Annotated in this window: 45 protein-coding genes and 1 pseudogene (1 of these 46 running past the window's edge); 30 read left to right on the plus strand and 16 right to left on the minus strand. The window is 65.1% G+C overall.

Going from position 1 to position 57,671, the window contains the following annotated elements; all coding sequences use genetic code 11:
• From ACQR0Z_RS06115 to ACQR0Z_RS06140, 6 genes and pseudogenes are all read left to right on the plus strand, one after another.
• Window positions 1-417: pseudogene (locus ACQR0Z_RS06115) on the plus strand (methyl-accepting chemotaxis protein); the annotation flags it as partial.
• A 56-nt stretch (window positions 418-473) separates the two neighbouring features.
• A complete protein-coding gene (locus ACQR0Z_RS06120) occupies window positions 474-2,669 on the plus strand; it encodes a HAMP domain-containing methyl-accepting chemotaxis protein (protein WP_434918038.1) in 2,196 nt (731 codons plus the stop codon).
• A gap of 63 nt (window positions 2,670-2,732) precedes the next feature.
• A complete protein-coding gene (locus ACQR0Z_RS06125) occupies window positions 2,733-3,230 on the plus strand; it encodes a chemotaxis protein CheW (RefSeq protein WP_012046566.1) in 498 nt (165 codons plus the stop codon).
• Between the two features lie 32 nt (window positions 3,231-3,262).
• The gene (locus tag ACQR0Z_RS06130) at window positions 3,263-4,084 is read left to right on the plus strand and encodes a CheR family methyltransferase (protein ID WP_434918039.1); all 822 of its coding nucleotides are present in this window, start codon (window positions 3,263-3,265) and stop codon (window positions 4,082-4,084) included.
• Window positions 4,085-4,101: 17 nt separating this feature from the next.
• The gene (locus ACQR0Z_RS06135; RefSeq protein WP_434860247.1) at window positions 4,102-5,196 is read left to right on the plus strand and encodes a protein-glutamate methylesterase/protein-glutamine glutaminase; all 1,095 of its coding nucleotides are present in this window, start codon (window positions 4,102-4,104) and stop codon (window positions 5,194-5,196) included.
• 7 nt (window positions 5,197-5,203) lie between these two features.
• Entirely contained in the window at window positions 5,204-6,934 is a 1,731-nt protein-coding gene (locus ACQR0Z_RS06140; RefSeq protein ID WP_434918705.1) for a chemotaxis protein, read from the plus strand.
• A gap of 331 nt (window positions 6,935-7,265) precedes the next feature.
• Here the strand turns inward: ACQR0Z_RS06140 and ACQR0Z_RS06145 are convergent, their stop codons facing one another.
• Both ACQR0Z_RS06145 and ACQR0Z_RS06150 read right to left on the minus strand, forming a co-directional pair.
• Window positions 7,266-9,314 carry an acetoacetate--CoA ligase gene (locus ACQR0Z_RS06145; RefSeq protein WP_434918706.1) on the minus strand — a complete coding sequence of 683 codons (2,049 nt, stop codon included), beginning with the start codon at window positions 9,312-9,314 and terminating at the stop codon, window positions 7,266-7,268.
• 46 nt (window positions 9,315-9,360) lie between these two features.
• A complete protein-coding gene (locus tag ACQR0Z_RS06150) occupies window positions 9,361-10,053 on the minus strand; it encodes a TetR/AcrR family transcriptional regulator (RefSeq protein ID WP_434918040.1) in 693 nt (230 codons plus the stop codon).
• Window positions 10,054-10,319: 266 nt separating this feature from the next.
• On the opposite strand from ACQR0Z_RS06150, the gene ACQR0Z_RS06155 reads away from it, so the two are divergent.
• The 18 genes from ACQR0Z_RS06155 to ACQR0Z_RS06240 all read left to right on the plus strand — a co-directional run bounded on the left by ACQR0Z_RS06155 (window position 10,320) and on the right by ACQR0Z_RS06240 (window position 34,037).
• Window positions 10,320-11,540 (plus strand): ABC transporter substrate-binding protein, encoded by a 1,221-nt coding sequence (locus tag ACQR0Z_RS06155; protein ID WP_434918041.1) that lies wholly within the window; start codon window positions 10,320-10,322, stop codon window positions 11,538-11,540.
• 102 nt (window positions 11,541-11,642) lie between these two features.
• Window positions 11,643-12,914, plus strand: a complete 1,272-nt coding sequence (locus ACQR0Z_RS06160; protein ID WP_434918042.1) for a serine hydrolase domain-containing protein — start codon at window positions 11,643-11,645, stop codon at window positions 12,912-12,914.
• Between the two features lie 231 nt (window positions 12,915-13,145).
• Entirely contained in the window at window positions 13,146-14,378 is a 1,233-nt protein-coding gene (locus ACQR0Z_RS06165) for a branched-chain amino acid ABC transporter substrate-binding protein (protein WP_434918043.1), read from the plus strand.
• 107 nt (window positions 14,379-14,485) lie between these two features.
• Window positions 14,486-15,433, plus strand: a complete 948-nt coding sequence (locus ACQR0Z_RS06170; RefSeq protein WP_434918044.1) for a branched-chain amino acid ABC transporter permease — start codon at window positions 14,486-14,488, stop codon at window positions 15,431-15,433.
• Complete coding sequence (locus ACQR0Z_RS06175; RefSeq protein ID WP_434918045.1) at window positions 15,430-16,722, plus strand: branched-chain amino acid ABC transporter permease; 1,293 nt, start codon at window positions 15,430-15,432, stop codon at window positions 16,720-16,722. The genes ACQR0Z_RS06170 and ACQR0Z_RS06175 overlap by 4 nt, the downstream gene beginning before the upstream one ends.
• Window positions 16,719-17,468: an ABC transporter ATP-binding protein gene (locus tag ACQR0Z_RS06180; protein WP_434918046.1), complete on the plus strand. Its 750-nt coding sequence runs from the start codon at window positions 16,719-16,721 to the stop codon at window positions 17,466-17,468. Before ACQR0Z_RS06175 ends, ACQR0Z_RS06180 begins: the two co-directional genes overlap by 4 nt.
• On the plus strand, window positions 17,468-18,163 hold the full coding sequence (locus ACQR0Z_RS06185) for an ABC transporter ATP-binding protein (protein WP_434860230.1): 696 nt from the start codon (window positions 17,468-17,470) through the stop codon (window positions 18,161-18,163). The genes ACQR0Z_RS06180 and ACQR0Z_RS06185 overlap by 1 nt, the downstream gene beginning before the upstream one ends.
• A gap of 467 nt (window positions 18,164-18,630) precedes the next feature.
• Window positions 18,631-20,334, plus strand: a complete 1,704-nt coding sequence (locus tag ACQR0Z_RS06190; protein WP_434918047.1) for an amidohydrolase — start codon at window positions 18,631-18,633, stop codon at window positions 20,332-20,334.
• Between the two features lie 787 nt (window positions 20,335-21,121).
• Window positions 21,122-21,895 (plus strand): hypothetical protein, encoded by a 774-nt coding sequence (locus ACQR0Z_RS06195; protein WP_434918048.1) that lies wholly within the window; start codon window positions 21,122-21,124, stop codon window positions 21,893-21,895.
• A gap of 111 nt (window positions 21,896-22,006) precedes the next feature.
• Window positions 22,007-23,422: an L-fucose/L-arabinose isomerase family protein gene (locus ACQR0Z_RS06200; protein ID WP_434918049.1), complete on the plus strand. Its 1,416-nt coding sequence runs from the start codon at window positions 22,007-22,009 to the stop codon at window positions 23,420-23,422.
• Window positions 23,423-23,532: 110 nt separating this feature from the next.
• Window positions 23,533-25,461, plus strand: coding sequence for an FAD/NAD(P)-binding protein (locus tag ACQR0Z_RS06205; RefSeq protein ID WP_434918050.1), 1,929 nt, complete (start codon window positions 23,533-23,535; stop codon window positions 25,459-25,461).
• 42 nt (window positions 25,462-25,503) lie between these two features.
• Window positions 25,504-26,550 carry an aldose epimerase family protein gene (locus ACQR0Z_RS06210; RefSeq protein ID WP_434918051.1) on the plus strand — a complete coding sequence of 349 codons (1,047 nt, stop codon included), beginning with the start codon at window positions 25,504-25,506 and terminating at the stop codon, window positions 26,548-26,550.
• Between the two features lie 22 nt (window positions 26,551-26,572).
• Window positions 26,573-27,403, plus strand: coding sequence for an inositol monophosphatase family protein (locus ACQR0Z_RS06215; protein ID WP_434918052.1), 831 nt, complete (start codon window positions 26,573-26,575; stop codon window positions 27,401-27,403).
• Complete coding sequence (locus ACQR0Z_RS06220; protein WP_434918053.1) at window positions 27,403-28,317, plus strand: FAD binding domain-containing protein; 915 nt, start codon at window positions 27,403-27,405, stop codon at window positions 28,315-28,317. The genes ACQR0Z_RS06215 and ACQR0Z_RS06220 overlap by 1 nt, the downstream gene beginning before the upstream one ends.
• Window positions 28,318-28,332: 15 nt before the next feature.
• Window positions 28,333-28,806 carry a (2Fe-2S)-binding protein gene (locus tag ACQR0Z_RS06225; protein ID WP_434918054.1) on the plus strand — a complete coding sequence of 158 codons (474 nt, stop codon included), beginning with the start codon at window positions 28,333-28,335 and terminating at the stop codon, window positions 28,804-28,806.
• Window positions 28,799-31,135 (plus strand): xanthine dehydrogenase family protein molybdopterin-binding subunit, encoded by a 2,337-nt coding sequence (locus ACQR0Z_RS06230; protein ID WP_434918055.1) that lies wholly within the window; start codon window positions 28,799-28,801, stop codon window positions 31,133-31,135. The genes ACQR0Z_RS06225 and ACQR0Z_RS06230 overlap by 8 nt, the downstream gene beginning before the upstream one ends.
• 63 nt (window positions 31,136-31,198) lie before the next feature.
• Window positions 31,199-32,452, plus strand: coding sequence for a glycosyltransferase (locus ACQR0Z_RS06235; RefSeq protein ID WP_434918056.1), 1,254 nt, complete (start codon window positions 31,199-31,201; stop codon window positions 32,450-32,452).
• Window positions 32,453-32,711: 259 nt separating this feature from the next.
• A complete protein-coding gene (locus ACQR0Z_RS06240) occupies window positions 32,712-34,037 on the plus strand; it encodes an NAD(P)/FAD-dependent oxidoreductase (RefSeq protein ID WP_434918057.1) in 1,326 nt (441 codons plus the stop codon).
• Here ACQR0Z_RS06240 and ACQR0Z_RS06245 read toward each other — a convergent pair.
• Window positions 33,983-37,270 (minus strand): DEAD/DEAH box helicase, encoded by a 3,288-nt coding sequence (locus ACQR0Z_RS06245; RefSeq protein ID WP_434918058.1) that lies wholly within the window; start codon window positions 37,268-37,270, stop codon window positions 33,983-33,985. The two genes, ACQR0Z_RS06240 and ACQR0Z_RS06245, sit on opposite strands and share 55 nt — an antisense overlap.
• A 195-nt stretch (window positions 37,271-37,465) precedes the next feature.
• Here ACQR0Z_RS06245 and ACQR0Z_RS06250 point away from each other — a divergent pair, with 195 nt between their 5' ends.
• Both ACQR0Z_RS06250 and ACQR0Z_RS06255 read left to right on the plus strand, forming a co-directional pair.
• Complete coding sequence (locus tag ACQR0Z_RS06250) at window positions 37,466-37,915, plus strand: (2Fe-2S)-binding protein (protein ID WP_434860218.1); 450 nt, start codon at window positions 37,466-37,468, stop codon at window positions 37,913-37,915.
• Between the two features lie 12 nt (window positions 37,916-37,927).
• The gene (locus tag ACQR0Z_RS06255; RefSeq protein WP_434918059.1) at window positions 37,928-40,165 is read left to right on the plus strand and encodes a molybdopterin cofactor-binding domain-containing protein; all 2,238 of its coding nucleotides are present in this window, start codon (window positions 37,928-37,930) and stop codon (window positions 40,163-40,165) included.
• A 61-nt stretch (window positions 40,166-40,226) separates the two neighbouring features.
• Here ACQR0Z_RS06255 and ACQR0Z_RS06260 read toward each other — a convergent pair whose 3' ends face one another.
• Together ACQR0Z_RS06260 and ACQR0Z_RS06265 are read right to left on the minus strand one after the other, a co-directional pair.
• Window positions 40,227-41,045, minus strand: a complete 819-nt coding sequence (locus tag ACQR0Z_RS06260) for an alpha/beta fold hydrolase (protein ID WP_434918060.1) — start codon at window positions 41,043-41,045, stop codon at window positions 40,227-40,229.
• A 76-nt stretch (window positions 41,046-41,121) separates the two neighbouring features.
• Window positions 41,122-42,096 carry a GlxA family transcriptional regulator gene (locus ACQR0Z_RS06265; protein ID WP_434918061.1) on the minus strand — a complete coding sequence of 325 codons (975 nt, stop codon included), beginning with the start codon at window positions 42,094-42,096 and terminating at the stop codon, window positions 41,122-41,124.
• A gap of 122 nt (window positions 42,097-42,218) precedes the next feature.
• Here ACQR0Z_RS06265 and ACQR0Z_RS06270 point away from each other — a divergent pair, with 122 nt between their 5' ends.
• Window positions 42,219-43,013, plus strand: a complete 795-nt coding sequence (locus ACQR0Z_RS06270; protein WP_434860214.1) for an SDR family NAD(P)-dependent oxidoreductase — start codon at window positions 42,219-42,221, stop codon at window positions 43,011-43,013.
• Window positions 43,014-43,114: 101 nt separating this feature from the next.
• On the opposite strand, the gene ACQR0Z_RS06275 is transcribed toward ACQR0Z_RS06270, so the two are convergent.
• The 7 genes from ACQR0Z_RS06275 to ACQR0Z_RS06305 all read right to left on the minus strand — a co-directional run bounded on the left by ACQR0Z_RS06275 (window position 43,115) and on the right by ACQR0Z_RS06305 (window position 50,842).
• Window positions 43,115-43,984 carry a sugar phosphate isomerase/epimerase family protein gene (locus tag ACQR0Z_RS06275; protein ID WP_434918062.1) on the minus strand — a complete coding sequence of 290 codons (870 nt, stop codon included), beginning with the start codon at window positions 43,982-43,984 and terminating at the stop codon, window positions 43,115-43,117.
• A 12-nt stretch (window positions 43,985-43,996) separates the two neighbouring features.
• Window positions 43,997-44,662: a nucleoside triphosphate hydrolase gene (locus ACQR0Z_RS06280; RefSeq protein ID WP_434879200.1), complete on the minus strand. Its 666-nt coding sequence runs from the start codon at window positions 44,660-44,662 to the stop codon at window positions 43,997-43,999.
• Window positions 44,663-44,672: 10 nt separating this feature from the next.
• Window positions 44,673-45,749, minus strand: a complete 1,077-nt coding sequence (locus ACQR0Z_RS06285; protein WP_434918063.1) for an ABC transporter permease — start codon at window positions 45,747-45,749, stop codon at window positions 44,673-44,675.
• Complete coding sequence (locus ACQR0Z_RS06290; RefSeq protein WP_434860210.1) at window positions 45,749-46,732, minus strand: ABC transporter permease; 984 nt, start codon at window positions 46,730-46,732, stop codon at window positions 45,749-45,751. Before ACQR0Z_RS06290 ends, ACQR0Z_RS06285 begins: the two co-directional genes overlap by 1 nt.
• The gene (locus ACQR0Z_RS06295) at window positions 46,725-48,242 is read right to left on the minus strand and encodes a sugar ABC transporter ATP-binding protein (RefSeq protein ID WP_434918064.1); all 1,518 of its coding nucleotides are present in this window, start codon (window positions 48,240-48,242) and stop codon (window positions 46,725-46,727) included. The genes ACQR0Z_RS06290 and ACQR0Z_RS06295 overlap by 8 nt, the downstream gene beginning before the upstream one ends.
• A 417-nt stretch (window positions 48,243-48,659) precedes the next feature.
• The gene (locus ACQR0Z_RS06300; RefSeq protein WP_434918065.1) at window positions 48,660-49,676 is read right to left on the minus strand and encodes a substrate-binding domain-containing protein; all 1,017 of its coding nucleotides are present in this window, start codon (window positions 49,674-49,676) and stop codon (window positions 48,660-48,662) included.
• Between the two features lie 104 nt (window positions 49,677-49,780).
• On the minus strand, window positions 49,781-50,842 hold the full coding sequence (locus ACQR0Z_RS06305; protein ID WP_434918066.1) for a LacI family DNA-binding transcriptional regulator: 1,062 nt from the start codon (window positions 50,840-50,842) through the stop codon (window positions 49,781-49,783).
• Window positions 50,843-51,368: 526 nt separating this feature from the next.
• Between ACQR0Z_RS06305 and ACQR0Z_RS06310 the strand changes: the two genes are divergently transcribed.
• The 3 genes from ACQR0Z_RS06310 to ACQR0Z_RS06320 all read left to right on the plus strand — a co-directional run bounded on the left by ACQR0Z_RS06310 (window position 51,369) and on the right by ACQR0Z_RS06320 (window position 54,265).
• Window positions 51,369-52,829, plus strand: coding sequence for an aldehyde dehydrogenase family protein (locus ACQR0Z_RS06310; RefSeq protein ID WP_434879195.1), 1,461 nt, complete (start codon window positions 51,369-51,371; stop codon window positions 52,827-52,829).
• Window positions 52,830-52,949: 120 nt separating this feature from the next.
• On the plus strand, window positions 52,950-53,354 hold the full coding sequence (locus ACQR0Z_RS06315) for a carboxymuconolactone decarboxylase family protein (protein WP_434879194.1): 405 nt from the start codon (window positions 52,950-52,952) through the stop codon (window positions 53,352-53,354).
• On the plus strand, window positions 53,351-54,265 hold the full coding sequence (locus ACQR0Z_RS06320; RefSeq protein WP_434918067.1) for an NAD(P)-dependent oxidoreductase: 915 nt from the start codon (window positions 53,351-53,353) through the stop codon (window positions 54,263-54,265). Before ACQR0Z_RS06315 ends, ACQR0Z_RS06320 begins: the two co-directional genes overlap by 4 nt.
• A 661-nt stretch (window positions 54,266-54,926) precedes the next feature.
• On the opposite strand, the gene ACQR0Z_RS06325 is transcribed toward ACQR0Z_RS06320, so the two are convergent.
• The 4 genes from ACQR0Z_RS06325 to ACQR0Z_RS06340 form a co-directional block, all read right to left on the minus strand.
• Complete coding sequence (locus ACQR0Z_RS06325; protein ID WP_434918068.1) at window positions 54,927-55,406, minus strand: peptidoglycan-binding domain-containing protein; 480 nt, start codon at window positions 55,404-55,406, stop codon at window positions 54,927-54,929.
• A gap of 481 nt (window positions 55,407-55,887) precedes the next feature.
• Window positions 55,888-56,988 (minus strand): sensor histidine kinase, encoded by a 1,101-nt coding sequence (locus ACQR0Z_RS06330; RefSeq protein WP_434860201.1) that lies wholly within the window; start codon window positions 56,986-56,988, stop codon window positions 55,888-55,890.
• A complete protein-coding gene (locus ACQR0Z_RS06335; RefSeq protein ID WP_434860200.1) occupies window positions 56,985-57,425 on the minus strand; it encodes a response regulator in 441 nt (146 codons plus the stop codon). Before ACQR0Z_RS06335 ends, ACQR0Z_RS06330 begins: the two co-directional genes overlap by 4 nt.
• A protein-coding gene (locus tag ACQR0Z_RS06340) for a PAS domain S-box protein (RefSeq protein ID WP_434879190.1) crosses the window boundary here: on the minus strand, window positions 57,422-57,671 show its 3' end. 2,492 nt of this gene lie beyond the right edge of the window; 250 of the gene's 2,742 nt are visible here — the last part of the coding sequence; its start codon lies off the right edge, out of view; it ends in the stop codon at window positions 57,422-57,424. Before ACQR0Z_RS06340 ends, ACQR0Z_RS06335 begins: the two co-directional genes overlap by 4 nt.

Below are 57,671 nucleotides of genomic sequence, written 5' to 3' on the forward strand. Positions count from 1 at the left end.
ATCACGGCCGCGTGCCGCGAACAGGACATCGGGTCGGCCCAGATCAACCAGGCCATTCAGCAGCTCGACAAGGTCGGTCAGCAGAATGCGAGTGCATCCGAGCAGGTATCCTCGACCTCGGAGGAACTCGCCTCGCAGGCCGAGCAGTTGCAGTCGACCATCGCCTTCTTCCGCATCGATCGGTCCTCCGACGCTGGCATTGCTGCGCCGGCGGTCCCCACGATTGATCGCGCTGTTGGCCAGCTGAGGGCCAAGGCCGCCAGCATGGCCGCCGCAAACCGGGACGCCCATAATGCGCCGCGGAAGCCGGTTGCAAGGCCCATGACTGGGCGCGGCGTCATGGCCTCGATCGGCGGCGGCTTCGCCTTCGACATGAGCGAGGCGAGCGATGCCCGCGACCGCGAATTTCAACGTTAGTGGCACGCGGGGTCGTCTTCGGACGGCCTCCTGCAATGGAAATTGGAAGTCTGGACATGAGATTCACGATCAAGGCCAAGCTGGCCGGCGCTTTCGGTGTCGTCGTTACGCTCTCGATGATCATGGGCGGCATCGCCTACATGAACCTCTCCTCGCTGAGTGAGGCGGAGCAGCGCACGGTCGCACAGGCCGGCCGCCTCAAGATGGCGGGCGATCTCATGAACGGCATCCAGGGCCAGCAGCGGTCCGAGACCCGTATGATCAACGCGATCACGGACAAGGATATCCAGGACTACTACAACACGATGACGGCGCGCCGCGACAAGGTGCTTAAGCTGCGCGACGAGCTCTATGGCCGCGCGAGCGAGTCCGGCCGGCGCATCCTCGACCAGGCCACCAGCTCCATCAAGCGCATGAACGAACTCGAGGATCAGGCCAGCAAATTCGCGCTCCTCAATTCGAACAACAAGGCCGCCGAGGTATGGCGCGGCGAGGGGCAGCCGGCGACGCGCGAGCTCGACGCGACACTCGATTCGATCGTTGGTGAGCTGAACAAGGATGCGTCCGACAGCCAGCGCATGGTCACGGCGCTGTTGACCGCAAGGCTCGATGCCGCGCGGCTGTCGCGCGCCATCATCTCCGCCTATACGAGTGCGAACGTCCAGGATATCGACGCTGACTTGAAAGAGGCCCAGCAAAGGCTCGCCGCCGTCAAGGCGGATCTGGTGAAGATCGCCGGCGAGCAGGCCGGGCCTTCCAGCGGCGCGATCAAGGGGGAGCTCGAGCGGTTGAGCAAGGCCGTCGAGAAGGCTGCCAACTTTGCTGCGGAAGCCGGCAACGTCAAAGCGATAGCGATCGCCAACGGGGATGGCCGCAAGGCGTTCAACGATAGCCTCGATATGATCGAGCAATACGTTCAGCAGAACGAACGACAGATGGCCGAGGTTGCCGAAGACGGAGCGCGCGGGGCAAGCTTCGCCAAGACGCTGATGGTCAGCATCATCATCGGCGCGCTGGTGATCGCTGTCGTCTCGGCGACCTGGATCGCACTCAGCATCAGCAGGGCGCTGGCTCGCGCCGTCGGCCTTGCCGACGCCGTGGCCATCGGCGACCTGAGCCAGACGATCGAGGTACGTAGCGACGACGAGATCGGCGATCTGGTCAAATCGCTCAATGCCATGACGCAGAACCTCAACGTGATGGCAGGCATCGCCGACGAGATCGCGCACGGAAATCTCACCGTCGAGACCAGGCGCGCCTCCGACAAGGACAAGCTCGGCATCGCGCTCGAGCACATGGTGGACAAGCTCCGGCAGATCGTCGCCGAGGCCCTGACGGCCGCGCACAACGTGTCGGCGGGCAGCCAGGAGCTGTCGGCGAGTGCCGAGCAGCTGTCGCAGGGTGCGACCGAACAGGCCTCGTCGGCAGAGGAGGCCTCCTCGTCGATGGAGGAGATGGCGGCGAACGTGAAGCAGAACGCCGAGAACGCCAGCCAGACCGAGAAGATCGCGGCGCAATCGGCCAAGGACGCGGAAATGAGCGGCGCAGCGGTGGGCCGCGCGGTGGAGGCGATGCAGACGATCGCCGAGAAGATCACGATCGTGCAGGAGATCGCCCGCCAGACCGACCTGCTGGCGCTGAACGCGGCGGTCGAGGCCGCGCGGGCCGGCGAGCACGGCAAGGGCTTTGCGGTGGTCGCCTCCGAGGTGCGCAAGCTCGCCGAGCGCAGCCAGGCGGCGGCAGCCGAGATCGGCACGCTGTCCTCGGAGTCGGTGAAGGTCGCCCGCGAGGCCGGCGGGATGCTGTCCAAGCTGGTGCCGGACATCAAGAAGACGGCGGAGCTGGTGGTGGAGATCACGGCCGCGTGCCGTGAGCAGGACATCGGATCGGCCCAGATCAACCAGGCCATTCAGCAGCTCGACAAGGTCGGGCAGCAGAATGCGAGTGCATCCGAGCAGGTGTCCTCGACCTCGGAGGAGCTCGCCTCGCAGGCCGAGCAGCTGCAGTCCACCATCGCCTATTTCAGGATCGATGACGGAGCCAGGGCGCATGGCAGCGCGCCGGCGCCGATCGAGCGGGCCGTCAGCCAGCTCAAGGCCAAGGCCGCGACGATGGCGGCCGTGGACCGGGTCGGCAGAAAGGCGGTCGCGGCCAAGCCGGCGCGCGCCGTCAAGGCTGCCTCCGGAGGCTTCGCCTTCGATCTGGCCGATGGCGGAGACCACCACGACGCCGAATTTCAACGCAGGGCGTGACACGCGGGCGGCCGCGGGACGGCCGCGCCGGACGACGAACCCTTACTGCTCGGAAAGAACGACATGGCCGAATCGACGCAATATCTGACGCTCGGTCTCGACGGCGAGACATTCGGCATCAGCATTCGCAACGTCCGCGAAATCCTGGACATGCGGCCGATCTGCCGTCTGCCGCATGCGCCCGCATTCCTGCTCGGGATGATCGACGTGCGCGGCAGCGGCTATCCCATCGTCGATCTGCGCCTGAAGCTCGACTTGCCCAGCGCGCCCGCCACCGATGCCACGCGGATCATCATTCTCGATGTGGCGTTCGAGAACCGCATCGTCGGCGTCGGGTTTGTCGCGGATTGCGTCTATGAAGTCACCGATATCGACGATCGCACGATGGAAGCGGTGCCCGATGTGGGCGGACGCTGGAAGTCCGACTACATCGCGGGCATCGGACGCAAAGGCGAAAAGTTCGTCATCATTTTCGATCTCATCCGTCTGATGGCCCATGAGGGGATGCCTTCGGGGATGCCGTCCGCAGCGGCGGCGCCGGCCGCCGCTGCTGCGGCTTGAGCGTCCGGAGCTCGGCTGTGCCGGAGAGTGCGTTGCATCTTTCAGAACGTCATTTCAAAACCATCTCAAAGCTGATCGAGGGACAGGTCGGAATCAAGCTGCCGGCGGCCAAGCGGCTGATGGTCGAGGGGCGGCTGCACAAGCGTGTTCGCGCGCTGAACTACTCCTGTCTGAACGAATATGTCGACAATCTGTTTCATGACGGCCAGTTCGAGGACGAGATCGCGCATCTCATCGATGTCGTGACCACCAACAAGACGGATTTCTTTCGAGAGCCGTCACATTTCGATTTCATGCGCGATGTCGCCGTTCCGGAGCTCCTGAATTCTCGCGGTCGCGCCGATCTGAAGATCTGGAGCTCGGCCTGCTCCACCGGCATGGAGGCGTACACCGCCGCCATGGTGCTCGACGACATGAACCGGAGAGGATCGCGATTCGGCTTCCGGATCCTGGGCACCGACATCTCCAACGTCGTGCTGCATGCAGCGAGGACCGCGATCTATACGACCGACGTGCTGGCACCGGTGCCGCCGGATTTCATCAGGCGCTACTTCATGATGTCGCGAAACCGCGAGAGCGATCAGGTGCGTGTCGTGCCCGAGTTGCGCCGCCTGACCGGGTTCATGCGCATGAATCTCATGGAGCCCAGCTACCCGGTCGACCGCGACGTCGACATGATTTTTTGCCGCAACGTGCTGATCTATTTCGAGCGCGAAACGCAGCGGAAGGTCATCGAGCGTCTGTGCACCCACCTCCGGCCGGGTGGCTATCTCATGGTTGGACACTCCGAATCGATGATTCACAGCGTTGTACCCGGCTTGAAGCAGGTGCAGCCGACGATCTTCAAAGTCTAGCAGCGGAACGCGGCACGATGGCAAGGCAGAAGGTTCGCGTGCTGATCGTGGACGACTCGGCGTCGGTCCGCCAGATTCTGACGGCGATCCTCGGAGAGGATCCCGAGATCGAGATCATGGCTACGGCCTCCGACCCGTATGCGGCCGCGCGGCGCCTGGAGGCTCAATTGCCCGACGTGATCCTGCTCGACATCAACATGCCGCGCATGGACGGCATCACGTTCCTTCGCAAGATCATGGCGCAGCATCCGATTCCCGTCATCATCTGCTCGTCGCTGACCGACGAAGGCTCGGAACTGATGTTCGAGGCATTCGAGGCCGGCGCGGTCGACATCATTCCCAAGCCGCGCATCGACACGCGTCAGGCATTGCTCGAATGCTCGACCCGGCTGCGCGATGCGGTCAAGTCGGCAGCCGGCGCGAAGGTGCGATGGCGGCCGCAGCGAAAGACCGTGGTCGAGAAGAGGCTGACGGCGGATGCCATCATCCCGCCGCCCATCGAGGGACGCGGGCATCGGAAGACGGAACGCATCGTCTGCATCGGCGTCTCGACCGGAGGGACAGAGGCGCTGAATGAGGTGCTCGAGGTACTGCCGCCGAATTGCCCCGGCGTCTTGATCGTGCAGCACATGCCGCCGGGTTTCACGGCCGCGTTTGCGCGGCGGCTGAACGGCATCTGCCGGATCCAGGTCAAGGAGGCCGAAGATGGCGAGCCGGTCCAACAGGGGTGTGCCTATATCGCGCCGGGTGCTCGTCACATGCTGCTGCAGCGCGTGGGGGCCCGCTATGTCATTGCGATCAAGGACGGTCCGCCGGTGTCGCGGCATCGTCCATCGGCCGACGTGCTGTTCCGCTCAGCCGCGCAACATGCCGGCAGTAACGCACTGGGCATCATCATGACAGGCATGGGTGACGATGGGGCGCGGGGACTTCTGGAGATGCGCAAGCTGGGCGCGGCGACGCGGGCGCAGGATGAGGAAAGCTGCGTCGTGTTCGGTATGCCTAAGGAGGCGATCGCCCGCGGCGCCGTCGAGAAAGTGGTCTCGTTGAACCAGATCCCGCGCGAGATCATGCTCTGGTCTCAGGCGGGACAGCCGCTCCTGGCGGATTAGGTCCGTGATGGCCGAAACTTGCCCACGGGAAGCGATCAGAACGTCCCTCGCCGCGATCTATGACGTGTCGTCGTACATCGAAGAAACCTTCTTGCAGGCGGGACAGCGGCTCGGCCGCGGACAAGCGATCTTTCAGGAGCTGAATCACGATCTGGCGGCGCTGGCCAGCGGAATGTCCGGCACCGAGATCGAGCAGGCGTCGAGTGCCGTTCGTGACATCGCCAACCGACTCGATCGTCTCGCGCAGGCGTTGCCAGCTGAGACGGCGCTGCTCGGCCGCCTCCGGCAAAGCGCGGCCGAGGCGGCGGGCCAACTCAGGACTCTGTTCAAGCATGTCCAGACTATCTCGATCATCGCGCGGAGCGCGCGCATCGAGGCCGCATCGCTGGAGGGAGACCGGGACAACTTCCTTGCCTTTACGCGGCAGGCGCATGAGATCGCGGGCTCGGTAAAGCAATTGCTCGACGCCTGCGCGCGGGATCAAGCCCTGCTCGCAAAGGCGGTCGAGGCCGCTCTCGATCGGCAGAGTGATTTCGACCAGCGCTACCGCACCCAGCTTCTCGCGACCGGGAAAGAGCTGATCGCCGCTTACTCCGTCATGCACGAGCGGCGTGGCAACAGCCTTAAGCTTGCGGAGTCGGCAGGCGGGAGTACGCAGAAGATCGCCCAGGCCGTCGCTCGTTCGATCATCTCGCTGCAGGCCGGAGACAGCACGCGGCAACGGCTGGAGCACATCCGTTGGGGACTCGAACTTGCCGGCCGTGAACGAGGAGTTACGGATCCAGAATCGCGTCACGACCTGGCGACACTGCCAACCCTTCTGTGCCGTCTGCAATCGATGCAGCTGGATGATGCGAAGCGCGAGCTGCAGAACGATACCGCGGCGATCTTGCACGCGCTGTCGAGCATTCTGAGCGATGCGACCGGCGTGATTGGCCAAGGCAGGTCGCTCTATGGTGATCAGGGCGATGATGCCGTATCCGTTCTTGCCCGTACCAAACAGGTGCTGGCGCAGGCCTCGACCCTCATTGCCACCTGCGAACGAGCGGGCACGTCGGTCGACGACGCGCTCCTCACGGTCGAGGAGCTGCTGGGCCGCTTTCGCGTCGCCGTTGCAGCTCTGCTGGAGGCAGTCCTCGATATTACATTGATCGGTATGAATGCGAGCCTCAAGGCGGGTCACCTTGGGAGCAGAGGTAGTGCTTTCGTCGTGATCGCAAACGAACTCAGGGCTACGGCCGATTTGGTTGCCGCTGGCGCCGGCCGGCTCAAGACGGCCCTCGAAGTCATCGAAACCCTGGCGCTCGAGCTCCGGGCGCTTCGCCTCGAAGGCGAGCCTGCCCAACTCGCCGGGCTGGAGCCGGCGATCCTCGATGCGATCAATGGGGTCGAGTCCGGAAATGCACGTCTCGGGACGATAGTCGACCGCCTGATCCGCGAGGGCGCCGAATTCGAGGAGCTCATGGGATCGGTTCGGCAGCTGATATCCCATCTCGACGAAAGCACGGCCAAATTGTCCAGTGTTGCCGCGCAATTGAACGCAAGCAGTGTGAGCGCGCAAGGCGCCTTGCCTACGGCGAGCGACCAGGCAGCCTTCGACGATGCCCTTGGCCGTTATACGATGGAGCGGGAGCGCGAAGTTCACCGGAGGTTCCTGAGCAGCTTCGGCCTCGTTGCGAGTGCGCCCCCGCAAGACGTCGATGAGGTCGAAGCAGACGATGGCGTGTTGCTGTTCTGACGCCAGGTTGCGCAGGTCGAACCGTTCCAGTTGCACGATCCAAGTCGCCACCCAGGCGGATCGCGGCATTCAGCGGCGAGAGCCGGGCTGGTCAGGCGGCAGTAGCCGGAAGTCTCGCGCTGGATTCTGCATCATCACTCAATATGACACGATCCTGAGGTCTGTTGGAGATTCAATGCAGAGTTGAGGGTAGGTTTGTCGGAACAGACATTGATCTTACTGGCAGATCATGCGCCTCTTGATCAGCGGGTCCTAGGTTCGGGCCCTAGTGCACCCACCAAGCCTTCCAAGGACATACTGCTGGGCCCCACATTTCCTCCGGGGTTGTTCGTCAGAGCGCCTCGCCTGAAGTGCCGTGCAAGCGAGCGCTGGCGAACGCGATGTACCAGTCGAGGCAACCTGGATTGGCCATCGCATCGCGGTTGATGACCTTGTCCAGCGGTTGGCCGAGCAGCAGCTTCTTGATCGGGAGCTCCTGCTTCTTGCCCGACAGCGTGCGCGGGATCTCCGCCACCGCAAAGATTTCGTCGGGCACGAAGCGTCGTGACAGGCTGGCTTCGACCGCCATGTTGATCTTCCGCTTCATGGCATCGTCGAGCGCGACGTTGTCGCGCAGCACGACGAACAGCGGCATATAGCTGTCGCGGCCGAGATATTCGAGATCGACGACCAGCGAATCCAGGATCTCCGGGAGCGCCTCGATCGCCGAGTACAATTCGCTCGTTCCCATCCGCAGGCCATGGCGATTGATGGTGGCGTCGCTGCGGCCATAGATGATGCAGGAGCCATCTGCATCGACCTTGAGCCAGTCGCCGTGCCGCCAGACCGGCGTGCCGTCGCCGGTTTTGTACGTGTCGAAATAGCTCGAGAGATAGCGCGCGTTCCCGGCGTCGTTCCAGAACCGCAGCGGCATCGACGGCATCGGCTCGGTGCAGACGAGTTCTCCGACCTCGCCGATGACGGGCTCGCCCTGGTCGTTGAAGGCCTCGACGGCCGCGCCGAGCGCGCGGCATTGCATCGTTCCTGGTATCTGCGGCAATTCGCGATGGCCACAGATGAAGGCGCCGGCGAAGTCGGTGCCGCCGGAAATGTTGGACCACCACATCTCGGCTTGCGCCCGGCTGCCATTGACCTTTGAGAGGGCTGCAAAGCGCTGGTCGAACCAGGCTTGCGTATCGGCGCTGAGCGGCGAGCCGGTGGAGCCGAGGCAGCGCAGATGCGACAGATCGCCGGCGTCCGCCAGGTTGATGTCCGCCTTGACGCAGCTCGCGAAGAATGCCGCGCCGGCGCCGAAGAAGGTCGAGCGGGAGTTCGCGACGAAGCGCCACAGCGTGGTCCAGTCCGGATTATCCTTCGGCCCCGCCGGACTGCCGTTGAAGATGCAGCAGGTGGTGCCGTTGAGCAGCGCGCCGACTTGGTTATTCCACATGATCCAGCCGGTCGAGCTGTACCAGTGATAGCGCTCGCCGAACGAATTGGGCTGATACGAGCAGCCGATGTCGTTGTGCAGCCCGAGCAGGGCCAGCGTGACGATGATGATGCCGCCATGGCCATGCACGATCGGCTTCGGCAGCCCCGTGGTGCCGCTCGAATAGACGATCCAGAGCGGATGATCGAAGGCAAGCCATTCCGGCTCGAAGGCGTCGATGGCCGGGCCTGTTCTTGCCAGGACATCTGCGAGACAGACGTCCCCGTCGGCTTGCGCGCCGGCGTCGTTACTGTGCAGGATGACGTGGCGGACCGTCGGTAACGACCGGCGCAGCTCCTCGACGACGTCGCGGCGATCATGCCGGCGCCCCGCGTAAGTTACGGCATCGCAGGCGATCAGCACCTTCGGCTCGATCTGCTTGAACCGGTCGATCACGGCAGGCGCGGCCATGTCCGGCGCGCAAACGCTCCAGATCGCCCCGATGCTGGCCGCCGCGAGAAACGCGATCATGGCTTCCGCAATGTTGGGCAGATAGGCCGCGACCCGGTCGCCGGGCGCGACGCCTTGCTCGCGCAGATGCAGCGCCAGCGCGGCTGCCTTTCGCCGCAGCTCCCGCCAGGTTGTTTCCCTGAGCGTCCCATCCTCGTCACTGCTGATGATCGCGGGCAGGCCCGCGGCCTCGGCGGGGTCGACGTGACGGAACACCTGCCGTGCGTAGTTGACCGAAGCACCGGGGAACCAGACGGCTCCCGGCATCGTGCGCTTGGCCAGCACGGATGAAAACGCGGTCGGCGACTGCAGGTCGAAATAGTCCCAGATGCTGCGCCAGAAGCCATCGAGATCGCGGATGGACCATTGCCGCATCTCCTCGAAGTTTTCGAAATGGAGGCCGCGATTGTCCCTCAGCCATCGCCGATAGAGAGCCATTTGCGGGACGTAGGGAGCTGTCATCATTCATTCCGGCTTGTTTGCATCGTACGGAGACGCCGAGCAGCGCTCATTTCGACTTCTGCTTGCGCCGCTTGTAGAGCGCGTTGAAGCCTCCGGCCATGAAGGTCACAAACCGCTCGCGGACGGCCACGAAATCGTCGGACTTGCACAGACCGCCGGACAGGCGGTCGATGCGGCCGGTCCGTGACAGGATCAGCGAATAGGCGCCGGAGGTGAACTGAAAGCTCCAGAACAGGTCCTCGGGCGCGGCGTCGGGCAACGCCTTCTGCAGCAGCCCGATGAGACGCAGCACCATCGGATCGAGATAGGCGTCCAACATCTCCACGCCATAGCCCGGCGCGTTGGCGACCTGCGCGAAAATGCGGCCGAAGTGCCGCCAGTTGTCCTCTTCGTTGACGTAGACGTCGAACGCACCGTCATAATAGGCGCGCAACGCGCCTTCCACGGTCGGGCGATCTCCGACCTTGGCCTCGTAGGCATCCAAGCCGGCCGTGCGCACCGTGACCGCGTATTCCATGCGGCGCTCGAACACGGCATCGAACAACGCTCTCTTGCCCTCGAAGTAATAATGGATCAGCGCGGGATGGATGCCCATCTTGTCGGCGACGTCCTTGATCGTCACGCCGTAATAGCCGAGCTGCGCGAACAGCTCCTCGCTGGTGTCGAGGATGAGCTTCACCGTCGTCGCGCGCTGTTCCGCGCGCGTGCGGCGCCCCTCGGGCTTCGGCTGTGCTGCCATGCTCTCCCTGATCCCTGATCGGCGCGCGGCGCCATTGCTGTCTCGACGATGCGGGGACGGGCGCTCCCGGTCAAGCGGGACTTCGGCGTTCCAACAATTTCATTTAGCACTAAATGAATGAACTTGACCGGACGTTGGCCGGACGGTAGGTCTGTAAGCGTGACGGACGTGATCTCCGAGCAGGTGAGCAGCCCGAGCTGCGGCCCTCGGTGCGCCGACGTCATCAACAAAGGCTGGCGATCGATCGGCCGCACTCGGGAGGACACATGACACGGATCAAGACGACGGCGGCCGCCCTGCTGATGCTTGGCGCGGCCCTTTCAACTCCGGCGATTGCGCAGAAGAAATACGACGTCGGCGCCACCGATACCGAGATCAAGATCGGTCAGACCAATCCCTCGAGCGGGCCAGCGTCCACCTTCGGCGCGATCGGCAGGGCGGAAGCGGCCTATATCCGGATGATCAACGAGCAGGGCGGCGTCAACGGGCGCAAGATCAACCTGATTCAATACGATGACGCCTACAGCCCGCCGAAAACGGTCGAGCAGGTGCGCAAGCTGGTCGAAAGCGACGAGGTGCTCACCACGTTCCAGATCATCGGCACGCCGCCGAATGCCGCTGTGCAGAAATATCTCAACAGCAAGGGCGTGCCGCAGCTGCTGGCCGGAAGCGGCGCGTCCCGCTTCACCGATCCCAAGAATTTCCCGTGGACCATCTCCGCCAACCCGAACTATCAGTCGGAAGCGCACATCTACGCAAAATACATTCTCGAGAACTTTCCGAATGCCAAGATCGGCATCCTCTATCAGAACGACGATCTGGGCAAAGATTACGTCAAGGGGCTGAAGGACGGGCTCGGCGCCAAGGCCGGCATGATCGTCAAGGAACTCTCCTACGAGGTGTCCGACCCGACCGTCGACTCGCAGCTGGTGACGCTGAAGGCGTCGGGTGCCGACCTGTTCTACAACATGTCGACGCCAAAATTCGCAGCGCAATCGATCCGGAAAGCCGCCGAGCTCGGCTGGAAGCCGGTGCACATCCTCGAGGTCAATGCGACGGGGGTCGGTCAAGTGCTGGTCCCTGCCGGCTTGGAGAACGCCAAGGACATCATCTCGGTCGCCTATGGGAAGGATCCGCTGGACCCGCAATGGGCCGACGACGAGGGCATGAAGCGCTACAAGACGTTCATGGCGAAGTACGCGCCGGGCGAGGACGCCAACAGCGGTTACGCGACCTATGGCTACTCGACCGCGGCGCTGCTCGTCCAAATCCTCAAGCAGTGCGGCGACGAGCTGACGCGGGCCAACATCATGAAGCAGGCGACCAACATCAAGGGCTTCGTGCCGGATCTGGGGCTGCCGGGGATGTCGATCACGACGACGTCCGATGACTACCGCATCAACAAGCAATTTCAGATGATGAAATTCGACGGCCAGCGCTGGGTCATCTCGGGGCCGATCCTGACCGACGACTTCAAGGCGGACTAGGTCATCTCGTCTCGCCTCGGCATTGCGCCGGTTGCGAGCCGTGCCGCCGGCCGTCCTGCGCCGACGTCTGCCCACAGAACTTCCGCCATCGGAGCGCCGCGTATGACCAGTGAAGCCGTTCGCCGCCGCCGGGGCTTCGACCCCGCGGCGCTCGCTGCGATCGGTCCGGCACTTGCCGAGTTCGTCGATCGCGGCGAGCTCGCAGGTATCGTGTCGCTGACGTCGCGGGGCGGCGAGGTCGTTCACGCCGAAACCATCGGCTGGCGCGATGTCGAGACCAGGAGCCCGATGCGCTCCGACACGCTGTTCCGGATCGCGTCGATGACCAAGCCGATCACCTCGGTGGCGGCGATGATGTTGGTCGAGGAGGGCAGGATCGGCTTGCCGGACCCGATCTCGCGCTGGCTTCCGGAGCTCGCCGATGTCAGGGTGCTGCGTAACGCCGCCGGCCCGCTCGACGACACCGTGCCCGCCGACCGCGCGATCACGATCGAGGATCTGCTGACGCATCGCTCAGGGATCGCCTACGCGTTCTTTTCGGAAGGCCCGCTCAAGCTCGCCTACGAGTGTGCGCTCGGCGATCCTGCGATGAACCGGTCAACGCCGGACGAATGGCTCGCCGCGCTTGGCACGCTGCCGCTCGCGTATCAGCCCGGCGACCGTTTCCATTACGGTCATTCGACCGACGTGCTCGGCTTCCTGATCGGCCGGGTCGAAGGCAAGCCGTTCCGGGAGGTGCTGCGAGAGCGCATCTTCGGCCCGCTCGGTATGGCCGATACCGATTTCTGGTTGCCGCACGACAAGCGCGATCGTCTCGCGAGCCTCTACAGCTATGACGAGACGGCGGCCCGGCTCGCGAAGCTGGAGCCGGTGATGTATGACGCGCCGCCCGCTTATACGCCTGGCGGCGGCGGCTTGATCTCGTCCGCGCCGGACTATCATCGGTTCGCGCGCATGCTGCTCGGAGGAGGTGAGCTGAACGGCGTCAGGCTGCTGCGGCGTGAAACCGTCGACCTGATGCGGACCAACCGTCTGACGCCATCGCAGCGGCAGGTCCCTTTCGCCGGCATGCCGTTGTGGCAGACGTGCGGGTTCGGGCTCGGACTTGCGATCGTCGAGACGTCGGTCGGCAATCCCTATGCCTGCGGCGCGTCGGGATCGATGACCTGGCCGGGCCTCTTCGGCACGTGGTGGCAGGCCGATCCCGTCAACGACCTGATCATGATCTATCTGATCCAGCATCAGGTGCCGGTCTCGGCCGGAATAGGGGCCACGATTGCTACCGGGCGCGGCGCTGCGGGCCGCCGTGCTCTGCCGATCTTTCAAAGTGGAACTTATGCGGCGCTGTCCGACATGGCGGAACAGACGACATGACCTTGCCGCGCGCGTCCTGTCGGGGAGGAGGCTGGCCAGGCCGCGTACATTCCGCGCGATGAAACGTTCGAGCAGCGAAGCGCTGCTGCCGTGCATGTCGGAACTGTAACATGCCTTCTCTCCATCCTTGAGCTTGTGTTCCGGCCGTTATTCTGCTCAGTGCCTTCTCAAATTGCGCGATCATGCGCATCGATCGATCGACTGAAGTCGACAGCCAGTGAGGAAACAAATATGCGCAAGTTAACTTTCGCCCTTGCCCTGATCGCTCCCATGCTCGGCCATGCCGCGCAGGCCGAGGACAGCATCAAGATCGGCTATATCGATCCGCTGTCCGGCGGCGGCGCCAGCGTCGGCGAGGGGGGCCTGAAGACGTTCCAATATCTGGCCGAGGAGCTCAACGCCAAGGGCGGCATTCTCGGCCGCAAGGTCGAGATCGTGCCGTTCGACAACAAGACCAATCCGCAGGAGAGTCTGGTCCAGGCTCAGAAGGCGATCGACGCCGGCGTTCGCTATATCACGCAGGGCAACGGATCGTCCGTCGGGCTCGCGCTGGAGGACTTCGTCACCAAGCACAACACCCGCAATCCGGGCAAGGAAGTGCTGTATTTCAACTATGCCGCCGTCGATCCGAGCATGACCAACGAGAAGTGCAGCTACTGGCATTTCCGCTGGGACGCGAGCTCCGACATCAAGATGGAGGCGCTCACCAACTACATGAAGGACATCCCGTCCATCAAGAAGGTGTATCTGATCAACCAGGACTATTCGTTCGGCCAGTCGGTCCGCAGTGACGCGCGCAAGATGCTGGCCGCGAAGCGCGCCGACGTCCAGATCGTCGGTGATGAACTGCATCCGCTGCTGAAGATCACGGACTTCTCGCCCTACATTGCCAAGATCAAGGCGTCCGGCGCCGACAGCGTCATCACCGGAAATTGGGGCCAGGACATCGCGCTGCTGCTCAAGGCCGCGGCTGACGCCGGCCTGAAGGTCAACTGGTACACGTATTACGCCGGTGGCGCCGGCGGTCCGACGGCGATCAAGCAGACCGGCCTGGATCATCAGGTGTTCCAGCTCACGGAAGGCTTCGCCAACTCCGGCAATCAGGCGGCGATGGACTACGAGAAGGCGTTCCGCGCCAAGGTCAATTTGTCGCTGTGGTATCCGCGCGCGGTCAACGAGATGCGCATGTTCAAGGCGGCGGCCGAGAAGGCCAACTCCGTCGATCCGGTGAAGGTCGCCGCGGCGCTCGAGGATCTCAAGTTCGAGGTGCTGGACGGCGGCACCGGCCTCATGCGCAAGGACGACCACCAGTTCTTCCAGCCGATCTACGTCTCGTCCTTCGGCAAGCTCGCGGCGAACGAGCCGTTCGACGAGGAGAACACCGGCTGGGGATGGCATCTGGTCACCAAGGTCGATACGCCCCAGGCCATGGTGTCGACGACCTGCAAGATGACGCGGCCGTAACCATCCGCGCAGGCCTCCCGCACGGCCCAACCGTGCGGGAGGCCTTTCGCCGATCTGACCGGGACTGAGCGGCCAGGGCATCGAAGCCCGACATTCGCGAGTGCGCCGTGCTTGAACTCATCGTCATCTCCACCCTCAACGGCGTGCTGTTCGGCATGCTGCTGTTCCTGCTGTCGAGCGGGCTCACCGTCATCTTCAGCATGATGGGGGTGCTCAATTTTGCCCATGCCAGCTTCTACATGCTGGGTGCGTTCTTCGGCTTCCAGCTTACCAAATGGCTAGGCTTCTGGCCGGCGCTGCTGCTGGCGCCGCTTTTGGTCGGAGCCATCGGCATGGCGGTCGAGCGTTACGGCCTGCGCAATACGCACAAGCACGGCCATGTGGCCGAACTGCTGCTGACCTTCGGTCTCGCATTCGCGATCGAGGAAATCGTCTCGATGATCTGGGGCAAGACGCCGCTCGACTATCGCGTGCCGGCGCTGCTGGATTTTCCGGCGTTCACGATCTTCTCGACCAACTATCCGGCCTACAAGCTGTTCATGCTGGCGGTGTCGGTCACGATCTTCGTGGTGCTGCTGATCGTGCTCAAGCGCACCCGCGTCGGCCTGATCGTGCAGGCGGCGCTCACGCATCCCCACATGGTGGGCCATCTCGGCCACAATGTCGGGCGCGTGTTCATGGTGGTGTTCGGGGTCGGCAGCGCGCTGGCCGGTCTCGCCGGCGTGATCGCCGGACCAGCGTTGGTGACGCAATCCGACATGGCCGCGGCGCTCGGGCCGATCCTGTTCGTGGTGATCGTGTTCGGCGGCCTCGGCTCGCTGCCGGGCGCCTTCATCGCCTCGCTGGTGATCGGCCTGGTGCAGACCTTCGCCGTCGCCTTGAACGGCTCGCTGGCGAGCGCCTTCGGCCCGCTCGATCCCTCTGCCGGACCATCGGTGCTCACCGACATCTGGAACGTCACGATCGCGCAGGTCGCGCCGATCGTGCCCTATTTGCTGCTGGTCCTCGTGCTGATCGTGCGTCCCGTGGGCCTGATGGGGACCCGTGAATCATGACCTCAGCAGTCACCTCCGCCCCGCCCATGTCGGCGAAGCCGGCCGGCTCCCACCTCCGCTTCTACGCCATCTGGCTGCTCGGCGTGGTCGTGCTGGTCATCCTGCCGCTGCTGTTCAGTTCGGGCGGATCGCTGACCTCGTTCAGCCTGATCGGGATCGCGATCGTCTTTGCGCTCTCCTACAACATCTTGCTCGGCCAGACCGGGCTGCTGTCGTTCGGTCATGCGGTTCACTACGGCCTCGGCGGCTTTGCCGCCTGTCACATGATGAATGCGGTGGTCGCGCATGGCTGGCCGATTCCGCTGCCGTTCATTCCGCTGTTCGGCGGGCTGGGCGGGCTCGCTTTCGCGATCCCCCTCGGCTGGGTCATGACCAAGCGCGCCGGCACGGTGTTCGCGATGATTTCGCTCGGGATCGGCGAACTTGTCGCGTCGTCGTCGCTGATCCTGCGCTCGGTGTTCGGCGGCGAAGCCGGCATCACCAGCGACCGCACGGCCTTGCCGCGCATGTTCGGCTGGACCTTCGGGCCGCAGCTGCAGGTCTATTACCTCATTGCGTTCTGGCTGGTGCTGTCGGCGATCGCGATGTACGCGCTCACTCGAACACCTCTCGGCCGGATCAGCAATGCTGTGCGCGACAATCCCGAGCGAGTCCAGTTCATCGGCTACGATCCGCACGTCGTGCGCTATCTCGCTTACTGCTTCGCCGGCTTCTTCGCGGGCATCGCCGGCGGACTTGCGGGCATCAGCTTCGAGATCGCCAACTCCGCCTATCTCGGCGCGATCCAGTCGGGCCTCGTGCTGTTTTCGACCTTTATCGGCGGCACCGCCTATTTCTTCGGTCCTATCCTCGGCGCCATCCTGGTGACCTATCTCCAGCTCGGCCTGACGAGCCTCACCGGCGTCTGGCAGCTCTATTTCGGCATCATCTTTATCGGCATCGTCATGTTCTCGCCGGGCGGCATCGCCGGCCTCTTGATGATGCACCGGCCGCTGATCCGGGCCGGGACACTCGGAATGGTGATCCCGTCCTATCTCGTTGCCGTCCTACCGACCGCGGCGCTTGCCTGGGGCGTCATCCTGACCATCGAGACGGTCGCGCGCTACTCCGGTGGGGAAGCGATCAACCTGTTCGGCGTGGCGTTCAATCCGCAATCTCCGGTGACGTGGGCTGTCGCCGCAGGACTGGTTGTCGGTGGCTTTTTCGTCGCACGGTTGACGTGGCAGCGGATCGCAAGCGCCTGGGACGGGGCCGCCACCGTGGCGCGTGACCGGGGGCATCTGGCATGACCACAGCCATCGAAGTCCGCGCCGTTGAAAAGCGCTTCGGCAATGTCAGCGTCATCCGCGACCTCAATCTCAGCGTCTCCAAGGGTGAGCGCCACGCCATCATCGGTCCGAACGGCGCCGGCAAGTCCACGACGTTCAACCTGATCAGCGGGCACATCCGGCCGAGCTCGGGCGAGGTGCGATTGAACGGGGCGGTCATCTCCGGCCTGCGGCCGTTCGAGATCAACCGCCGCGGCCTGTCGCGCTCGTTCCAGGTGACCAACGTGTTCTCCCGCATGACGGTGTGGGAGAACGTCCGGTGCGCCGTGCTGTGGGCGACCGGGCATCGCTATGCGTTCTGGAAGAATGTGGACAGCCTGCCGGAGGTGCGCGAGCGGACCGCTCAAATCCTCGACAACATTCATCTCACCCACCGGCGCGATGTCCCTGCGGGATTGCTGACCTATGCCGAGCAGCGCGAGCTCGAGATCGGCGTGACCATCGCGAGCGGCGCGACCGTCGTCATGCTCGATGAGCCGACCGCTGGAATGAGCAACGCGGAAACCGAGCGCGCGGTGGCCTTGATCCGGCGGCTCACCGAGGGGCGGACCTTGGTGATCGTGGAGCACGACATGAGCGTGGTGTTCGGCCTTGCCGATCGCATCTCGGTGCTGGTCTATGGTCACATCATCGCGTCGGGCACGCCGGAGGAGATCCGGCGCGACCCGAAGGTGAGGGAAGCCTATCTCGGCGAGGAGGTCCACTAATGCTCGAAGTCAGGAACCTCCACGCCTATTACGGCAAGAGCCACATTCTCCAGGGCGTGGATCTCGACGTCGCCGCCGGAGAAGTCGTCAGTCTGCTCGGGCGCAACGGCGTCGGACGCTCGACCACCGTCAAGGCGATCATGGGCGAGGTCAGCCCGCAGGGGACGATCCGCTTCAAGGGCAAGGACATTGCCGGCCTGCCGAGCTACAAGATCGCCCGGCTCGGACTGGGCTACGTGCCCGAACATCGCGACATCTTCCCGAGCCTCACGGTGCGGCAGAATCTCGTGCTCGGCATCAAGGATATCCGGCGGCCGGGTAAGTGGCGCCTGCAGGACATGCTCGACATGTTTCCCAATCTCGCCGCGCGCGCCGATACGCCCGCCGGCGTCCTGTCGGGCGGCGAGAAGCAGATGCTGACCACCTGCCGGACCTTGATGGGCGATCCTGATCTGATCATGATCGATGAGCCGACCGAAGGTCTGGCGCCGCTGATCGTGCAGCAGGTCGGCGACCTGATTGCGCGGATCGCTGCGGCCGGCGTCGCGATCCTGCTGGTCGAGCAGAAGCTCTCGATCGCGATGCGCATCTCCAAGCGCGTCTACGTCATGGGCCACGGCCGCGTCGTGTTCGAAGGAACACCGGACCAGCTCAAGGCCGACGCCGCGGTGCGCCAGGAGTGGCTCGAAGTGTGACGACGCAGCGTCTGGCAGGCATCGTCATGGCTGACGAACGTGGGGTCAGTCTCTTCTCCCAGGGCATCTTCGACAGCCTGGAGAGGCGCCTCCGATGACGCGGTCGACGTCGCGGGCAAGCACGCCGACACCGATGCGCCGTGATGATGTCGCTGATCAACTGCATGATGATGCAGCCGACGGGCCATCCGCGCGGATCTGAGCCTGTGGTTCTGCTGCGTGCTCTGTTTGCTACACGCGGACCGCAGGTGCTGCATCGCCGACGAATCCCTCAGGGTGCTGTCCGCTGACTGGGCATCGGTTATCTCACCCGACAGGAGATGATCGCGATGCCGCGATGATCAGCAGCGTCGAAATGGCAAGCAGACAAACGGCGCGCCGGATCATTGGACCGCTTCGATGCGCGCGGCTATCATTGAAGAGAGACCAAATGTTCATCTACCGAATGCAATCATCTGGAGGTTGGAATGGTCTGCAGATCGACGGCGCTCGCGCTCATCGGTGTGGGAATTCTGCTCGCAGGCTCGACGCCTGCCATAGCCCAGCAGGCCGAGGTCAACGCGCCCGACCTCGTCCTCGTCAATGCAAAGGTTCTGACCCTCGACGAGCAATCCAGCGTCACCGAGGCGATCGCCGTCCGGGACGGAAAGGTTCTTGCGGTCGGGAGCAGCGCGTCGATGCGGGCGCTGGCCGGCGCGCGCACGCAGGTGCTCGATGTCGCGGGCAAGACCGTCGTTCCAGGATTGATCGATACCCATGCGCACTTCAAGGCGGCTGGCCTCGGTGACTATGTCGTCGTGATGGGCCGGGCGAAGACGGTCGCGGACGCGCTCGAGGCCATCAAGGCCTTCGTCGCCAAGAGGAAGCCGGGCGAGTGGATCGTTGGCGGCGCGTGGCATCCGCCGTCACAGCTCGCCGAGAAGCGCTATCTGACGCGGCAGGAGATCGACAGCGTCGCGCCGGACAATCCGGTCTACCTGCGCACCGTCGGGCATTTCTCGATGGCGAACTCAATGGCTTTGCAGAAGGCCGGCATCGACAAGACCACCGCGAATCCCGACGGCGGTTCGTTCGAGCGCGACGCCGCCGGCGAACTGACCGGCCTCCTCTTGGAGACCGCGATCGACCGGGTCGAGAAGGCCGTTCCGCCATGGACCGAAGAGGATGAAATCAGACAGTTCACACTTGCAGAAGGTGCGCTGAACAGTTTTGGCATCACGAGCGTCGTCGAAGGCGCCACGGAAGCGCGCGACATCAGCACCTTGCAGAAGCTCGCCGCGTCCGGACGAGCGACGCTGCGGACGGGACTGATGTACAGGCCGGAGCCGCCCGCCGATCTCAATGCCTGGAACGCAATCATGTCAGGGAACGGCGTATCGTCCGGCTTCGGCGACGACTGGGTCAGGTTTGCCGGGATCAAGATCTTCTACGACGGCGGCATGACGCTGAAGACGGCCCTGATGCGTGACGTCTACCCGGACTCCCACGACAATTACCATGGCATCGCGCAGCAGACGCCCGAGCGGCTGGCGCAACTCGTCTCGATCTGCCATCGCCACGGCTGGCGCGTCGGCGTGCATGTCGTCGGCGATCTCGGCATCGACCAGGTGCTCGACGCCTTCGAGGCGGTCGACAAGGAAAGGTCCATAAAGGATCGTCGTTTCGTTCTGATCCATGCGAGCCTGATCAGGCCCGAGCAGATGGAGCGTGCGCGAAAGCTGGGGCTCAGGGTCGATTTCCAGAACGTCTTCATGTGGGACAAGGCTGCGACCGTCGAGCGCTTCCTGGGGCGGCCGACAGCCGATCGCGCCGTACCGACAAAGACCCTGATCGAGACGATGGGGCTGGACAACCTCGGTGCCGGATCAGACTTTCCCGTCAACCCGATCAACCCGTTCCTCAACATGTACATCATGGTGACGCGGAAGGATCCGAGCGGCAAGGTCTACGGCGCGGCGGAGGCGATCAGTCGCGAGCAGGCGCTTCGTCTCTACACGTCGGCGGCTGCGCGCTACACGTTCGACGAAGCGCGAAAGGGGACGATCCAGCCGGGCAGGCTCGCCGATCTCACGGTCCTTTCGGCAGACTACATGACCGTCCCGGACGAGCAGATCAAGGACATCAAGGCTGATATCACGCTCGTCGGAGGAAGGATCGTCTTTCAGCGCTGACGAGATTTGCGCTGGGCTCGGTCGTCGCTCCGGCGACGATCGCACCGACGCTGCAGGGTTGCCTGCTCGATCATGCGACTTGGAGCTGGATCGCCTTCGGCGTGGTCGGCCTGAACGAGAATCGTGCCTAGCGCCGCCCCGCAGCCGCTGCCAGCGCCGGCCTGTCGAGGAGGAGAGCGTGCGGCAGTCCGGATCAGCGAACCTCAAATCGAACAAATATGAGGTGCGCACCGCATTATCAAAGAGAATTTGGCATCCCCGATCGCTTCGATGTTCTGACGTCGGCCGCACGACAAATCCGTCGGCTCCACATTGGGTGAGCGCGCATGATCCGCCAGCAACATCGTTCCAGTCGATGGAATGCTCGCAGATGCTATAGAAATAGCCAATTATTGTTGTGCGGGTGCTTCGAAGGCCTTCGGTGCTTTGCTCACGCTGCTGCGCCTGTCTTCCGAAGATCGGCAACTAGATAGAGTAAGATAATCAATTGACAACCTGTATCAGAATGAGGTACGTACCGCATAAATGACGGTGCGGTCGCTGCTTGTGCGGCGTTGCTTTGGTCCCCTTGGGGCGGGCGTCCAGACGTGGCGGTGCGACGTTTCAGTGTTCGCGTGTCTTGAGCCGATGTCGTCGCAGCCGTCTCGCGGTCTGATCAGGCCGAAGACGAGGCGGCTGGCATCGTCGGGGTGGGAAGCGCTGTGTGAACTCGGGCTGCGGCAGGCCGAAGCTCTCGATGTCACATCGGTGGCCGGCGGTCCGGCTTCGCGCCGGCCTGCGGGTGAGGATGTCGTTTGCGTCGGCGCGTGGTCGCGCCGGCTCTCGAGTGTCGCACGATCTACAAAAAAATGCGGGGAGAGCGCCAATGGTCAAAATCATCTCGATGCTCACGAACAACGATCTGACGGTCGAAAACGCCAGGGAAATGTTCGAGGCGTCCAATCATGCCCCGACCCAGTTCTGGGGGTTCAAGGACACCGGCATCTCGGCTGATCGTGCCGGCGAGCTCGCGAAGGTGATCGCGGACAAAGGCAAGACGATCGTCTTCGAATCGTTCGGCGAGCTGGAGGACGACTGTCTGCGTGCAGCCGAATTCGCCATCCGCAACAAGTGCAAATATCTCATCGGCTGCCAATTCCATCCCTCCGTGGTCGCCCTTCTGCAGGGATCGCCCGTGGTGTACTTCCCGACCATCGGGCGTCGCGCGGGAGTGCCGCGCTATCTCTACGGCAGCACCGAGGACGTCGTTCAGGACGGTCAGCGCGTCCTTGCGAGTGGCGCCGACGGCATCTGCCTGTCGATGTACCGCTACAAGGACGGCGATCCTCATGACCTCGGGGTGGCAGTCCTGAAGTCAGTTGGCCCTCACGCGACCATCGTCAGCGGTAGCATCAACACCTTCGAGCGCCTCAAGCAGGTGCGGAAACTGAGGCCCTGGGGCTTCACCATCGGCTCTGCCTTGTTCGACGAGGCTTTCGGCAAGGGGCTGACCTGGCCCGAGCAGATCTCGGTCCTCGATGCCGTGCTGACTTGCGACGCCGGCGCAGCGCTGAGCGCCTGACGCCAGGCTGATCGGTCCCACCCGACGACATTCGCACGTCGAAACACGCTGGAGCCCATCGCTCATGCGCGGCAGATCGATGGTGCGCCGCCAAAGGTTGGAAGCATCAAAATGAAGTCCATGAAATTTGGCATCATCGTTGGAAGTCGCGGTTTCTTTCCGGGCCATCTTGCGGCGACCGGCCGGGAGCACATGATCCGCGCGCTCGAGCGGGCCGGTCACGGCTGCGTCGTTCTCAGCACGGGCGATACCGAACATGGCGCGGTGCAGTCCTTCGAGGATGCCCGCAAATGCGCCGCACTGTTCAAGAGCCGCGCTGGCGACATCGACGGCATCATCGTTACGCTCCCCAATTTCGGGGAAGAACGGCCGATCGCCGACACCTTGCGCCTGTCCGGCCTGAATGTGCCCGTCCTGATCCAGGCGACCCCCGACGATCCGTCCAAGATGTCGATCCAGTGGCGCCGCGACAGCTTCTGCGGCAAGATGTCGGCCTGCAACAACCTCCGTCAGTACGGCATCCGCTATTCGCTGACAAAGTCCCACTGCGTTGATCCGCTGAGCGATGAGTTTCAGGAGGATCTCGCCCGCTTCTCGGCGATCTGCCGCGTCGTCGGGGGGCTGCGCGGGCTGCGCATCGGCGCCATCGGCGCGCGGCCGCAGGCTTTCAACACCGTCCGCTACAGCGAAAAGTTGCTCGAGAAAGCGGGGATTTCCGTCATCACGCTGGACCTCTCGGAAATCCTCGGCCGTGTGTCGCGGTTGACCGACGACCACGCGATCGTCACCGACAAGCTCGATGCGATTCGCAGCTATATCGATATCAAGGGCGTGCCCCACGCCGCCATTCTCAGGCAGGCAAAGCTTGCAGCGGTGACCGAAGAGTGGATGCGTGAGGCCGATGTGTCCATCAGCGCGATCCAATGCTGGACCTCGCTGGAGGAAAACTATGGCGTCGTGCCCTGCACGATGATGAGCATGATGAGCTCGAAGCTGATGTCCAGCGCTTGCGAAGTGGACGTCTGCGGGCTGATCGGCATGCACATGCTGGCCCTGGCCTCGGGGACACCGAGCGCGCTGCTCGACTGGAATAACAACTATGGCTCGAACGCCAACAAGGCCGTGTGTTTCCATTGCAGCAACCTGCCCAAGGAGTTCTTCAGGAACTACCGGATGGACTTCCAGGAGATCATTGCTGGTACCGTCGGCAAGGACAATACCTACGGAACGGTCGACGGCTCGATCAAGTCCGGCCATATGACCTTTATCCGCGTGAGCACCGACGACACATCCGGACGGATCTGCGGATATGTCGGGGAGGGCAAGTTCACCGAGGATCCGCTGGAGACCTTCGGCGGCGCCGGCGTGGTCGAGATCCCCGAGATGCAGAAGCTGCTGCGCTACATCTGTGAGAATGGCTTCGAGCATCACGTCGCCGCGAACTTCTGCTCGGCCAGCGATGTCATCGTCGATGCCACGCGCAACTATCTCGGCTGGGATTTCCACTTGCACGACGGCAAGGCCTGACGCCGGCTGCCGGAGAGCCGGCCCCGGTCGGCTTCGATCTACGCGATCCTTTTTCGGAAACCGCTGGAGCGGCCAATGCTGCTTGGGATGAGGTACCGATGATACAGCCGATGCTCAACATGTCGGAGACAGCGGACCGCTGGAGCGTGACGCCGGAGCGTATCGCCATCATCGGCACCGGGCCGCGAGGAATTTCCGTGATCGAGCGGCTCGCCGGCAGGCTCGCTGAGCGATCAACGCTTCGATCCCTGGTGGTCTATGCGATCGACAGCGTGGAGGTCGGTTGCGGCCGCCTTTGGCGCACCGACCAGCCCGACTGGCTGCTGATGAACACGCGCTGCAAGAACGTGACGATGTTCCCGAACCCGCCAGACGGAGCGGCCTGGCGCGCGGGATATGGACCGACATTCATGGAATGGTGGCGGCAGATCGACGTCAATTATCCCGGTCCTTCGGGGTTGGCCCCCCGGGGGCTTTACGGGAAGTATCTGAAGTTCGTCCTCGACGTGGTCGAACTGAACATGCCCGAGCAGATGCACATCGAACGGGTGCAGGACAGGGTCACCGACATCGCTGAGCATGCCGGCGAGTATGTGCTGAGCTTCGAATCCGGGCGCGACAGTCTCCGTGTCGACCGTCTCGTCATCTGTTCTGGCTATCCTCTCAGCAAGGCGAAATCGGCGAGGCAGGGATCAACGGCGTCATCACGGCACCTGACCTCTTTCGACGTGCTCGAGACCTTTCAAAGCGGCCTGTCTCTCCCGGCGGACTTGTCGGGGCAGACCATCGGTCTCAGGGGGCTTGGTCTTTCCTTTTATGACGTGCTGTCGGAACTCACCCTCGGTCGTGGCGGCCGGTTTGCGCATGGCAACGATGGGGATATCCGATACGTGCGAAGCGGCCGCGAGCCGCGGCTGATCGTCGCCGGATCACGCAGCGGCTTCCCGCTGCCCATGCGCGGCAGGAACGATCGTCCCGCAGGGGTCGGCTTTGCGCCGCGATTCTTTACCGAGACACGCATCGCGAAGATCAGAGCCGAGGGGCCGGCATGCTTCCGCACCAGCTACCTGCCCTGGCTCACGGCTGAAGTGAACCTCGCCTATGTCGAAAAGACGCTCGGGCCCGATCGCTTCGACAGCTTCAGCAAGCAGCTTGACGCGTGTGACGTCAGCACCGCGACCATCATGCCGTTGATGTCGGAGCTGGCTCGCTCCTTTGGCGTGGAAGGTCTGCTCGACCTCGAAGCGATCGCCGCGCCGTTCAAGGGCATGTCGTTCCCGAGCCAGGACGCCTTCAGGCGGGCGGTGGTTGCGCTGGTTCGCCAGGATGTCGCCCGCTCCGAGGCGGGCGAGTTCACCGATCCGGTCAAGGCCGGTCTCGATGTTCTGCGTTTCATTAGGCCCCTTATCCGCAAGGCGGTGGACCTGGGCGGGCTGACCCCTACGTCCCACTGCGAATTCATCACCAGCATCGGCCCGACCATCGCCTTCCTCTCGACCGGACCTTCCCTGACTCGGGCCAGGCAACTGCTCGCGCTGATCGAAAGCGGCCTGGTTGAACTGCTTGGTCCAGGTGCGAGCTTTCGCGAAGCGGATGGGGCAGGCTTCATCGCCTCGTCGAATGTAGTCGAGAACTACAGCGCGGTCGTCGATGTCCTCATCGACGCATATGTGCCGGTGCCGAATGTCGACGTCGACGACAATCCCGCCATTCGCAGGCTGGCCGATGCCGGACTGCTGAGGAGCTTCATGGGCAGCGGCGGCGTCCAAGTCACCGCCAAGCCGTTCCATCCGGTCACCAGGGACGGCGAAGTCAAGGACCGCATCCACGTGCTCGGAATCCCCACGGAGGCTGCCAGGTGGTTCTTGCATGTCGGCGTGATCGAGCCGGGCGTGTGGGACGAATTCATCGACGACGCGGACGCGATCGCAACCGTCGCCATCGAGAAGCTCGTGCCGAGCAATCCAGGGCTGGATGAGCGGGGCAGCGAAAACGCCGGAGGGGGCGCTAGGCGGAGTCCGAACAAGTATCTGGTCTGACGCAAACGGCGCCGACGGCGAAGCAACAAGACGGGTGGGGAGATGCAGAACCGGGTTTTTGGACAGGTCGACGGCGTCGACGTCCACGAGGTCACCCTGCGCTCGGACAATGGCATCGAGGCCAGGATCCTGACATGGGGCGCGGCCGTACGGGACCTGTTGATTCCCACAGCTCGCGGCCGGCAAAGGGTGGTGGTCGGCTACAACACGCTGGACGACTATGTCGCCGACACGGCCTATGCCGGGACGATTGCGGGGCGCTTCGCCAACAGGATCAGGAACGGCCGTTTCGACCTCGATGGCCTGGTCTGCCAGCTGCCTCTCAATCAGGACGGCAAGCATATGCTGCACGGAGGTGGCGACGGTCAGAGCTTCAGCCGGAGGCCCTGGATGCTCGACACCCATGATCCATCATCGGTGATGATGTCGCTGCGCTCTCCGGATGGCGACGCCGGTTTTCCTGGTAATCTCGACGTTCGCTGCGTCTATCGGCTGCTTGGTCCGGCGACCTTGCGGGTTGAGCTGACTGCCACGACCGATGCTCCGACGCTCTGCAACCTTGCGAGCCATGGCTACTTCAACCTCGAACTGCCGCCCGGCTTTGCCGACGCTGCCGTGCCGAACGCAATCGACCATGAATTCCTTGTGGAGGCGGATTTCTACACACCTGTCGACGACGATCTCATTCCGACCGGCGAAATCCGGTCGATCTCCGGCACGCCGTTCGACTTTCACCGGCAAAGACCGCTGCGTCATCCGGACAACATCACCTATGACATCGGCTTCGTCTTGCGTCGGCAGCCCGTGCCGGACAACGATCTGGTCCATGCCGGAACGCTGTTCGGGCCACGAACGGGAATGGCCCTCGACGTGTTCACGACCGAGCCGCACCTCCAACTCTACGACGGCGGCAGCTTCAAGGGGCCGGCCGTCGGCCTCGACGGCGCGCGTTACGGCAAGCATTGCGGCATCTGCCTCGAGCCGCAACGCTACCCTGACAGCCCCAACCATCGACACTTCTCCGACGCCGTGCTGCGGCCCGGCGACACCTATCGGCAGGTGACGGAGTATCGTTTCCGCGCATCGTGACACGCAACGAAGGGCGAGCAAGATGGGATTTTCCTTCACGAACCAGGATCAGCAGACCCTCGTATTGATGCAGTCTGTTGCGGAAGCAACAGCACAGGCGGCCGGCCGCCTGGCTCTGTCCTATCTGCGTCAGAACAAGCCGCTCGAGATCGAAACCAAGGGTCCGCAAGACTTCGTCACAGCGGTCGACAGGGCCGTCGAGCTGCTGATTAGGAAGCGCCTGCAGGAGGCCTTCCCCTATCACGCCATTCTTGGCGAGGAGTTTGGGCTCGATCGGGAAGGCGAACGGATTGTCTGGGTGCTCGATCCGATCGACGGCACCTCGAACTTCATGCGCGATCGCCCGAGCTGGTGCGTTTCGATCGGGGCTGCGATCGAAGGCCAACCGGTGCTGGGTGTCATCTACGATCCGGTCAAGGACGAACTCTACAGCGCTGCGGCGGGTCGGGGCGCGACGCGCAACGGCGAGCCCATCACCGTCAACATGCAGAGCTCGGCCGGCAAGTCCGTCTTCGGCGTCGGCTTCACTCGCGGCAAGAGCGCTGCAGCACACGCCCGGCAGATCAATCACATCCTCGAACATGGCTGCGAGTACCGGCGGTTTGGTTCGTCGGCCATGATGCTCGCCCAGGTCGCTGATGGTCGGCTGGACGGCTATGCCGACGCGCGGACCAGCGTCTGGGACGTGATCGCCGGGCTGGTCCTGGTGCGCGAGGCGGGCGGGGTGATCGAGAGCTTCATCGAAAGCGGCGCGCAGGACGGAGCGATCCTGGCTGCCGCGCCAGCCGCCGCCGAAACGGCGTCACGCCTGCTTGCCATCGACCTTCAACACGACCTGCGGCAACCCGCCTGATGGTCAGCGGCGGGGACGCCGCGATCGCCAATGCACCGGAAATTCGCCTGGAGGAGGACATGCGAGCTCAGCAGAGAACCGGTCTATACAAGCCGGAGACGGTTGCGGAAGCGCTTGCGGCGCTTTCCGATCTGGGGGGCGGGACGATCATGGCCGGAGCCACATGGATCATGCGGGCGCCATTTCGTCGGGAACCGATGAAGCCGGCCTATGTCTCGCTCGCGCAGGTTCCTGAACTGCATCGCATCGAGGTGACGCAAACCCATGTGAGGATTGGCAGTGCTGTCACCCACGCAAGGCTCGTACGCGAACTACAAGCGCTTCCGGAATTGAGCGGGCTGGTGACGGCGGCCGGCGATTCCGCCAATCCCGCCGTCCGTCAGGCAGCAACCGTAGGCGGAAATCTGTGTACGGCGGATTTCGCTGCCGCGGACCTCGTCCCGGCACTGCTTTGTCACGATGCCGAAGTCGAGATCTTGACGACGGAAGGTCGCCAGCTCTTGAGCCTCGATGCCTTCCTTGGCCTTCGGCAGATGCTTGAAAGCGCCTATCTGCTCGTGTCCGTGCTTGTCCCGCGGCGCCCACTTGCCTCCGCCCATGCGCGCTTGCCGCTCAGGAAGGCCGGAGATTATCCGGTGGCGATCGTCAGTGTTGCCGTCGAACGTCGGCCAGACGGTGACATGCGAGGCGCCGCCATTGCCGTTGGATCGGTCGAAGCTGTCGCCCGGCGATGGCGCGGCCTGGAACGGGCGGTTGAGGGGCTGCCGCTCGATGCGATGCGCATCCACCAGCTTGCCCTCGATCTGGCCGACGAGTTTGTCGGTCGGGACGGACCCGAGGTGCCCGGATGGTATCGCGTCAAGGTATTGCCGACCCTGGTGCGGCGCGCCTTCGCAAAGCTGCAGCAACACTAGCAGGAGCGGAAAGACATGGTGGTCCGCATCGAGGTGAACGGCGAAGAGCGCAGTTTCGACGGAGACGTGGTGACGCCGCTGCTGGATGTTCTGCGCAACAGCTTCTTCCTGACCGGCGCCAAGGACGTCTGCCGGGAAGGCTTCTGTGGCGCCTGCATGGTCCACGTCGACGGGGTGCCCGTGATCTCCTGTCTGACTCCGGTCGGACTGGTCGACGCCAAGAGCGTGTTGACCATCGAGGGGCTCGGCGACGAAGGTGATCTTGTTCCCCTGCAGCGGGCCCTCGAGGAGGAGGGCACCGTCCAGTGCGGCATGTGCTTTCCCGGCATCGTCATGAGCCTGACGAACCTGCTCGCGCAGCAGCCTCTGGCCTCGCGCGACGACATCAAGCGTGGGCTCTGCGGCAACGTCTGTCGCTGCACCGGCTACGAGCGCATCGTCGATGCCGCGCTGACGCTTGCGAGGAACGAGGGGCGCACAGATGTCTGAAGCAGAAGCCCTGGCTGCGGTGGTCAATTTCGCGAGGCGTGACGCCCGGGACAAGTTGCGTGGACGCACCCGCTACATGGTGGATCAGGTCCGACCGGGGATGCTGCACGGCTTCGTCCTGCGCGCAACCATGCCGTCGGCGCGGATCGTGAGCATCGACACGTCCGCCGCGCGCAGGATGCCTGGCGTGAGAGCTATCGTCACCGCGGAGGATGCGCCCGGCAGGTTCGGCATCGGCATTGCCGACCAGCCTCTCTTTGCGAGCGACGTCGTGCGCTATCACGGAGAGCCGATCGCGGCCGTTGCTGCGGATACGCTTCGGCAGGCGCGGGAAGCGGCGGCCGCGATCGACGTCAGGCTGGAGGCGATGCCTGCGGTCCTGACCATGGCCGAGGCCCTGTCCAGCCATGCGCATCTCGTGCACCGCGATTGGAAGCGCTACGAAGTGCTGCTCGAGGCCGAAGGCGGCAGGCGAGGCGGCAACATCGCCTGGGAGGCGACCGTTGCACGCGGAGATACGGCGGCGGCCTTTGCCCGCAGCGACGTCGAAATCATCGAAAGCAGCTTCCGGGTCGGCCGGCAGAGCCACATGCAGCTCGAGCCGCGCGGGGCTATCGCCTCCTATGAGGACGGCAGGATTCACCTGGTCGCCTCGACGCAGGCGCCCTGGACCGTGAAAAACGTGACCGCGCGTGCACTCGGTCTTCCTCCCTCCCAGGTTCGTGTCACCGTGCCGCCCGTCGGTGGCGGCTTCGGAGTGAAGTACGGCTGTTCGATCGAGCCCTATGCGGCTGCGCTTGCGCTGGTGGCGGGGAGGTCCGTCGCCGTCATCAACTCACGGCAGGAAGAACTGCAGACCTGCCCGTGCCGGGAGAACGCCGAGATCCATATCCGTTCAGCAGTCAGCAGGTCGGGAGATATCGTCGGCCGCGAGGCCACGGTGCTGATGGATTGTGGCGCCTATGGCGGCGAGCAGATCTATCTGACGACGATGACCGCGCATACGCTGGGATCGGCCTATCGCCTCGGCGCGGTCAAGATGACCAGCCGCGCGGTCTATACCAACACCCCGCCCAATGGCGCGTTCCGCGCCTGCAACGGCGTCTACAACGTCTTCGCGCTCGAACGTCACACGGACGAGATCTGCAGCGCCATCGGCATGGATCCGCTGGAGTTCAGGCGCCGCAACGTACTTGGCGACGGCGACATCGGATCGACGGGGCAGGTGTTCGAGGGACATGTCCTCGGACCGATGCTGGACCGCATGCAAGCAATGTCCCGCTCCCGGCCATCCAAGCGAGCCGAGGCCGGGGAGCGCCTTTACGGCAAGGCGACCACGGTGGGGACCTGGTTCGTGTTTGTCGGGCCCTCCGCGGCCACCGTCAACCTCAACCCCGATGGCAGCGCCACGCTGGTGACGGCCGGGGTGGAAATCGGGCAGGGCACCATGATGCAATCCCTGCCGCAGATCGTTGCGGCCCGGCTCGGCATTCGGCCCGACGACGTCGTGGTCCATGCCGCCGATACCGATGCGGCGGGCTTCGACGTGGGCGTGGGCGGCGGGCGGACGACCGTGTCACTTGGCGCGGCCGCCTCAGTCGCATGCGACGAGGTGCGTCGGAAGCTGCTCGAGGTCGCGAGCAAGATGCTGCAGACCAGCCCCAACCAGCTGGTACTGAAGAATGGCCATGTGGAAATTATCGGGAGAGCGGGCGGGGGCATCTCGCTCGCCAGGATCGCCGAGCATGCTCAGTCGGTCAGCGGCCCGATCTCCGGCAGCGGCTCGTTCACTCGCGCGGGAGTGCCCGCCATGATGGGTTGCGCGGCGGGGCACTTCCTGGATGCCGTCGACATTCCCGTCTTTGCCGTCCACGAATGTGAAGTCGCGATCGATCCGGATACCGGGCATGTCGAGGTCCTCAGCTATCGGGTGGTGCAGGACGTCGGACGGGCGCTCAACCCGAGCGCCATTCACGGCCAGATTCAGGGCGGCGTGATCCAGGGACTCGGCTACGCGCTGCACGAAGAGGTGACCATCGATCCCGAGGGGCAGATCGCGCAGTCGGGTTTTGGCAGCTACAGGGTCCCGCTGGCGCAGGACGTGGTCCCCGTGGAGATCGCGTTGCACGAAGGCGCGCCTTCGATGGGGCCGTTCGGGACAAAGGGAGCGGGCGAAGTGCCCATCCTGAATGTCGGCGGCACGATCGCCTGCGCCATCGCCAACGCCATCGGCAAGAGAGTGCAGGAGCTGCCGCTGACCCCGCCACGTGTCCTGAGCCTCATGCTCGACAGGACGGAAGACCTCGATCTGCGGCACGCGCCGTTCTAGCCGCCCTTCGCACAGCACATCGAGCCATCGCAATGAATCGCCCGATTGGAGTGTAGAACTGACATGGCCGCGACAAGCACCGCCAAGATCGTGCCGGACAATGATTATGTCGTCCGGTTCCTGGGCTCCTGGACCTACCGCGCCAACGCCTTCCGAGTGGCCGATCTGCTGGTGGCCGAAGACATCACGGACCGGACATCCATCCTCGGCGTCGCCAAAGGTGACGATGTGCTCGCCGAACTCGTCGCCTTCCTTGCGGATGCGCGGCGCTTCGTCCGGACTATCGACCGCAGGCTCAGCATCGGCATCGTCTTTGCCGTGTGGAAGGAGGTTCGGCGACTCCAGCCTTATTCCGCGGACAATCCGACCGGCGAAGACGCCTTGCGCGCCAAGGTGGCGGAGTTGGAGTGGCTGTTTCGCGACACGCCGGTGACCTGGAGCATCTACATCGTCGACGACGAGTGTCCCGATGGAAGCCTCGAGGTCGCACGGACAATCGTCGACGAGGCAGGATGGAAGAACATCGTCCTGCTCAAGCTCCGCGACGCCCTGCCGTCCTCGGAGCTGCCGCTGTCCAAGCTCGACGGCGCACAGTCCTCGACAAAGGGCGGGGCCATCCTCCACGGCATGCAGCGGGCCGCGAAGGACGGGCACGACTATGTCATGTACACCGACTGCGACAACAGCAATCATCTGGGCCAGATCGGGCTCTTCCTGCGCGAATTGTTGGGCAAGGGAAAAAAGGCGGCGATCGGCGACCGCCGGGCCACGCGCATTTCCGAATGGCAGACGACGCGCGAGAGCGAATCCTACGCCAACTACATCTTGAAGCGCGTCCACGCGCTGCTGGATTTCGATCTGCTTCTTGGGGACGTCACCTGCCCGTTCAAGATGTTCGAACGGGAGTATCTCCTGGGCCTGCTCGAACGCATGGACGTCTTCGACTTCTGTGTCGATTTCGACATCGTCGGCTATCTGAAGACCAGCGGCGCGCCGGTTGCGATCGTGCCCATCGTTTCGGTGGACTCCGACAGCGAGACGACCTGGATCGCGCTCACCAATGTCAAAGTGTGGTGGCAGAAACTGCACGGCTTCATCTATGTCATCGAAAAGTACAAGCTGGCTCACAATGAACACGCCGCCAGCCTGGTTCGGGAAAAGCTTTGGACGCAGGACAATATCCGGAAGGTCCTCGAGGTCGCGGCCGGTGGTGTGACCTCCAATGGTCGCCGCCTGACCGCGGAGGAACAGCTCGCGATGCCTTTCGCGGAGGTCGACGGCTGGATTCGGTCTGCACTGGCAACTGGCGCCACCTGAACGCATCTCCCGGTGAAGATCGCTCAGCGCGACGGTCGCAGCCTCCGAGGTGCGAGCGACACAAGCTCGATCGAGCGGATGTGCCGTCTTCTCGCTTCTGGCGTGATCCGGCCGCGATGCCCGAGGAATATGCGGTGCGAAACAATACGCCGGGCGAGCGGGCGAATGCAGAATGATATGCCGTCGGACAGCCGAATCCGGGACATGGAGTGGCGGATACCGCTCTAACCTGTGCCAGCCGAAAAGCTGGAGAAGCCGCATGCCCGCACCCCTGGTGCACGTCGAAACGTCGCCCGCGCTGCCCGAACGTGCAGATGCCGTGATCATCGGCGGCGGCATCGTCGGCGTCTTCGCAGCCTATTACCTCGCGCGTCGCGGGCTTGCCGTCGCCTTGATCGAGAAGGGACGGATCGGCGCCGAACAGTCGAGCCGCAACTGGGGCTGGTGCCGGCAGCAGAACCGGGATGCGCGCGAGCTGCCGATGGCGACGCTGAGTCTCGATCTGTGGGAGCGTTTTGCCGCGGACAGCGGCGAGACCACCGGCTTCTCGCGCTGTGGTCTGTTCTATCTCAGCAATGACGAGGCGGAGCTTGCCGGCTGGGCACGCTGGGGCGAATTCGCCAAGACCGCCGGCGTCACGACCTTCATGCTGGATAGCCGGCAGGCTACCGAGCGCGGCGCAGCCACCGGACGCAGCTGGAAGGGCGGCGTGTTCTCGCCGACGGATGGCATCGCGAGTCCCGCAGATGCCGCGCCCGCGGTGGCGCGTGCGATCCTGAAGCAGGGCGGCTCGGTGCACCAGATGTGCGCCGTGCGCGGCGTTGAAACCAGCGGAGGCCGGTTGTCGGCGGTGATCACCGAGCGCGGCACCATCCGCACGCCGCTGGCGATCCTGGCGGCGGGCGCGTGGGCGTCGTCGTTCTGTCATCAGATCGGTGCGGCGCTGCCGATCGCCTCGATCCGCGCCTCGGCCCTCGCGCTGTCGCCGTCCGCCGAGCCGCTGCCTCCTGCGTTGCATACGGCGGCCGTTTCGATCACGCGGCGCGGCGATGGCGGCCACACGCTCGCGATCAGCGGGCGCGGCCGCGTCGATCCGACCTTGCAGCAGCTCCGCTTCGCGCCGCACTTTCTGCCGATGTTCGCCAAGCGATGGCGCAGCCTGCTGCCCGGCGGGTTCGAGGGCCTGCGCGCCGGACATGAGACCGTCGGGCGCTGGCGCCTCGATGAGCCGACGCCGATGGAGCACAATCGTATCCTCGATCCCGCGCCGGATCGGGCGACGGTCAGCCTGACGTATGCGCGTGCGCTCGAACTGCTCCCGGCGCTGAAGCAGAGCCGGATCACGGCGGCATGGGCGAGCTACATCGATTCGACGCCCGACGGCGTGCCTGCCATCGGTGAGTTCGCCGCGCTGCCCGGCTTGATCGTGGCTGCCGGCTTCAGTGGACATGGTTTCGGCATCGGTCCCGGCGCCGGTCATCTCATCGCCGATCTCGCAACCGGTGCGGTTCCGATCATCGACCCCGCGTCCTATTCGCCTGATCGCTTCGCGCGGCTCCGCGCCACGAAGGTCGCAGAGTTCTGACCCGGCCTCGTTCGCGCGCGCGGTCCGGTCATGCCCTTCTGCTTGAGCGCCGCGAGGAACCGAACAGCCGCGGACAGCATCTGCTGTCGGCTGATCTTGTGCTTGTAGACGAGGCGCGAGCGGATCTGGTTGTTTGTGCGCGCGCTCGCGGCGGCTGAATCGGGACGTCTGAGGCGTGCGGCGATGCCTCCGCTGCCGACGTCAAGTCGGGCGATGCCGAGCGCGCGGCAATCCAGTCTGATCCGCGTCGTCGCGATCAGATTGGCCGCTGCGGGCGGAAGACTCCCGAAGCGGAGCTGCATGTCATCGGCGATGTCGTCGATCTCGGCCGCGGTTTCGGCATGGGCGAGGCGCGCATAGACCTCCAGCCGCGTGGTCGGGTCTTGCACGTAGTCGGTCGGCAGGAACGCGGGAACATCGACATGCAGCTCCGGAGTCCACATGTCGGCGGCGCGATGCGGCCGGCCCTTCAAGGCGCGTCCCAGCAGCTCGTGGTAGAGCGCGGGGCCGAAGATCTGCACATGGCCCGCCTGTTGTTCGGATAATAGATCGCCCGCGCCCCTCAGGTCGAGATCACGCGCGCTGATCTGAAATCCGGCGCCGGCAAAGCTCAGCTCCTGGAGCGCCGCGAGCCGTTTCTGCGCGTCTTCGCCTGGGTCATCGGTGAGCAGATAGGCGAACGCTCTGGTACCGCCGCGTCCGACGCGGCCACGCAACTGATGCAACTGGGAAAGCCCGAACTGCTCGGAGCCGGAAATCAGAATCGTATTGGCGCGAGGTATGTCCAGGCCATTCTCGACGATGTTGGTGGCCAGCAGCACGTCGGCCCCGCCGGCGACGAACCTCATCAGCTGTGAGTCGATGTCGCGGGCCGGCATGCGCCCATGGATCACGGCGATGCTGAGCTCCGACACGGCCTGGCGCAGGCGCTCCTGCATCGGGCCGAGATCCTTGATGCGTGGACAGATCACGAAGCTCTGGCCGCCCCGCCGATGTTCCCGGCGCAACGCCATCGCCAGCGTGGAATCGAGCGCCGCCGCGATCCTGGTCACGAGGGGCAGGCGCTGTGCCGGTGGTGTCGCGATGACGCTGAGATCGCGCAGGCCTGCCATCGCACCGGCCATCGTCCGCGGGATCGGCGTGGCGCTCATGGTCAGCGTGTGGAGGCCGGACCGCAACGCCGAGAGCCTGGCTTTCTCGGCGGCCCCGAAATGCTGCTCTTCGTCGATGATGACGAGACCGAGATCGGCAAAGCGAACGTCCTCCGCGGTGAGCGCGGTGGTGCCGATCACGAGCCGGAGCGAGCCGTCCGCGAGTTGCCGCTTGACGCTGCGCGCATCGGCGGCCGACGACAGGCGCGAGAGCTGGCCGATCTCGATTCCGAACGGCGCCAAGCGCTTCGTGAAGGTCTGGACATGCTGGGCTGCGAGCACCGTGGTGGGAACGATCAGAGCCACCTGCCGTCCGGCGAACACCGCGGCCGCGGCTGCGCGCAACGCGACCTCGGTCTTGCCGAAGCCGACATCGCCGCACACGATCCGGTCCATCGGATGTCCCGAGGCGAGATCCTTCAGCACATCCTCGATCGCGGCGGCCTGATCCGGCGTGGCGAGATAGGGGAAGCGCGCCACGAAACGCTCATAGTCCACGGCGGGCGCGACGATCCGCTGCGCCTTGCTGTGCCGGCGCGCCCGGATCAGCTCCGACAGCCGCCCGGCGATGCGGTCGATCTCACCTTCTGCCTGGAGGCAGCGTGCGGCCCAGGAGCGGCCCTCGGCGTCGTCGAGCCTGATCCCGCTCGGATCTCGCGCATAGGGCCAGATCAGCGCGAGCTCCGCGACCGGCAGCAGGATCGCTTCGCCGTCGGCAAACACCAGGCGGATCAGTTCGCGCGTGCTGACATCCGTGGTCGAGACCAGTTCAAGCCCCTCAAGCAGCGCGAGCCCGCGCTGGAGATGAACGACGGCGCTGCCGGGAACGGGACTGATCTCGGGCTCCACCGCAATGGCCTGCCGCCGCGCCATCGGCTGAAGATGCCGGGCGCGGCTGCCGAGAACCTCGGCCGCGGTGATCACGACCAGCGGACGCGGCGTGTCGATCGTGAAGCCGCGCTCGAGATCGACCAGCAGCGAGGTGATCACGTCACCGCGTGTTCGCGTTGCCATCGACCAGTCGGCACGCCGCGGGAACGTCGTGCCGCTGATGCGCTCCATGCGCTGGAGATCGTTCTCGGTGCCCGCGGTGAAGATGATGCGGGCCTTCCGCTGCCTGCACGTGGCGATGTAGCGCCGAAGCGCTGTAGAGGGCGATCGCTGCAGGGCGAATTTCGGGACCTGCTCCTCATCCGCCGAGCGAGGCAGAATGGTAGCCCTCCGCATGACGTGATCCCAGGCGCTGCGGCCCATGAACGCGCGTGCGCGCTGGTCGGCATCGACCGCGGCTTCGTCGATGACCGCATGACGGACCTCTGCGCGGTGCGACACATCGGCGTCGGCGATGAGCTCGGCACCATCGAGATAGTCAAAAATGTCGACCGAGGCCATATCGCGGCCGGGGTGCCGCTCCGACATCGGATCGATCGTCAGCATTGTCGTCGCTGCGATCTCGGCCTGATTGATGGGATCGAAGAAGTGGATGCCGCTGATCACGCCGTCGGCGTGGCTGATCCGTGCCGGTCCGAGCGCGCCGGCTGCGAAGATCTCCGTGGTTTGACCATGAAACAGAACGCCGCCGGGATAGTCCGGCGGATCATCAGGCTCATAGCCCAGACCGATCAGCGCGTCGCGAAACCGCTCGATGTCGATCGGCTGTCCGACATTGATCGGCAAGCTGGCGTCGCTCCAGTAACGCCGGGCGGGGACGCGTGGCAGCAGCGCCTCGACCGTCGAGACCAGGAATGGCCGTGCCGCGTCTTCAGCAAGGCGTCGCAGCACGTGAGCGCGCCGTCCAGAAACCTCCCGCGACGGTTCGGCATCATCGAAGGGGGGAGTGTCGAAACGTGGCAGGACGAGCACGTCGCAGTCCGGATCCATCGTATGCATCACCGCCGCCAGATGCTCGGCGCGCGCATCGTTGCTCGCGACGAACACCAGACCTTTCGGCGCCGCCCGTTGCCATTGCTGCAGCAGATCGAGCGCAAGGCGTCCCAGCGGCGCGCTGGATGACGGCAGTCGTCGTCGCGCCCGCGCGGTTGCCGATGTTGCTGCTTTGAGCGGAGCGGAAGACCGGGCCATCACGGACCCAACACCGCAATCGTGATCGCGGTTCCGCTGTGGCGCTTCTCACCCCATGACAAGGTATGGATTGCCCGAGGTCGCCCCCGATCGTACCACGTCCCAAAGCCATGTCCGAGATTGACGGACGTTCGTCATCCCATCCGAGCGCGCTCCCTCGCAAACCTGCCGCTCCAGACCGAGGTAAAGATCACAATGACGAGAATTCACGTGAACGGCCGGGACTACGAGGTGGCGGCGGAGGCGGATACGCCGCTGCTCTGGGTGCTCCGGGATACGCTGGGATTGACCGGAACGAAATATGGCTGCGGCATCGCGCAGTGTGGCGCCTGCACGGTCATGATCGACGGGCAGGCGACGCGGTCCTGCCAGGTGCCGCTCGACAGTATCGGCACGGCCGACATCCGCACCATCGATGCGATCGAGCAGGACAGCATTGGCCGCAAGGTCGTCGAAGCCTGGGTCACCGACCAGGTGCCGCAATGCGGCTATTGCCAGTCCGGGCAGGTGATGGCCGCCACCGCGCTCCTGAAGCAAAATCCGAAGCCGTCCGACGCCGACATTGCCGACGCCATGACCAATCTGTGCCGCTGCGGCACCTACAACCGCATCGCCGCCGCCGTTCGTCGCGCGGCCGAGGCCTGAGGAGACATCACGATGAACGCGCTCTTCAAGACCGATCTGTCGAACGCTCTGCCGCTGCTGTCCGTTCAGGGTGTAACCAACCTGTCGCGCCGCCGCCTGCTCGGAATTGGCGCCGGCGCTGTCGTGCTGGGCACCTTGCTGCCGGCGCTCGGCGCACGTGCCCAGACCGCTGCTGCCGTGAAGCCCGGCACGCGCGTGCCGGCGTTTCTGGTGATCGGCAAGGACAATTCGGTGAAACTGCTCAGTCCCTTCGTCGAAGGCGGGCAGGGCATCAACACCGGCCTTGCGCAGATCGTCGGCGAGGAGCTCGACGTGCATCCGAGCCGGTTCGAGGTCGAATGTGCGCCGCCCGGTCCGGACTACGCCATCATCAACGGTCTGCGGCTGACGGGCGGCAGCTTCTCGACCCGGTCGAGCTATGAGGTGATGCGCAAGCTCGGCGCCAGCGCGCGCGAGATGCTGATCCGCGCGGCCGCAGTGAAGCTGAACGTCAAGCCGGACACGTTGACGACCGACGATGGCCATGTCGTTCACGCCGCCTCGAACCGCCGCGTGGCCTATGGGGATGTCGCCGAGCAGGCGCTCGCGCTGACGCCAGCCGCCAACGTCGCGCTGCGTGATCCCGCGACCTTCCGCTACATCCGCCAGCCGATGGCGCGGCTCGATGTCCGCGCCAAGTCGACCGGCAAGGCCGTCTATGCGATCGACCAGAAGCTCGACGGCATGCTGTACGCGGCGATCCAGCATGCGCCCGTGCTCGGCACCGAGCCGGAGCGCATGAGCAACGAGGCGGCCGTCAAAGCGATGCCCGGCGTCCATGCCGTGCATCGACTGCCCGGCGCCGTCGCCGTGACCGCCGACAGCTGGTATCGCGCGCGCAAGGCGGTCGAGACGCTTGATGTCACCTGGTCCAAGGCGCCGGCGAGCGGCTTCGATGCGGTCGCGGCCGACTATTCCTCGGCAGGTCTGCTCGCGGCGCTGAAGGCGTCGAACGCGAGCGGCGTCTCCGCGGAGAAGGATGGCGATGTCGCGACGGCCTTTGCCGGCGCCGCGACGATCGTCGAAGCCGAGTATGACGCGCCCTATCTGGTCCATGGCCAGCTCGAGCCGCCGTCCTCGATGGCGCGCTTCAATGCCGACGGCACGCTCGAACTGTGGGTGCCCAACCAGATGCCGGAGCTGTTCCAGGGCATCGCGGCCAAGGTCGGCGATGTCGCGCCGGACAAGGTGATCCTGCACTCGCCGATGCTCGGCGGCTTCTTCGGCCGCCACTTCGCCTACGGTTCGTCCAATCCGTTCCAGCAGGCGATCCTGCTGGCCAAGGCAACCAAGCGCCCGGTCAAGGTGCTATGGTCGCGCGAGGAGGAGTTCAAGATGGACGCGCTGCGTCCCCTGAGCTTCAGCCGCTTCAAGGCGGCGCTCGACAAGGACGGCAAACCGATCGCGATCCAGGTCCGCACGGTCGGCGAGGGGCCGATGGGGCGCTGGTTCGGCGTCACCGCCGGCGGCAAGGTCGACAGCTCCGCGGTCGAAGGCATCGTCGAGAAGCCCTATGCGATCGCCCATCGCAGCATGGAGTATGTGAAGTTCGCGCACCCCGTGACCATCGCGTTCTGGCGCTCGGTCGGTCACTCCATGAACGACTACTTCTACGAGGGCTTCTTCGACGAGATCGCCGATGCCGGCAAGCAGGATCCGTATCAGCTGCGGCTGGCGCTGCTGAAGGACAAGCCGCGCCATCTCAAGCTGCTCGAGACGGTGGCGAAGATGTCCGGCGGTTGGAAGCGCGGACCCTACGATGCCGAGGGCGGCAAGCGCGCCCGCGGCGTCGCGCTGGCTTCGCCGTTCGGTTCGGAGACGGCGACCATTGCGGAGGTCTCGCTGGAGAAAGGCGAGGTGCGCGTCCACAATCTCTGGGTCGCGTTCGATCCCGGCAGCATCGTCAATCCCGCCATCGTCAAGTCGCAGGTGGAATCGGCGGCCGCGCTCGGCCTGTCGGCGGCGCTGTTCGAGGAGCTCGCCTACAAGGACGGCCAACGCCAGTCGCATAATTTCGACGACTATCCGATCCTGTCGCGCGCCGCGATGCCGAAGGTCCAGGTTGAGATCATCGAGAGCGGCGCGCCGATGGGCGGCGTCGGCGAGCCGGGCCTGCCCGGCATCGCGCCGGCGGTGGTCAATGCGGTAGCGGCGCTGACGGGGCGGCACGTTCGCAGCCTGCCGCTGGCCAAGGCGAAGCTCGGCGTTTGAGACGAGTTGTCAGCTTGAGAAAAGTCTGCATCCCGGCACGGCGTGCCGGGATGCTTCTTTGTTAGTGCGTGAGAAATCTGTCCACTTCGGCCGCGAAATCGTCGATCTCCTGGAACAGGAAGGCGTGCCCCGCATCGGGATAGAGCACGAGCTTCGCATCCGGAGCCTGCTGCGACAGCACGTAGGAGCGGTAGGCCGGCAGCATCACGTCATGCGCGCCGTTCGCGACCAGGATCGGCAGCCGCAGCTCCTTGGCCCGGTGCAGCACGCCCGGCCAGCTCGAGATCGCCTTGACCTGGCCCATGAACGCTGCGGCGGTCACCTTCGGACCGAGCTGCGGCTGTGCGGCGATGCGCGCCAGCGACGCCCGGCCGGCGGCCACCGCCGTTTCGGTTTCCGGATAGAACAGAAACAGGAAATCCTCCGGGCCGTTCTCGGGCTTGGTCATGACCTGCGCCACGCGTGGATGCGCCTGCGGTCCGTCAGGGACAGGGCCAGGGCTCGATCCGGCCACGATCAGCCGCCGCACCAGCTGCGGCGCGTCGAGCGCGAGCTGTTGTCCGACGACGCCGCCCAGCGACCAGCCGAGCACGTCGACCTGACCGAAGCCCAGCGACCTGATCACTTCGGCGGCGACGGCGGCGATGCCGCCGATGCTGTCCGGCACCTCGCCCGCGGAGCGTCCGATGCCGGCGCTGTCGAAGCGGATCACGCGGCGGTCCTGGGCGATCGCCGCGATGAAGGCCGGGTCCCAGTCGTCCATGGTGCCGCGAAAGCGCTGCAGCAGCAGCAAGGGCACGCCGCTGGTGGGTCCGTCCTCGCGCCAAGCCAGCCGGCCGCGCGATGTGTCCAGCCACTTGATGGTCTCGTCATTGCTCATGGTCGCTCTCTCGACATTACGATGAGGCGAGCTTAGGAGACGCCGGTCACGTCTCAAATGACATAGAAGCGTCAATTCAGGACACGAGCGGCAGGCGAGTGGCCGGCTCGGGTTCGCCCTCGATCAGCCGCAGGCTGCGCCTCAGGCTCTGCGGCGGCTGGCCGAAGAAGCGCAGGAAGGCCCGGCGCATACGGTCGCGATCGGCAAAGCCGGTGTCGCGCGCCACCATGTCCATCGAATGCCGTCCGTCCTCCAGCATGGCCTTGGCGGCTTCGAGCCGCAGGCGCTCGACGGCCTTGGCCGGCGACTGTCCGGTCTCCTCGCGGAAGATGCGGCTGAACTGGCGCGGGCTCAGGCTCGCGGCTTCGGCCAGCTCTTCCACGCTGAGCGGGTTGCGCAGATGTTCCTTCGCATAAGTCAGCGCGCGGCTGACCCGGTCGGACCGCGGCTCAAGCTCCAGCAGGGCCGAGAATTGCGACTGGCCGCCGGGCCTGCGGTGATAGACGACGAGCCGCCGCGCCACCGCCCGCGACAGCTCGGCGCCGTGATCCTCCTCGATCAGCGCCAGGGTGAGATCGATCCCCGCTGTCATGCCTGCCGAGGTCCAGATGTTGCCGTCGGCGACGAAGATGCGATCGTCATCGACCCTGATGGCGGGATAGCGCTCCTGCAGCGTGCTCGCATGCGCCCAATGCGTGGTCGCGCTGCGGCCGTCGAGCAGCCCGGCCTCGGCGAGCAGAAAGGCGCCGGTACAGACGCCGGCGACCCGGCGAGATCTCTGTCCGGCCTCGGCGATATAGGCGCGCAGCCCCGGACTGATCGGACGCGGCAGCAGCTCGCCGACCACCATCAATGTGTCGGGAAAGTCGCCGAGGGGGCTGGTCTCGACATGCACGCCCAAGGTCGAGCGGACCGGCCCGCCGTGCTCCGACATCACGCTGACCCGGTAGGCCTCTTCGCCGAGCTGGATGTTGGCGAATTCGAACGCCGTCGCGGCCGCCACGCCCATGAGCTGGAAGCCGTCCTCCATGATGAAGCCGATCTGACGCATGACGTCGGTCCTTGTGTCTCGATTTGACGTTTATACGACATTTGAGACATGACCGTCCAGGGCTAGTTTCTCGCCACGCAACACGCCCCGCGACCGCGCGGGCACGAGAAAGGATCTCCGCCATGACCAGCCAGACCACCGGGACCGTCCTCATCACCGGCGCCTCCTCAGGCATCGGCGCCGTCTACGCCGAGCGGTTCGCCGCCCGCGGCCACGCCCTCATCCTGGTCGCCCGCAACCAGGACCGCCTCTCCGGGCTCGCCGACAAGCTCACCACGCGCCACGGCGTGAAGGTGCGCACGCTGGTCGCCGATCTCACCGACCGCGCCGGGCTCGCCGAGGTGGAGAACGTGCTGAAGAGCGACGCGTCGATCACGCATCTCGTCAACAATGCCGGCTTCGGCAGCGCCGCCCCGCTCGCAAAGGCCTCGGTCGACGAGATGGAGAGGATGATCGCGATCAACGTGACCGCGCCGATGCGACTCACCTATGCGGCGGTGCCGCAATTCGTGGCCCGCAAACAGGGCACCATTATCAACATCGCCTCGATCGTCGCGATCGGCCCGGAGATCCTGAACGGCGTCTATGGCGGCAGCAAATCCTTCGTGCTCGCCTTCAGCCAGTCGCTGCGCAAGGAGCTCGCCGGCACCGGCGTGCATGTGCAGGTGGTGCTGCCCGGCGCGACCGGCACCGAGTTCTGGGACATCGCAGGACTGCCGGCGAGCAATTTGCCGAAGGAGTGGGTGATGTCGGCAGCCGATCTGGTCGATGCCGCGCTGCGCGGGCTCGACCGCGGCGAATTCGCCACCGTGCCCTCCCTCGCCAACGGCGCCGAGTTCGAGGCCTGGGACGCGGCACGGCAGACCATGCTGCCGCATCTGTCGAACGCCGATGTCGCCGAGCGCTATCGCGCCTGAGGCTGTGCTTCGCGCAGGCGGGTGAGGAGGACTCACCAGGAGCGTTGTGCTCGGAGAGCCCCGCTCACCCGCATTGCATCTTGCGATGTAGTAGCCTTGGGCTAAGGCGCCATCACGAACCTTGAAAACTCCAGCGATCGCCGCGCGGCCTCGTCGAGTTGTGCCTCGTCGGCGTTGTCGCTGAGGTCGCGCCAGACCTTGATGTCGTTGCCGATGCCGCCGCCCATCTTGACGAACGGCTCCATCACGACGGCACGGTCGTAGCCGATCTCGCGGAGCGCTGCGCCGATCTCGTGCCAGGGCAGGTTGCCCTTGCCGGGGACGCGGCGGTTGTTCTCGCCGGTGTGGAAATGGCCGAGCAGCGGGCCGGCGGTGCGGATCGCGCCGGCGAAGCTGTCCTCCTCGATGTTCATGTGGAAGGTGTCGAGCATCACCTTCACGTTGGGCTTGCCGACCTCGCGCACGAAGGCGACGCCTTCCTCGGCGGTGTTGAGGACGTGGTTCTCGAACCGGTTCAGCACCTCGAGGCACAGATCGATACCGAGATCGGCGGCGAAATCAGCGAGACCAGCGATGCCTTCGAGGCCGCGCGCGCGGTCGCCGGCCTTGTCGACCGGCTTCGAATAGTCGATCGGCCAGTAGGAATGCAGCGCGCCGCCGATGATGTGGACGTCGATCTTGGCGAGATTGGTCAGCGTCTCCTCGAAGAAGGCGCGCCCGGCCTTGCGAATCTCCGGATCGGCCGAGGACAGATTGCGCTGCGGCGACGGGCCGAGGCCGGAGGTGATCGCGATGCCGTTGGCTTTGGCGGCGCGGCCGATCTCGGCGATGTGCGCCGGGCTGTAGCTGTTGAGATGATGGGCGGCGATCTCGATGACGTCGAAGCCGAGCTTGGCGACCTTCTCGACATAGCGCAGGCAGTCGGCGCTCCATTCCTGCTCCCAGTACGAATAATAGATGCCGAATTTCATCGGTGCCTCCTGTCAATCAATTCTGTCCTGGCCAGCGATCACGACATCGGCCGGCCGGCTGTTCGCCCGCACGAAGCGCCCGTTCGGCAGGTCGTTGCCCTCGACCTTCGCCTCGATCTCGTCTGGCCCGAGGCCGTAGCCGCGCCAGCGCGCGACAAGCCGCTGCCGCAGCACCTCCTCGGGTACGTCGATGGCGACGGTGATGTCGAAGAAGGCGTGCAGGCGCGACCATGGCGCCTGGTCCAGCAGCAGGTAGTTGCCTTCGACCAACAGCGTGCGGACAGCTCGCGGGATCAGCCGCGCGCTGCCGCGGGAAATTTCGAGGTCGCGGTCGAACACCGGCACGGCGATCTCGTCCTCGTCGTTGCGCTTGAGGCGGTCGAGCATATGGAGCAGGCCGCCGACGTCGAACGTGTCCGGGGCGCCCTTGCGGGCGCGCAGGCCGCGCGCGATCAGGACGCCGTCGTCATAGTGATAGCCGTCCATCGGCAGCAGCGCCGCGGTGCCGGGCTGCGTGGCATTGAGCGCGACAACGAGCTGCTCGGCCAGCGTCGACTTGCCCGAGCCCGGCGCACCGGCGATGGCGACGACGAGGCGTGACGGTCCCTCGCGGGTCCTGATCTGCTTCACGAGGTCGTCGAGGGAGAGGCGCTGCGGCATGTGCGAACGGGTCATCATGACGGCTGGCTCACGAGCGCGGATGACCGGGGGCGGGACTGTCCGGCGTCAGCGCCGGGCTCTGCTCGCGTGCCTCCGGTGCAGCCTGCGGCGGCCGGGTGAAGCCGAGCAGCAGCCGCATCATGGGCGAGCCCGAGCGCAGCACCATGACGGCGAGCAGGAACAGGCCCCAGACCGCGGTCGACAGATGCTGGTTGGCGCCGAGCAGATTGAGACCCGACGACAGCGTCTGCAGGATCACCAGCGCGATGAACACCGGCGCGACGCGGCCGAAGCCGCCGAATGGATCGACGCCGCCGAGGAAGCAGGCGAGCACCGTCACCAGCAGCAGCGCATCGCCATGGCCGACGCGCACGGAGTTGAAGCGTGTCAGCATCACGATGCCGGCGAGCGCGCACATCACGCCGGACAGCGCGTAGAGCAGCGTGATCGTACGCTTGACGTGCAGGCCGGAATATTCCGACGCCCGCGGGTTGGAGCCGATCATCGCCACGGCGAAGCCGTGCCGCGTGCGCGCCAGCAGCAGGTGCCAGAGGATCGCCGCAGTGACGAACACCAGCATCGGCACGGGGACGCCGAGGATGGCGCCGTGGCCGAACTCGCGCAGGAAATCCGGAAAGCCCGAGATGTCGCCGCCGCGGGTCAGGAACTCGCCGAGCCCCTTCAGGAAGATCATCATCGCGAGCGACGCCAGGATCGGATGCGCGCCGAAATAGGCGATGACCGCGCCCATGACGGCGCCGAAGGCGCCGCCCACCGCGAGCGCCGCGATGACGCCGATCGCGAAGGCCAGCACGCCCGCATCCGCCCCGCCATTGATGTTGAGGATCCAGGCCAGGGTCAGGCCGCTGAGATTCGCAATGGCGATGATCGCGAGGTTGATGCCGTTCGCCATGATCGGCGCCAGCATCGCCAGCGTCAGCAGGCCGAGATCTGGCAGCTGGAACGCGATCGATTCGAAATTGGCGGCGCTGAGAAACTTCGGCGCCGACAGGCCGAACACGAGCAGCGTCAGCACGTAGAGGCCGAGCAGGCCGGCCGTGTCGCGGCCGATCAGTCGGGGCAGGGCTTGAATGGGCTTGGACATCAGCGCGCCTCCCCGGCCCGCCCGAGAAGGCGCGCGAACAGATCGACATTCGAGAACGAGATCGCGACCAGGATGGTCAGGCCGATCACCATCTTGAACGCGTAGGGCGACACGCCGAGCAGGTTCAGCCCGTTCTGCACCACCGCCACCAGGAGCACGCCGAGCAGGCAGCCGAGCACCGAGCCGCGTCCGCCGCCGAGCCGCGCGCCGCCGAGCACCACCGCGGCGAGCACGTCGAGCTCGCGGCCGATCAGCGCGTTGGGCACGACCTCCTGGGCGAGGTTGACCTGCATCAGCCCGCCGATGCCGGCCATCAGCCCCATCCAGCCATAGGCGATGAACTGCATCGTCACGGTCGGCACGCCGGCGCGGCGCGCGCCGTCGGGATTGTCGCCGAAGGCATAGAGCTGGCGGCCGATCGTGGTCCGGTCGATCAGGAACCAGGTCGCCGCCATGCACGCGACCATCGCGGCAACCGGCAGGGTCAGCGCGCCGCCATCGCCCAGCGAGGCCACTGCGACACGGTCGGTCCACCAGTCCGGCAGGTCGTAGATCGACTTGCCGGAGGTGGCGAACATCAAGAGGCCGAAGAAGGCATTGAAGGTCGCGATCGTCACCACGATCGAGATGATGCGGAAGCCGGCGACGAAGGCGGCGTTGATGCAGCCGAGCGCGATGCCGATGCTGCCGGCGAGCACCAGCCCGAGCATCCAATTGCCGCCGCCCAGCTTGCCGAGCGCGATCGCCGTCAGATATTGCACGACCGATGCGCCGACCGCGAAGGAGATGTCGATGCCGCCGGCGATCAGCACGACCAGGAGCCCGACCGCCCAGATCACGTTGACGGCGTTGTTGTTGAGCAGCGAGGCGATGTTGCCGGCGCTGAGGAAGCTCGGCGCGGCCACGCCGAGCCCGAGCACGAGCAGCGCCAGCACGATGAACAGTCGCGTCTCGCCCTCGTGCTTGAGCAGATAGTCACGCATAGACGGCACGCTCCAGCTCGGCGATCGAGACCTTGCGCGGATCGAGCTCCGCGACGATGCGGCCGTCGGCCATGTGCAGGATGCGATCGCAATTGAAGTACACCTCCGGTACCTCGTCGGAGATCATCAGGATGGCGATGCCGCTCTCGGCGAGTGCGCGCGCGATCCGGTAGATGCCGTCGCGCGCGCCGACATCGACGCCGACGGTCGGGCAGTCCAGGATCAGGAGCTTGGGCGCCGTCGCCAGCCATTTGGCGAGCACGACGCGCTGCTGGTTGCCGCCCGACAGCGTCGAGACGGCATCCTCAGGCCTGCCGATCTTGATCGCGAACTCCGCAATGCCCTTGGCGACCGCCGCCGCCTTCTTCGTCTCCGAGATCAGTCCGCTCGGGCCGGTGAGCTGCTGCAGCGTCGTGATGACCGTGTTGTCGGCGATCGACTGCGGCTGCACCAAGCCGAGCGAAAGCCGGTCCTCGGAGACATAGGCCACGCCGGCCGCGATCGCGTCGCGGTTGCTGCGGAAGGAGACGGGCTGGCCTGCGATGCGCAACGTCCCGGTCTCGGCGCGGGTCATGCCGAACAGCGTATGCGCGAGTTCGGTACGGCCGGCGCCGATCAGCCCAATCAGTCCGACGATCTCGCCGGCACGAATAGTGAGGTCGATGTCGGCATACTCGCCGGCGCGGGTCAGGCCCGACGTTTGCACGACCACCGGCGCATCGCCGACATCGCGCGCGGTGACGGAATGGTCGAAGGTGCGGCCGGTCATCAATTCCGTCAGCCGCGACTGCGTCATGCCCTGGGCGTCGTAGACGCCAACCAGCCGGCCGTCGCGCAGCACGGTGACGCGGCTGGAAATGTCCAGCACCTCCGCGAGCCGGTGGCTGACGAACACGACGGCGACGCCATTGGCCGAGAGCGTGCGTACCACCGCCAGCAGATGATCGGTCTCGGCCTGCGTGAGCGACGCCGTCGGCTCGTCCATGAAGATCAGCCTGGAGTCGCAGGCCAGCGCCCGCGCGATCGCCACCAGCTGCCGTCCGGAGATCGGCAGGCTGCGCAGCGGCGCGCTGAGGTCTAACTCCACGCCGAGCTTTGCGAGTGCCGCGCGCGCCGTCTCGCGGATGCTGCGATAGCGGACGAGCCGGGGCGCGCCGACGAGGCCGTCGAAGGCGATGTTCTCGGCGACCGTCATCTCCGGGAACAGCGCGAGGTCCTGCCAGATCACCGCCACACCCTTGCGGCGCGCCAGCGCCGGATGCGGCGCCTCGACGCGCTCGCCGAAATAATCCATGCGCGCGCCGGGCGCCGTCTGATAGACGCCGGCAATCACCTTGATGAGCGTGCTCTTGCCGCTGCCGTTCTCGCCGGCCAGGCAATGCACCTCGCCGCGCCCGACGGAAAACGACACATCGTCCAGCGCGCGCACGCCGCCGAACCGCACCGAGACATGCTCGAAGCGGATCGCGTCGGATGGATCAGGCGACGAATGAGCCGTTGCAGCCGTCATGGATCAAGCCGGAGTCCGGAGAGGAATCGGATCGTCGGTCCGTGGCGCGCGCAATGCGAGCCCCGAACCCATCACCACGTCGAGGATATGAGGCAGGTTGTCAGTTGCCATCTCGCTTCCCAACATCATTTCGTGGCTATGGATTCCGGGCTCATCCGCGCTGCTCCAACATGGCTTCGCCATGTTGCGCGCGGATGCCCCGGAATGACCGAGCAAGGAGCAACGCATTCCGTCGTCATTCCGGGGCGCGCGCAGCGCGAGCCCGGAATCCATATCCACAGGCCGTGGTGTGAGGCACGCGCGCAATTGGCATCTCGCCTCACACCGTCTGCCCGTTGCGATGATCCAGGCCCATCCACGCTCTCGATAGCTGTCACCATTTTGCGCGCGGATGACCCGGAACAACGAACGGCGCGATCACAGGCCGAGGTCGGCGAGCTTGTCGACCGTCTCCTTGTTGATCGGCAGCAGATTGTCGGTGATGATGTTGCGCGTCTTCGGATCGGGACGCACGGTGCCGAGGCCCTCGATATTGGTGCCGTCGGTGATCTCCTTGCCGTCGACCAGCAGCTTGCCGACACGGACGAAGACGCGGCCCGCCTCCGCCGGATTCCACATGTAGCCGCCGAGGATCGCGCCCGCCTTGATCAGCTTGCGGCCCTGGCCGGGCGAGAACGGTCCGACCACGAAGGCCTTGCCGGTGAGCCCCTTCTCCTCGATGGCGCGACCGGCGCCGATCGGGCCCTGGCTGCCGAAGGCGAGGAAGCCACGCAGGTTGGGATTGGCGGAGAACAGATCGAGTGCGGTCTTGCGGCTGTCGTCGACGTTCTCGGCGACGCCGTAGCGCTCGCCGACCTGCTTCATGTCCGGATACTTCGCCTTGAGATGCGCGATGGCCGCGTCGGCCCAGGCATTGTGCAGCGGCACCGTCAGCGAGCCGACATAGACGGCATATTCGCCCTTGCCGCCCATCGACTTCGCCAAGAGATCGGCATGCGCCTCGCCAAAGCCCTTCGCCGAGGCGAGTTCGAAATCCCAATCCTTGTTCTGGATTCCCGGACCTTCGTGGATCACCACCTTGATGCCGGCCCCGCGCGCCTTCTGCAGCACGGGCTCGAGCGCCTTCTCGTCGTTCGGCACGACGCCGATGATGCTCACCTTCTTGGCGATGAGGTCCTCGATGGCGCGCACCTGCAGCGCCGGGTCGGCGCTGGTCGGGCCGATCATCGAGGCGTCGACACCTTCCTTGGCTCCGGCTTCCTTGATGCCGGTTTCCATCGCGTTGAACCAGGGGATGCCGCCGATCTTGACGACGACGCCCATGGTCGGCTTGTCGGCGGCGACGGCGCGGTGGATGAAGGAGCCGGTGGCGAGCACGGCCGCGAGGGCCGCACTTGCGAGCAGGGCACGTCGTGAAGCTGAAAATGTCGTCATGACCTTAACTACCCTCCCTAAATTGCGCTCATTGGCGCATTGCGGATCGAGAGATCCGTCTGCCCTGGACCGATTCCGGCCCAGAATTCCTTGTTGTCAGTCGCTCATTTTCGAACCGGCAGGGCGCTGCGCCCCGCAGGTCCTTTCGATGTCGTTGGCCGATGTGGCGGAGCCGAGGAATCCCGGATCTTCAGCTCGCACGGCAACAGCACGTGTTTGGCAGGAGACGCGTCTCCCTTGATCCGCGCACTCAGCCGCTCCCAGAGAATGTGGCCGATCTCCCGGACCGGCTGCGCGATCGCCGTGATCGGCGTGGCGCGCGCGCGCATCCAGGCATAGTCGTCGAAGCCGATCAATGAGACGTCCTGCGGCAGCTTGAGGCCTCGCTCGGCGATCGTCGTCAAGGCCGTCAGGGTCGTGGAGTTGGTGAGCGCCTGGATCGCGGTCGGCGCCGGCGCGCGATCGAAACAGTCCGAAAGCCTGCGCTGCTCGATGTCGGGATCGAAGCCGAGCTCGACGATCTCAGGTGCGGGCAATCCATGCTCGCGGAACGCCTCCGCCGCGCCGTCACAACGCTGCCGAATGTTGGCGAGGCGCAACGATGTCGCGGCAATGACGATGCGCTCGTGGCCGAGATCGATGAGGTGTGACGCCGCAATGCGCCCCGCCTCGAAATTGTCGAGCGACACGGTGTCGGCATTCAACGCGTCGGTGACGCGGTCGCCAATGACGTAGGGCGTTCGGGACGCCTCGATGACGTCGCGGCCGGCAAAGCCGTCGAAGCAGGGGACGACGATCAGTCCAGCCGGGCGCCACGCCAGCAGCGCCTTGAGCCTGGACAACTCGGTGGCCTCGTCGTCATGCGAGCTGGCGATGATCACTTCATAGGAGTCGCCGCCCGCGCATTGTTCGATCGCCGAGACGATCGAGGTGAAGAACGGGTTGTCGAGCTCGGGAACGAGCACGGCAATGATGCGCGCGTCGCCCGAGCGCAGCATCGAGGCAAGCGGATCGGCGCGATAGTCGAGCGCCTTTACCGCGGCCTCGACCTTCTCGACGAGCGCGGGGCTGACCGGCTTGCGGCCCGTCAGAACGTTCGACACCGTCGCCGGAGACACGCCCGCGAGCCTGGCCACATCGTTGATGGATCGCGGCTTATCTACCATGGGGTGTCCGGTGGTGTCCCTTGTCGTGCGCCTTGATGCGCGCTGAACTCAGCCGGTAAAACGATTTACAGAGATCTGACCGCGAGGCAAGCGGAAAGTGCCTGGGACGCCGCCGACGCGATCGACGCGCGCTGAGCGGGTGGGATGATGCTCCCTTCCTGCGCCAGATGATGGACCGAAAAATGGGACTGCTGTCCGGCGAAAAGCCGCAAATGCTGGTGATCGGCTTGGCGATCATGTGCAATCCCAGGCTCCTGATGCTAGACGAGCCGGGTCTTGGCCTGTCTCCGGTGATGGTGCAGCGCGTGCTCGACGCGAGCGGACCATGCCGCGGCTGCTCACGATCGCCTCCGACGCTGATGTGCTGTCGCGAGGTCGCATCGCGATGCACGCGCCGCCATCGGAGATGACCGAGGAGGAGCTGCAGAGCGTCTGTTTGAACGAGCATGTTGCCTGCGTCGCGCGCCCTCGGCGGGCCGCGCCGAGCAGGACACATCGAAGGATCGCAAGAAGTCGGAGAGCTGCCATGAACGCCAATGTCAAACTGCCCGCCGCAAAGGGCGTCTTCATCGACAACAAATGGCAACCCGCGCAATCGGGCCGCAGCATCGCGATGCTGGCGCCGGCGACGGGGCAGGTGATCGCCGCGATCGCCGCCGGCGACAAGGCCGACATCGATCTCGCGGTGGCTGCGGCGCGCCGCGCGCTCGAAGGTCCGTGGGGCCGGCTCACGGCGGTGGAGCGCGGGCGGCTGTTGTCGAAGCTCGGCCGCCTCGTCGAGGACAACGCCGAGGAGTTGGCGAAGCTCGAGGCCGCCGATACGGGCAAGCCGATGAAGCAGGCCAAGGCCGACGTCGTCGCGGTCGCGCGCTATTTCGAGTACTACGGCGGCGCCGCCGACAAGGTGCATGGCGACACCATCCCGTTCCTCGACGGCTTCTTCGTCACCACGGTCTATGAGCCGCTCGGCGTCACCGGCCACATCATTCCCTGGAACTATCCGGGCCAGATGTTCGGCCGCACCGTGGCGCCGGCGCTCGCCATGGGCAATGCGACCGTGATCAAGCCCGCGGAGGAAGCCTGCCTGGTGCCGCTGCGCCTTGCCGAACTGGCGGCGGAAGCCGGCTTTCCGGCGGGCGCGGTCAACGTCGTGCCGGGCCTTGGCGAGGAAGCCGGCGCGGCGCTGTCGGCGCATGACGGCATCGACTTCATCTCCTTCACCGGCAGCCCGGAGGTCGGCACCCTGGTGCAGACGGCGGCGGCGCGAAATCACATCGGCTGCACGCTCGAACTCGGCGGCAAGTCGCCGCAGATCGTATTCGCCGACGCCGATCTCGATGCGGCGCTGACATCCGTCGCGGCGGCGATCGTGCAGAATGCCGGGCAGACTTGCTCGGCCGGCTCGCGCGTGCTGGTCGAGCGGTCGATGTGGGACCGCTTCCTCTCCGAGCTGAAGCTGCGCTTTGAAAAGATCACCGCCGGCACGCCGGAGATGGATCTCGATCTCGGCCCCGTCATCAGCGCTGTGCAGAAGAAGCGCATCGAAGGCATGCTGGCGCGCGCCGAGAGCGGCGGTGCCAAACGGGTTGCCTCCGGCCGGATTGCCGAGGGCGTCCCGAGCGAAGGCTTCTATGTGGCGCCGGCGCTCTATCAGAGCGTTGACCGCAACTCCGAACTCGCGCGCGAGGAGGTGTTCGGTCCGGTGCTGGCGGCGATGCCGTTCGACGACGAGGCGGACGCGATCAGGCTCGCCAACGGCACCGATTTCGGCCTGGTCGCCGGCGTCTGGTCCGGCGACGGCTCGCGCGCGATGCGCGTCGCACGCAAGGTCAAGGTCGGCCAGATGTTCGTCAACGGCTATGGCGCCGGCGGCGGCATCGAGCTGCCGTTCGGCGGCATGAAGAAATCCGGCCATGGCCGCGAGAAGGGCTTCGAGGCGCTGTACGAGTTCGGCGCGATGAAGACCCTGATCGTCAAGCACGGCTAGCGCCGGGGCTCCGGTCAATTCCGCCGTGCGGACGTGAGCGACAAGGACGCGCGGCGTCGTTGTCGTTCGGCGCGGCGAAGCGTTAAATGCAACAAGCTTTGCAGTGAAGGAGACGTGCCGATGAGCGACGAAACGGAATTGTTCGAGAAGGGCCTCAAGGTGCGCCGCGAGGTGCTTGGCGCGAGCTATGTCGATGGCAGCCTCGCCAAGGCCGACGATTTCATGATGGCCTTCCAGCACATCACCACCGAAATGTGCTGGGGCTATGCCTGGACCCGCCCGGGTCTCGATCGCCGCACCCGCAGCATCGTCAACCTCGCGATGCTCACGGCGCTGAGCAAGCCGAGCGAGTTGAAGCTGCACGTCAAGGGCGCGCTGACCAATGGCGTGACGGTCGACGAGATCAAGGAGATCCTGCTGCATGCGACGGTCTATTGCGGCATTCCCGCCGGCCTCGAAGCGTTCAAGGCGGCGCATGAGGTGTTGATCGCCGAAGGCGCGATCCCGAAGAAGGACGGCGCATGAGCGCGCCGACAAACGTTCTGTTCGTCGGCATCGGCAATATGGGCTGGCCGATGTCCGCGCAGTTGCTGAAAGCCGGCTATGCGGTGGCCGTCAATGACGCGGTCGCCGGGCGCGCCGCAGATTTCGTGCGCGAGGCCGGCGGCACGGAAGCCGCCGATCTGGCGGCGGCTGCGGCGCAGGCCGAGGTCATCATCACGATGCTGCCGACCAGCAAGCATGTCGCCGAGGCCGTCGCCGCGCTGCGACCCGGCTTGAAGAAGGGGCACACCCTGATCGACATGAGCTCCGGCGCCCCGGCGGCGACGCAGGCGATCGCGGCCGATCTCTCGCCGCTCGGCGTCGTCATGCTCGATGCGCCGGTGAGCGGCGGCGTGCCGCGCGCGAAGACCGGCGAGCTCGCGATCATGGCCGGCGGCGATGCCGCCGCGCTCGACCGCGTCGAGCCGCTGTTGCGCGCGATGGGCAATACGATCCATCGCATCGGCGGCCTCGGTTCGGGGCAGGCGATGAAGGCGCTCAACAACCTCGTCTCCGCCGGCGGATTCCTGATCGGCATCGAGGCGCTGTTGATCGGCCAGCAGTTCGGCATCGATCCCGGCCTGATGACCGACGTGCTGAATGCCTCGACCGGCATGAACAATTCGACGCAGAAGAAGTTCAGGCAGTTCGTGCTGTCGCGTCAGTTCAACAGCGGCTTCGGCCTCGACCTGATGGTCAAGGACCTGTCGATCGCACTCGAGGTGGCGCGGACGAGCGGCGTCGCCGCGCCGTTCTCCAACCTGTGTCGCGAACTCAGCGCCAGCGCGCAGGCGCTGCTCGGCCCGGGGCAGGATCACACGGCGCTGGCAAAGCTCAGCGAGGCGCTGGCCGGAGTCGAGCTCGGGGGCGATGAGCGAAGACCGGGCGGGTGATGAGGTGTCCCCGGCGTCCGGCGTGGCGCGAAGCTGCGGCATGCGCATCACCGTCTCGCGACGCCAGGAGCGTCCGAGTTGATCGAGGCCTTGGCCCTCGGGATCATGAGGGCGCGAGGAATGCCGGGCGCTGGCCGCACCCATGGCCCGCCTGCAGAAAAAAAGCAGGCGGCAGTCACCACAGGTTCAGCCGAGACATCCCGGCATTCCCCGCGCGATGGTTGGGCGGCTTATACGCACTCTCCCCGGGGACCGGGCTGTCTTGCCCCCGTCACGGACGGATCATCATCACCATCCGCTTGGCCTCAGCATCGGGAGACCAGGACCATGCGACTTCGCCGGCGCGCGGTCCCGTTCGTCCGCATGGCCTTGAGCCACGCTGCGAGACCCTCGCACCCACCGCATCCCAGCCCCGCGCGTCGTGACGATCGCGAAGCGCCCCTCATGGCGAGGCGGGACGAAGATAGATACCATTGTTTCCGAAAAATAGAAAGAGAATTCTTTTTCGCGGGTTGGCTGGACAGGTTGGATCGACAAGATCCGGCGCGAGACGCGCGACCCCGTCAGGCTTCCCCGTCGAGGCGGCAGAACGAAACGGCGGGACCTGCGATCACAGCCCAATTCGAGCGGGGATGGGAAGCGTCGAGGGGGCGCCCGGACGTCAACGTCGGAATATTCCTCCGACCACCCTGTGCATCGCGCCGCCGATCGCGCCGATGGGACCGCCGACACCGGGCGACGAGCGCGGACGCCCCGCGACGCGACGGCGCGATGGCCGATCGGCCCTTCGCGCCTCCGCTGCAGCGCTCGCCATTTCCTTGTGCTGGGCGGCATTGAGGAAGCCGGTGGCGGGGTAGCCGCGCTCCTCCTGCCAGCGCGCGATCACCGCTCGCGTGGACTCGTCGAACTTGCCATTGACCTTGGTTTCGAAGCCGAGGCTGGAGAGCCTGCGCTGCACGTCGCGGCGCTTGGCCCGGGTGAGGCCGATCCGATCCTCGGTCTCCTGGGACGCTGCGTCGGTGGCCATCGCCGTGGTGGCGGGGGCCGACGTCTCACGAGGTTTGCTGCTCAGCCCCGCTTCGGCAAGGTGTGCGCTGTCGACCATCGCAATGATGGACAATGCCAGGATCAAGCCGCGCATTACCGTCCCCTTCGTCTCGACGCGACGATTCGATCTCGAGCATAGACCCGTGCCGCGATGAACGCTCGGACTTCGGCGGTGGGACTCTGCTGGATTCAAGTAACTGTGGTCCGTGGCGCACGGTTCCGTGCCCGAGCGATTATTCCGACGCATTTCAGGCGGAGCGATGGCGGCGGCGCCGGTGTCGGCTCGGCCGCTGTCTCACGCCGTGCGCGTGGGCGCCCAGGACAACAGGCGCAACGCGGGGCTGCTTCCACGCTCTGAATGATGTGGCCTGCAGAGAAATCCCGGCCCGCAGACCTGGCCCGGCCCATGGCGGACGCATCCGGCGCGGCGCCTGAGCCGCAGCGTCTCGGTCGCAGATGGTGCAGATCTCGAGATCGCCGCTATGTCGACGTTCTGCGCAACGACGAGGACGAGTTGCGGCTGTCTGTCACGCCGCCAGTCTGAAACGTGGTGGTTGGCTTGCGTGTGCGGATCTTCAAGCCGGAATGGGAAGCGTGAAATTGAATGTCGTCCCTCCCTCAGGATTGGACTCGCACCAGATCTTGCCATTGTGACGGTCCACGATCTTCCGGCAAGTCGCGAGTCCGAGGCCGGTGCCCTCGAACTCGTCCCGGCCGTGCAATCGCTTGAACGGTTCGAAGATCTGCCGGTGAAATTCCGGAGCGATGCCGATGCCGTTGTCACGAACGCCGATCCGCCAGAAGTCCGCCTTCTCTGGCATGGCGGACACGTGCAATGCCGGTACGGTGGCCTTGCAGTATTTGATGCCGTTTCCGATCAGGTTCTGGAGCAGCTGTGTCAAGAGCGGAGCGTGGCCGAAGACGATCGGAAGATCGCCCCGCGTCACCTTCGCTCCCCTGTTGCTGATGATCTGTCCCAGATTGGAGAGCGTGTCCTCCACCACGAGATTCATGTCGACCGGCTCGAACACGACATGCGCGTCCGATTTGGTGTATTCGTGAAGCGTGTCGAGCAACGCGACCATGCGCTCGCCGAGGTGGACCATGCGTCCGCAATAGTCGCTGATCTTGGCCGGGTCGGCATTGCCCGACTTGACGGCATGGCTGATGATCGACGCAAATCCGCGGATCGAGGAGATCGGCGATTTCAGATCGTGCACGAGGACGTCGGCGAACCGTTCCAGTTCCTCGCGCTGCTGATCCAGCGCAAGCTGCATGGCGGCTTTCTTGCGCGCATAGCGGAGAATGCGGCCGATGGATCGCTCGTTGATGTGTTCCTTCGCGATGTAGTCCGATGCGCCACGCTTCATCGCCTCGGTCGCGATGGTCGCGTCGCCCTGGCCCGTCGCCATGACGATGAACATTCCCGGGGCGCTCCGGTGCAGGGCTTCCACGCCGTCGAGCCCATCGCGTCCCGGAAGTTGATAGTCGACGACCGCAACATCGAACGACTGCCGCTCGCACGTGGCCAGCGCCATGTCGATGCTGTCGGTCTCGACGCATTCGCAGGAGATCCCCGCACGCCTCAGGGCGCGCATGACGTTCTTGCGGTCTGCGTCGTCGTCGTCCGTGATCAGGATCGTCACGGCATCACCGGCGGCATGTGGCTGGCTCATGGGAACTCCACGATCCGCCAATAGCCCTGCATCAACTCGACGAGCTTCTGAAAATTTTCGCCGACGCGCTCCTTGAGGATGTACCCGGCAACGTTGAGGTTGTAGGAGGCAACCTTGTCCTCGTCCCTGCTCGAGGTCGTCAGCATGAACACGATGCTGCGCTTCAAGCCGTCGTCCCGCCGGATTTCACTGACGAACTCGATGCCGGTCATGCGCGGCATGTTGATGTCGACGAGCAGGATGTAGGGCGAGCTCAGCTTCGTCTTCCCATTCGTGCCGCGCAGGATGTCGAGCGCATCGGCGCCGTCGTTGGCTCTCAGCAGCGGATTGATGATCCGTGCGGATTTGAATGCGCGTTGCACGGATCTGGCGTCGCCTTCGTCGTCGTCGACGAGCAGGATCGTCACATCGCGCGCCCGTTCGGCGTCGGCCGTCATCGTTTCCGTTCCTTCGCCGCGTTGGGAGTGAGGAGGGTGAAATAGAAGGTCGTGCCCTCGCCGACGGTCGATTCGAGGAGGATCGAGCCGCCCGAGAGTTCGATCTGCTTGCGTACGATGGCGAGACCCATGCCACTGCCTTCGACCTGGTCTCGTGGTCTCAGGGTCTGAAACATCTTGAAGATCCTGTCGTGGAACTGAGCCGGAATGCCGGGACCATCATCCTTGACGGCAAAGGTGTGATGC

Source organism: Bradyrhizobium sp. HKCCYLS3077, from assembly GCF_051167555.1.
Classification (GTDB): domain Bacteria; phylum Pseudomonadota; class Alphaproteobacteria; order Rhizobiales; family Xanthobacteraceae; genus Bradyrhizobium.

Excerpts from the sequence above, each read along its gene's own strand:
- ACQR0Z_RS06280 (WP_434879200.1), bottom strand. The coding sequence starts at position 44,662 with ATGATGACCCGTTCGCACATGCCGCAGCGCCTCTCCCTCGACGACCTC.
- ACQR0Z_RS06225 (WP_434918054.1), top strand. The coding sequence starts at position 28,333 with ATGGTGGTCCGCATCGAGGTGAACGGCGAAGAGCGCAGTTTCGACGGA.
- ACQR0Z_RS06275 (WP_434918062.1), bottom strand. The coding sequence starts at position 43,984 with ATGAAATTCGGCATCTATTATTCGTACTGGGAGCAGGAATGGAGCGCC.
- ACQR0Z_RS06230 (WP_434918055.1), top strand. The coding sequence starts at position 28,799 with ATGTCTGAAGCAGAAGCCCTGGCTGCGGTGGTCAATTTCGCGAGGCGT.
- ACQR0Z_RS06210 (WP_434918051.1), top strand. The coding sequence starts at position 25,504 with ATGCAGAACCGGGTTTTTGGACAGGTCGACGGCGTCGACGTCCACGAG.
- ACQR0Z_RS06150 (WP_434918040.1), bottom strand. The coding sequence starts at position 10,053 with ATGGCAGCACAGCCGAAGCCCGAGGGGCGCCGCACGCGCGCGGAACAG.
- ACQR0Z_RS06195 (WP_434918048.1), top strand. The coding sequence starts at position 21,122 with ATGTCGTTTGCGTCGGCGCGTGGTCGCGCCGGCTCTCGAGTGTCGCAC.
- ACQR0Z_RS06155 (WP_434918041.1), top strand. The coding sequence starts at position 10,320 with ATGACACGGATCAAGACGACGGCGGCCGCCCTGCTGATGCTTGGCGCG.
- ACQR0Z_RS06125 (WP_012046566.1), top strand. The coding sequence starts at position 2,733 with ATGGCCGAATCGACGCAATATCTGACGCTCGGTCTCGACGGCGAGACA.
- ACQR0Z_RS06290 (WP_434860210.1), bottom strand. The coding sequence starts at position 46,732 with ATGCGTGACTATCTGCTCAAGCACGAGGGCGAGACGCGACTGTTCATC.
- ACQR0Z_RS06270 (WP_434860214.1), top strand. The coding sequence starts at position 42,219 with ATGACCAGCCAGACCACCGGGACCGTCCTCATCACCGGCGCCTCCTCA.
- ACQR0Z_RS06240 (WP_434918057.1), top strand. The coding sequence starts at position 32,712 with ATGCCCGCACCCCTGGTGCACGTCGAAACGTCGCCCGCGCTGCCCGAA.
- ACQR0Z_RS06255 (WP_434918059.1), top strand. The coding sequence starts at position 37,928 with ATGAACGCGCTCTTCAAGACCGATCTGTCGAACGCTCTGCCGCTGCTG.
- ACQR0Z_RS06320 (WP_434918067.1), top strand. The coding sequence starts at position 53,351 with ATGAGCGCGCCGACAAACGTTCTGTTCGTCGGCATCGGCAATATGGGC.
- ACQR0Z_RS06310 (WP_434879195.1), top strand. The coding sequence starts at position 51,369 with ATGAACGCCAATGTCAAACTGCCCGCCGCAAAGGGCGTCTTCATCGAC.
- ACQR0Z_RS06220 (WP_434918053.1), top strand. The coding sequence starts at position 27,403 with ATGGTCAGCGGCGGGGACGCCGCGATCGCCAATGCACCGGAAATTCGC.
- ACQR0Z_RS06335 (WP_434860200.1), bottom strand. The coding sequence starts at position 57,425 with ATGACGGCCGACGCCGAACGGGCGCGCGATGTGACGATCCTGCTCGTC.
- ACQR0Z_RS06245 (WP_434918058.1), bottom strand. The coding sequence starts at position 37,270 with ATGGCCCGGTCTTCCGCTCCGCTCAAAGCAGCAACATCGGCAACCGCG.
- ACQR0Z_RS06300 (WP_434918065.1), bottom strand. The coding sequence starts at position 49,676 with ATGACGACATTTTCAGCTTCACGACGTGCCCTGCTCGCAAGTGCGGCC.
- ACQR0Z_RS06200 (WP_434918049.1), top strand. The coding sequence starts at position 22,007 with ATGAAGTCCATGAAATTTGGCATCATCGTTGGAAGTCGCGGTTTCTTT.
- ACQR0Z_RS06295 (WP_434918064.1), bottom strand. The coding sequence starts at position 48,242 with ATGACGGCTGCAACGGCTCATTCGTCGCCTGATCCATCCGACGCGATC.
- ACQR0Z_RS06315 (WP_434879194.1), top strand. The coding sequence starts at position 52,950 with ATGAGCGACGAAACGGAATTGTTCGAGAAGGGCCTCAAGGTGCGCCGC.
- ACQR0Z_RS06180 (WP_434918046.1), top strand. The coding sequence starts at position 16,719 with ATGACCACAGCCATCGAAGTCCGCGCCGTTGAAAAGCGCTTCGGCAAT.
- ACQR0Z_RS06250 (WP_434860218.1), top strand. The coding sequence starts at position 37,466 with ATGACGAGAATTCACGTGAACGGCCGGGACTACGAGGTGGCGGCGGAG.
- ACQR0Z_RS06235 (WP_434918056.1), top strand. The coding sequence starts at position 31,199 with ATGGCCGCGACAAGCACCGCCAAGATCGTGCCGGACAATGATTATGTC.
- ACQR0Z_RS06140 (WP_434918705.1), top strand. The coding sequence starts at position 5,204 with ATGGCCGAAACTTGCCCACGGGAAGCGATCAGAACGTCCCTCGCCGCG.
- ACQR0Z_RS06330 (WP_434860201.1), bottom strand. The coding sequence starts at position 56,988 with ATGAGCCAGCCACATGCCGCCGGTGATGCCGTGACGATCCTGATCACG.
- ACQR0Z_RS06175 (WP_434918045.1), top strand. The coding sequence starts at position 15,430 with ATGACCTCAGCAGTCACCTCCGCCCCGCCCATGTCGGCGAAGCCGGCC.
- ACQR0Z_RS06190 (WP_434918047.1), top strand. The coding sequence starts at position 18,631 with ATGGTCTGCAGATCGACGGCGCTCGCGCTCATCGGTGTGGGAATTCTG.
- ACQR0Z_RS06165 (WP_434918043.1), top strand. The coding sequence starts at position 13,146 with ATGCGCAAGTTAACTTTCGCCCTTGCCCTGATCGCTCCCATGCTCGGC.
- ACQR0Z_RS06325 (WP_434918068.1), bottom strand. The coding sequence starts at position 55,406 with ATGCGCGGCTTGATCCTGGCATTGTCCATCATTGCGATGGTCGACAGC.
- ACQR0Z_RS06185 (WP_434860230.1), top strand. The coding sequence starts at position 17,468 with ATGCTCGAAGTCAGGAACCTCCACGCCTATTACGGCAAGAGCCACATT.
- ACQR0Z_RS06305 (WP_434918066.1), bottom strand. The coding sequence starts at position 50,842 with ATGGTAGATAAGCCGCGATCCATCAACGATGTGGCCAGGCTCGCGGGC.
- ACQR0Z_RS06205 (WP_434918050.1), top strand. The coding sequence starts at position 23,533 with ATGCTCAACATGTCGGAGACAGCGGACCGCTGGAGCGTGACGCCGGAG.
- ACQR0Z_RS06260 (WP_434918060.1), bottom strand. The coding sequence starts at position 41,045 with ATGAGCAATGACGAGACCATCAAGTGGCTGGACACATCGCGCGGCCGG.
- ACQR0Z_RS06145 (WP_434918706.1), bottom strand. The coding sequence starts at position 9,314 with ATGACAGCTCCCTACGTCCCGCAAATGGCTCTCTATCGGCGATGGCTG.
- ACQR0Z_RS06160 (WP_434918042.1), top strand. The coding sequence starts at position 11,643 with ATGACCAGTGAAGCCGTTCGCCGCCGCCGGGGCTTCGACCCCGCGGCG.
- ACQR0Z_RS06120 (WP_434918038.1), top strand. The coding sequence starts at position 474 with ATGAGATTCACGATCAAGGCCAAGCTGGCCGGCGCTTTCGGTGTCGTC.
- ACQR0Z_RS06265 (WP_434918061.1), bottom strand. The coding sequence starts at position 42,096 with ATGCGTCAGATCGGCTTCATCATGGAGGACGGCTTCCAGCTCATGGGC.
- ACQR0Z_RS06285 (WP_434918063.1), bottom strand. The coding sequence starts at position 45,749 with ATGTCCAAGCCCATTCAAGCCCTGCCCCGACTGATCGGCCGCGACACG.
- ACQR0Z_RS06215 (WP_434918052.1), top strand. The coding sequence starts at position 26,573 with ATGGGATTTTCCTTCACGAACCAGGATCAGCAGACCCTCGTATTGATG.
- ACQR0Z_RS06135 (WP_434860247.1), top strand. The coding sequence starts at position 4,102 with ATGGCAAGGCAGAAGGTTCGCGTGCTGATCGTGGACGACTCGGCGTCG.